This window comes from Microbacterium luticocti DSM 19459 (genome assembly GCF_000422405.1).
GTDB classification, from domain to species: domain Bacteria; phylum Actinomycetota; class Actinomycetes; order Actinomycetales; family Microbacteriaceae; genus Microbacterium; species Microbacterium luticocti.
On sequence record NZ_AULS01000022.1, the window covers coordinates 1 to 57,671 of the forward strand.

A 57,671-nucleotide genomic window follows, 5' to 3' on the forward strand; every position below is an offset into this window, starting at 1 on the left:
AGTCGCGAGCGTCTTGGGCCGGGTCCCGTTGCGGCGCGTGATCCGTTCCGGGGTGCGCTCGTAACGAGCCGCGCCGATCTTCGCCGTCGCTTCCGCGTCAACGAGATCCTGCAGGCCGGCTTGCAGCATCCGACGGAACACGTCCGAGTGGGCAAGCTCGGGGTCGGCGAGGACTTCGCCGATCAGGGTCGTCAGGGCAGACTGGTAGTGGGTCATCGTGGGATCTCTCCTTTGCTTCTTGCCGGAAACAACTGGTCATCCCACGGTGGCCCTCCATCGTCTACGACGACGAGGGCCCCGCAGGAATTGACACCACGCTATGGGACTCACCCCATCCATCGCCTCACAAGGTTCGGAGGATCACGCTAGGTTCGGAGGATTCCCGCAGAATCGTCCGAAGATCGCGTGATCCTCCGAAGTCTGGGTGCAGCGCCTGGGGCGTCGCGGCCGTGTGGCTGCGGCATCCCGCCCCGACTGTCGGCGCCGCTCCCGGGTGCGACCGCTCGCCGTGCCCCGCGGCATCCATCGCCCCACAAGGTTCGGAGGATCGCGCCAGGTTCGGATGATTCCCGCAGAATCGCCCGAACATCACGTGATCCTCCGAAGTCTGGGTGCAGCGCCCGGGGGGCGTCGCGGCCGTGTGGCTGCGGCATCCCGACCCGACGGGCACCCACAGGTGCCCGGCCGCGCCCGATCGCCGCACCCCGCGGCATCCCGACCCGACTCGACTCAGCCGAACCGGCCCCACCCGAGGTCGCGGCGCAGCGGCTCACGCAGGTTGCGGGCCGACAGCTCCCAGGCGGTGCGGGAGGGGGCATCGGATGCCGTGGCCGACGCCTCTTCACGTGCGTAGACCTCGGAGACCACGGCGATGAGCGCGGCGAGTTCCTCGTCGGTCGGGTTGCCGCGCACGACCTCGACGCGCAGCGATTCGTCCGCCGCGTGCTCGTCCCCCCAGCTCATAGCGGGATGTTACCGTGCTTCTTCGGCGGCAGCGTCGCCCGCTTGCCGCGCAGCGCCCGCAGCGACTTCGCGATGAACACGCGCGTCTGCGCCGGCTCGATGATGCTGTCGAGCTCGCCCCGCTCGGCCGCCAAGAACGGGGATGCCACGTTGTAGAGGTACTCGTTGGCCAGCCGCGAGCGCACCGCGGCGATGTCTTCGCCGGCCTCTTCGGCGCGCTTGAGCTCGCCGCGGTAGAGGATGTTGACCGCGCCCTGTCCGCCCATCACGGCGATCTCGGCGGTCGGCCAGGCGACGTTGACATCGGCACCCAGCTGCTTGGAGCCCATCACGATGTAGGCCCCGCCGTAGGCCTTGCGCAGGATGACGGTCACCAGCGGCACGGTCGCCTCGGCGTAGGCGTACAGCAGCTTCGCGCCGCGGCGGATGACACCGGTCCATTCCTGGTCGGTGCCGGGCAGGTAACCGGGCACGTCCACGAGGGTCACGATCGGCACGCTGAACGCGTCGCAGAACCGCACGAATCGGCTCGCCTTCTCGCCGGCGTCGATGTTGAGCGTGCCGGCCATCTGCGACGGCTGATTGGCGATGATGCCGACGGTGCGGCCCTCGACGCGGCCGAAGCCGATGACGATGTTCGGGGCGAACAGCGGCTGCACCTCGAGGAAGTCACCGTGGTCGACGATGTGCTCGATCACCTGGTGGATGTCGTAGGGCTGGTTGGGCGAGTCGGGGATGACCGTGTTCAGCGACCGGTCGGCATCCGTCGTCTCCCACTCGAACTCGGCCTCGTACACCGGCAGCTCGGCCATGTTGTTGTCGGGCAAGAAGCTCAGCAGCGTGCGCACGTAGTCGATCGCGTCGTCCTCGTCTTCGGCGAGGTAGTGCGCGACGCCCGAGCGGGTGTTGTGCGTGTGGGCGCCGCCGAGTTCTTCCATGCCGACGTCTTCGCCGGTGACGGTCTTGATCACGTCGGGTCCGGTGACGAACATCTGGCTGGACTTGTCGACCATCACGACGAAGTCGGTGAGCGCGGGGGAGTACACGGCGCCGCCGGCGGCCGGGCCCATGATGATCGAGATCTGCGGGATGACTCCGGATGCCGCGGTGTTGAGCCGGAAGATCTCGCCGTACTTGCCGAGCGCGACCACGCCTTCTTGGATGCGGGCTCCGCCCGAGTCGAGGATGCCGACCACCGGCATGCCGCTGCGCAGCGCGAGCTCCATGACCTTGATGATCTTCTCGCCGGCCACCTCGCCGAGCGACCCGCCGAACGTCGAGAAGTCCTGCGCGTACACCGCGACGGTGCGGCCGTGGATGGTGCCCACCCCGGTGACGACCGAGTCGCCGTACGGGCGGGCCTTGTCCATGCCGAACGCGGTGGTGCGGTGTCGCACGTACTCGTCGATCTCGGTGAACGAGCCGGTGTCGAGCAGCAACTCGATGCGCTCACGCGCGGTGAGCTTGTTCTTGGCGTGCTGCTTGGTCTGGGCGTTCTGCTCGGCGTCGACGACCGCTTGCTGGTAGCGCGCGCGCAGGTCGGCGATCTTGCCGGCGGTCGTGGAAAGGTCCGGTTCGGTCACGCCTTCCACCCTAACGATCACCCCGCCGCAGCGGTTGGAGGGCGCGTACAAGCAGCCCGGTGTTCCCCTGTCTGCATGTGACACACGTTGGCCCTCTGCTCCGCCGGGTGAGGGCAGGAGATTCGGGCCGCTGCAGGAGTTTCGGGCGCGGTTACTCCTGCTCTGGCCGGATTCTCCTGCTGCGGCCGGGATGGGGGGCGGTAATGCGGTGAGCGCGGTATTAGGGGTAGTAGGGGGTGAGCATGAGCCCGATCAAGCGCAGGGACCCGAGGCCGATCACGTCGGGGCGCATAGGGTGAGTGCATGAGCGAGGGATACCCGAGGACGGCCGCGGTGAGCCCGCGTGTGCAGGTGGTGGCATCCACCGGATCGACCAATGCCGACGTGGTGGCCGCGGCATCCGCCGACCCGTCGGGTTGGCCGCACCTGAGCCTGCTGCTGACCCGTGACCAGCGCGCGGGTCGCGGCCGGCTCGACCGCACCTGGACGGCGCCGCCGGGCACGGCGCTCGCGGTGTCGGTGCTGGTGCGGGTGCCGCAGGTCCCGCCGGCGGCGCGTGGGTGGATTCCGCTGATCGCGGGGGCGGCGATGACCCGCGCGGTGGCCGCGCAGCTGCGCGGCACCGGTCACACCGTGCGGTTGAAGTGGCCCAACGATGTGCTGCTGGACGGCGGCAAAGTGTGCGGCATCCTCGCCGAGGCGGTGCCTGGTGACATGGATGCGGTGGTCATCGGGTCAGGGGTGAACACGCGCATCGCCCGGTCCGAGCTGCCGGTGGCGACGGCGACCTCGTTCGCCGCGGTCGGGCGCGACGTGGACGAAGACCGCCTGATCGCGGACTATCTGGTGGCGCTGGACGAGCAACTCACCGCGCTGGCCAAGAGCGGCGGGCGCGCGGCCGAGGCGGGGGTGCGCGGCGAGGTCGAGGCACTGTCCGCAACGCTCGGTCAGCGGGTGCGGGTGATGCTGCCGGCCGGCGGGGTTCTCGAGGGGGTCGCACAGCGGCTCGACGACGACGGACGGCTTGTGGTCGTCGCCGGATCGACCGAGACCGCCGTGTCGGCCGGCGACGTGGTGCACGTGCGCGGCTCGGCGTAGCAGCGCGCGCGGCGTCACCGGCCCCGGGCGGTGCTGGCGGGGTGACGTATCGGTACCACGCGGGCCGGCCATGCCACGCGGACCGCGCGAACACGCGCACCACACTCCGGGCCGCCGTCGAGGGCGGAGGCGGACGTCGTCGTGACATCCCGCGCCGTATCGCCGGGATGTCGCAGGCTGCGGCCACAATAGAAGGCATGAGTCAGCCGACCAGCATCGGTGGCCGGCCGCCGGCGCCGGCGCCGGGCATGCCCGCGCCGCCCGAGTTGCGCATCGCACGGTTCCGACCGCATGCGCACCGCCTGTTCTGGTCGGCGGTCGTGCTCATCGCGGTGTGCGGTGCGACCGGCTGGCTGTGGGGCAACGTGCCGCGGCCCTTCGAGAACTGGATGCTCGTGGCCGCGGCATCCGTCATCGTCCTGTTGCTCGTGCTGCTGCCGTTCGTGTCGTGGTGGTCGCATCTGTACACGATCACGACCCGGCGGGTCATGGAGCGCCGCGGCATCGTGCGCGTGCGGCGGCGCGAGCTCGAGCACGTACGCGGGTACACCGTGCATCTGCGCCGCGGACCGCTGCAGCGGATGTGGGGGACGGGCACGCTGACCCTGTCGAACGGCGTGGAAGCGCAGATGAAGCTGCGGAACGTGCCGATGGCGGTGCTGGTTCATGAGACGCTCGTCGACCAGGTCGAGGTGAGTCAGATCCTGGCACACCGGGACGCCGCATCCATCCCGATCGCGGCCCCCCCGGCCTGATCGTCGCCGCGGCTCGGCCCGGCTTGACCCCGCGGGCCGCAGCCTGGATGTCGTCGCAATGCCGGTCTGGCCACCACGCCCGTGCCTCGGTCCTCACCGCTGGCCGCGCCACCGCCTCGGGCCGCGACGACAGCCACGCCCGTGCCTCGGTCCTCACCGCCGGCCGCGCCACGGCCTCGGGCCGCACCGCCGGCCACGCCACCACCTCGGGCCGCACCGCTGGCCGCGCCACCGCCTCGGGCCGCGACGACAGCCACGCCCGTGCCTTAGGCCTCATCCGAGCCCGGCCCGGGTCTGCGGCGCGCATACGCGAGAATGGACGGGTCGGAAGGAGCGGGATGACCCTGCGAGTGGGAGTGGTGGGCGGCGGCCAGCTGGCACGGATGATGATCGCGCCCGCGGTCGAGATCGGTATCGAGCTGTGCGTGCTCGCCGAGCAGGACGGCATGGCGGCCGGGCTTGCCGCATCCGCCGTCGGCGATTACCGCGACGAGCAGACCGTGCTCGACTTCGCGCGCACCGTCGACGTCGTCACCTTCGACCACGAGCACGTACCGCAGCCCGTGCTGCGCGCCCTGGTCGATGCCGGCATCGCTGTGCATCCCGGCCCCGACGCGCTGCTGTACGCGCAGGACAAGCTACTCATGCGCGCCCGGCTCGACGAGCTCGGGATGCCGCAACCTGACTGGGCGGCCGTGACCGACACCACGGGACTGCAACGGTTCCTCGACGAGCACGGCGGGCGGGCGGTCGTGAAGACCCCGCGCGGCGGCTACGACGGCAAGGGCGTGCGTGTCGTCGAGACCGCCACCGAGGCGGACGACTGGTTCGCCGCGCTCGCCGAGGACGCGCGTGGAGGAGCGCTGCTGGTCGAAGAGCTCGTCGACTTCCGTCGTGAGTTGTCGCAGCAGGTCGCGCGGCGGCCGTCCGGACAGATTCGGGCATACCCGGTCGTCGAGACCGTGCAGCGCGACGGCGTGTGCGCCGAGGTGATCGCGCCCGCACCACACCTGAGCGCGCGCCTGGGCGAGGTCGCCGCCGAGGTCGGCACCGGCATCGCCGAGGGGCTGGGGGTGACCGGGATGCTCGCGGTCGAGATGTTCGAGACCACCGACGACCGTGTGCTGGTGAACGAGCTGGCGATGCGCCCACACAACTCCGGACACTGGTCGCAGGACGGCGCGGTGACCGGCCAGTTCGAGCAGCACCTGCGCGCGGTGCTCGACCTGCCGTTGGGTGACCCGTCGCCCCGGCAGGAGTGGGCGGTGATGGTGAACATCCTCGGTGGGCCGCAGTCGGATGCGCTCGATGCACGGTTCGCGCGGGTGATGGCCGCCCACCCGGGCGTGAAGCTGCACACGTACGGCAAAGACCCGCGGCCGGGCCGCAAGGTCGGCCACGTGAACGCCGTCGGCGACGATCTGGACGACGTCGTGTACGACGCCCGTGCGGCCGCGGCGTTCTTCGAGGGCTGACGCGACTCGGCATTCTTCGAGGGCCGACGCGACTCGGCGTTGTCACTCGCCTTCGGCGGGAGCCAATCGAGGCTGCAGGCCGGCGGCGAGGAAGTAGACCCGGTCATCGAGCCGGTTGATGTCGGCCTTCAGTTCGGTGCGGGTGTCGTGCAGTTCGGTGCGGACGCCTTCGATGTCGGCCTTCAACTCGGTCCGGACACCCTCGATGTCTGCCTTCAGTTCGGTGCGGGTGTCGTGCAGTTCGGTCCGGATGCCTTCGATGTCGGCCTTCAGTTCGGTGCGGGTGTCGTGCAGTTCGGTCCGGATGCCTTCGATGTCGGCCTTCAGCTCGGTCCGGACGCCTTCGATGTCGACCTTCAAATCGGTGCGCCACTTGCGCATCGATGCCCACATCGCGACCGCGGCGGCGACGATCGTCGCCAGCGATACCCAGGTCTCGAGCGGCAAGCTGATCACCCTTCCAGTGTGCTCCGAATGCCGGCGTTCTGCCACCGGCACGCCACCGACGTTACGCGCGAGGACCGGCGTGCAGGCGGCGCGTACCGGTACCCGTGGACAAGTTGCGCCCGGGCGGTGAAATCGACGACCTGGGGAGGCGGCGATGACGCCCCCAGACCCGACGCACCCGCGGCCGCCCCCGACGCACCCGCGGCCCCCAGGTCCGACACCCCAGACCCGCCGCACCCGCAACCGCCCCCACGAATCACGCCCTCGCCCCCGGCACACCCGTGCCGTTGCGGTGATCTTCCAGTGTTGCGCCCTAGCCTGGACGCGTGACCGAGCCGCTGCATTCCTCTGCCTCGCCCCTGGTCGGTGTCGTGATGGGCTCCGACTCGGACTGGCGTGTGATGAGCGACGCCTCACAGGCGCTGACCGACTTCGGCATCCCGCATGAGGTCGAGGTGGTCTCGGCGCACCGCACCCCCGACAAGCTCGTCGACTACGGGCGCGGCGCCCGCGCCCGCGGACTCAAGGTCATCGTCGCCGGCGCCGGGGGAGCCGCGCACCTGCCGGGCATGCTCGCCTCGGTCACCGCGCTGCCCGTGGTCGGCGTTCCGGTGCCCCTGGCGACCCTGGACGGCATGGACTCGTTGCTGAGCATCGTGCAGATGCCCGCCGGCATCCCGGTCGCCACCGTGTCGATCGGCGGTGCCCGCAACGCCGGCATCCTCGCCGCGCGCATCCTCGGCGCATCCGACCCGGCGATCGCCGACCGCGTCGAGGCGTACGCCCGCGATCTGACGGCGCAGGTCGAGCAGAAGAACCGTCGCCTCAAGGAGTCTCTGTGACCACGATCGCGGCCGCTCGGGCCGCGGCACCGCGTCATGTGGTCGAGGCGCAGCCGATGCGCTACCCCGACGTCGACGACACCGACGTGATGACCCGGCGCGGCTGGCTGCTCGTGCAGCTGGGGTTCCTGTGCCCCGGATCGGCGCAGGTGCTCGCGGGCAACCGCCGGCTCGGCCGGTTCGGTCTGGGTGCCACCGTGCTGATGTGGGTGCTGCTGATCGCCACCGCCGTCACCGCCGCGCTGTCGCCGTCGACGTTGGCGTCGATCATGACGGCATCCGTGCCGCTGCCCTGGGGCGGCCGCGCGTTCGTCGTCGCGTTCCTGGTGGCCCTGCTGATCATCGCCTACGCGGTGCTGTGGGTGGTGCTGGCCATCGACACGCTCCGGCTGGTGCGCCTGGTCAAGACCGGGTCGGTGGCACGGTTCGGCATCCTGCTGCTGGCGGCTTCGCTGATGGTCGCCTCCAGCGCCACCGCGGGCACCCTGGTCAGCAAAGTGGATGCCTTCAGCAGCGCTCTGGGCAGCATCTTCTCGGCCTCGGGGCCGCCGGTGCCGCCGTCCGACGGGTATTACAACATCCTGCTGCTGGGTGCCGACAGCGGAAAGGGCCGCGACTCGATGCGGTTCGACTCCATCTCGGTGGTCTCGGTCAACGCCGAGACCGGACGCGTGGTGATCACCGGCATCCCGCGCGACCTCGAGGGCTTCCCGTTCCCGAAAGACAGCCCCATGCACAAGCTGTACCCCGACGTGCACACCGGGCAGGCCGGCGCGAACTGAGGGTGGACCGGCGCGATCAACCAGCTCAACACCGAGTTGGAGGTCTGCCGCGACGGCGCCAAGATCTACCCCGACGCACAGCGCCAGGGCTCGGACCCGGGGGTCGAGGCGACCAAGGATGCCGCGGAGGGGCTGCTCGGTATCAAGATCCCGTACTACGCGTTCATCGACATGGCCGGGTTCGCGGCTCTGGTCGACGCCCTGGGCGGGGTGAACATCACCGTCACCGAGCGGCTGCCCGAGGGCGGCGGGCCGAAATACCCGGGGCAGCCGGTCGACGAGTGGGCCACCGGGTGGATCGAGAAGGGCCCGCAGCTGATGGACGGCAAGACCGCCCAGTGGTACGCGCGCAGCCGCAAGACCACCAGCGACTGGGACCGCATGAAGCGGCAGCGCCAGCTGCAGGAGGCGATCCTCAAGCAGTTCACGCCGTCGACGGTGCTCAACCGATTCGAGCAGATCGCGAAGGCCGGTGAACATCTCGTCAAGACCGACATCCCCTCGTCGATGCTGGGCTACTTCACCGACCTGGCGATCAAGGCGAAGGGGCAGAAGGTCACCACGATCGAGCTGACCCCGGCGCAGGACGTCGACCAGACGCATCCCGACATCGCCTATGTGCACGAGCTCGTGCACAAGGCGCTGCATCCGCCGACACCGACCCCGGCGCCGAAGGGGTGAGCGCCGTGAGTGTGATGCTGCGCGTGGTGCTCGACCAGCTGGTCACGGCCACCCATCCCGACCTGGCGACGGCGTCGCGCGAGTTGGCGCGCGCGCTGGTGCAGGCGCGGCCGAGCGGTTGCGAGGTGGGTGCGATCGTGCCGGCGGGCGCTGCCGAGCTCGATGTGCCGGGCCTGGGCGAGGTGCGCCGGATGGCGATGGGCCGGCGCGAACTGGCGGCGGCGTGGCAGTTGGGCGTGACCGCGGGCGCGGGCGGCGGCCTCATCCATTCGCCGACGCTGCTGGCGCCGCTGGTGCGGCACGACCGGGTCAACGACCACGATCAGACCGTGGTGACGCTGTGGCACCTGCGCCCGTGGGAACACCCCGACGAGGTGCCGCGGGCGCTGCAATCGTGGGCGAAGGCGATGCTCAAGCGGGTGCGCCGCCACGCCGATGCCGTGGTGGTGCCCACGCACGCGATGGCCGAGCGGCTGGCCGAGCTGACCGACCTGGGCGGACGCATCCGCGTGATCGCGGGGGCGGCGCCCGCCGGTTTCGCGGTGCCGACGGATGCCGTCGGCCGACGTCGCACGATGACCCTGCCCGAGGCGCTGATGGTGCTGATCGGCGACGCGTCGCCGTCGTCGGGGCTCGCGGCCGGGTTCCGCGCGATCGCGGCCTCGGGTGCCGACCTGCCGATCGTCGTGCTCGACGCGCGCGACGGCGAGGAGCCGGCCATCGTCGAACTCGCCCAGGCGGCGGGGATCGGTGAGCATCGGGTGCATGTGCGGCCGGGGCTGGATGCCGCCGACCGCGCGGCGATCCTCGACGCGGCGGCGATCGTGCTGGCGCCGGGGCGGCGCAGCGGCTTTCCGTGGCGGGTGGTCGAGGCGATGGCCCTCGGTGTGCCGGTGGTGGCTGCGGCATCCGCCGACCACCGGGAGGTGATCTTCGAGGGCGGACGGGTCGTCGGAGACGGGGCGGACGACGCCGAGGCGTTGGGGGATGCCGCAGCCGACGCGCTGTCGTCGATCGCCGGCCTCGAGCGGCTCGCGGTGCTGGCCGGCGATCGCGGCCGGGCGTTCTCGTGGCGTGAGGCCGCCGACCGCGTCTGGCAGCTGCACGCCGACCTCTGAGGCGGCCCGGTCGCCCCGGCCGGTGTTCGAAAGCCGGAGGCCGGAGTCGAAGCGCGCCCCGGCTCGCGGCACGGGCGCGCTGCAGGCCCCGCCGCGCGGTGTCGCGCGTGCAGAACTCCTCCAATCCGGGCGTCGCGTGTGGCCAGAACCCCGTAGCGGGGGCGTCGGCATCGAAAGTGGAGGAGTTCTGCACCGCACACCCGCGCGTCCTCATCACGAGGCATCCCTCAACTGAGGCCCGAGGCATCCTCAACACCCACTGAATACGGCGTGTCGCACCGGTGGATCTCAGACTCCGGTGGTAATCAGTCGTCACTTCCGCCACAATGTTCACATGTTCGCTCGTCGCCCTGCCCTGATGACCGTGCGCTGGCGCTGGGTCGTGCTCCTGCTGTCGGCGGTGCTCGGCGCCGCGGTGCTGACGGCGGTCGCGCCGGCGCCGCGGGCCCAGGCGGCCGAGCTGCCGGGCACGATCGTCGACGGCGGGTACATCATCTCCGACGCCGAGTTCTATCGGGCGAACGCGATGACCGAGGCGCAGATCCAGTCGTTTCTGAACGGCAAGGTCGGCTCGTGCGCGAAGGGCGCGACGTGCCTGAAGGACTACCGGGGCGATTTGACCGCGCGCAAGGCCGACACGTACTGCACGGCCATCGCGGCCGAGAAGAACGCGACCGCGGCACGCATGATCTACCGTGCGGCCACCGCGTGCCACATCAACCCGAAGGTGATCCTGGTGATGCTGCAGAAAGAGCAGGGGCTGATCACCTCGACCAAACCGAGTGCCTGGAACATCGAGCATGCGATGGGGCAGTCCTGCCCCGACACGCCGGCGGGATGCTCGGCGGCCGCGGCCGGCTTCTGGAACCAGGTGTACCTGGGGTCGCGGCAGATGCAGATCTACACGAAGTATCCGAGTTCGTTCGGGTACCGGGCCGGTCAGTACAACACGATCAAGTGGGCGCCCAGCGCGTCGTGCGGCACGTCGAAGGTGTTCATCAAGAACCAGGCGACCGCGAACCTGTACAACTACACCCCGTATCGCCCGAACATCGCCGCGTTGGCCGCGGGCTACGGCACGGGCGACGCCTGCTCGACGTACGGCAACCGCAACTTCTACAACTACTACGTGGCGTGGTTCGCTCCCGGGGCGTCGGGTTCGAAGGGCGCGCCGGCCCAGGTGGGTGCGTGCACGGTTCCGGCGGCGGCGGATGTCGCGGGCCGCAGTGCGACCGCGACGGTGAACGTGCCGTCGGTGAACGTGCGCAAGGCTCCGACGACGCTGTGCGGCACGGGCGTGAGCACCCTGACCAAGGGAGCGACCGTGACGATCACCGGCACCTACGGTGCGTGGTCGCGGATCACCTCCGGCGGCGGCACGGCGTGGGTGACGACGGCGTACCTGGCGGCGGGATCCTCGACCACGGGGGGCGGCGGCGGTTCGCCGGCGTCGACCGGGTGCGCGCAGCCGGCGACGGTGACGAGCGCCTCGGGCACCGCGGTGGTGACGGTGGCGGCGCTGAACGCGCGTACCGCGCCGTCGACGGACTGCGACACGGGCGTGCAGACGATCAGGATCGGGCAGAAGTACACCCGCACCGGCACGTCGGGGGTGTGGTGGCGGCTGAACGTGGGGGGCAAGCAGCTGTGGGCGCACAGCGACTATCTGGCTCTGGAGACGCCGGCGCCCGCGCCGACGGCGACCCCGAAGCCCACGCCCACCGCGACCGCGACGCCGAAGCCGACCCCGACGGCGACGAGCACGCCCAAGCCGAAGCCCACGGCGACGGCGACCCCGAAGCCCAAGCCCACGGCGACGAGCACGCCGAAGCCGACGACAACACCTAAGCCCAAGCCGACCCCGACGACGGCACCCAAGCCGACGCCGAAGCCGACGACCCCGGCCCCGAAGCCGACGACCAAGAAGACGATCGCGGCGCTGAACCTGCGTGCCGCCGGCAGCATGTCGGCGAAGGTCGTGCTGGTGATCCCGAACGGCGGCACGGTGACGGTGCTGAAGACCAGCGGGTCGTGGAGCCAGGTGACCTACGGGTCCAAGTCCGGCTGGGTGGCGAACGCGTATCTGACAGGCACGTCGACGCCCGCGCCCGCGCCGAAGCCGCCGGCTGCGGCATCCGGCACTCAGCGGACCATCGCGGCGCTGAACCTGCGTGCGAGCGGCAGCATGTCGGCAAAGGTCGTACTGGTGATCCCGAACGGGGCCACGGTCAAGGTCGTCAAGACCAGCGGGTCGTGGAGCCAGGTGACGTACGCGTCGAAGACCGGCTGGGTGGCGAACGCGTACCTGACAGGTGCGTCGACGTCGAAGCCGGCCACCGCGACGAAGAAGACGATCGCGGCGCTCAACCTGCGTGCCGCCGGCAACATGTCAGCGAAGGTCCTGCGGGTGATCCCGAACGGCGCCGCGGTGAAGGTCGTCAAGACGAGCGGATCGTGGAGCCAGGTGACCTACGGGTCGACGACCGGCTGGGTGGCGAACACCTACCTGAGGTGAATGGTCGAGGCGCCACGCGCCTCAATCGAGGTGCCGAAACGCCGCAGGCGGCTCCCAGACGGGTCTCCACTAAGATTGCGGGTGGCCATCGAACAGTCCGCGGCGGCCGCTAGGACGACATACCCGTGACAATGACACTCGACAAGAGCGCCTTCGACACACCCGGTCAGGGCCGAGGGCTCCTCGACGTCTTCAAATACCGCTACCTGTTGCGCCTGCTGATCAGCAAGGGCACGTCACTGCGGTATCGCAACTCGGTGCTCGGCTGGCTCTGGTCGTACGTGCGGCCGACGGTGCAGTTCCTCGTCTATTTCGTGGTCGTAGGGCACATCATCGGCGTGAGCCGCAGAGTCGATCTGTTTCCGCTCTATATGTTCTGCGGTCTCGTGATCGTCAACCTGTTCAATGAGGCCATCGGGGCCACAACGCGGTCGGTGGTCGACAACAAGGCGCTCGTGCGCAAGATCTACCTCCCTCGCGAGCTGTTCCCGATCTCAGCCGTGATCGGTTCGTTCATCCACTTTCTGCCGCAGTTGATCGTGTTGCTGATCGTGGCCCTGCTCTTCGGCTGGGTGCCGACGTTCGCGTCGGTCGGCCTCATGCTGGCGAGCCTCGCCCTCGCGACGACCTTCGTGCTCGGCGTCGGGCTGACGTTCTCGGCGATCAACGTGCGCTTCCGTGACGCGCAGAACTTCATCGAGATCATCCGCACGGTCGCCACGTGGTCATCGCCCATCATGTACACCTGGGTGATGGTGCAGAAGCCGCTTGAGCACCATCAGTGGATCTTCGAGATCTTCATGAGCAACCCCATCACTGTCGCGGTCGAGTTCTTCCACCACGCGATCTGGGACTCCGTGGTCGCCCCCGAAAAACGGTTGGGATGGCCGCCCGATTTCGGATGGAATGTGCTCGCCTCCATCGGTGTGATCGTCGTTGTGACGCTCATTGGCCAGCTCGTGTTCCGCCGCTTCGAGCGCACGTTCGCCCAGGATCTGTGATGACCGCATTCCGTACTGCCACGGCACAGCCGGCCATCGTGCTCGACCACGTCTCGAAGTGGTTCAACAAGAGGTCCACGCGATCGTTCAAAGACACTTTCATCCACTGGATCAAGCGTCAGCCGGTGCGGTCGCAGCAGTTCCAGGCGCTCAAGGACGTCAGCTTCGTCATCAACGAGGGCGAGTCGGTGGCGGTCATGGGCCTCAACGGCTCGGGTAAGTCGACCACGCTCAAGATGGTCTCAGGAGTGCTGCGCCCGGACGAGGGCCAGGTGCTCACCCGCGGCCGGGTCGCCGGGCTCATCGAGGTCGGCGCGGGCTTCCACCCCGACCTCACCGGGCGTGAGAACGTCTTCCTCAACGCCGCGATCCTGGGCATGAGCGAGAAAGAGACCAAGGAACGGTTCGATGAGATCGTCGCGTTCAGCGAGATCGGCGATTTCATCGACCAAGAGGTCAAGCACTATTCCTCGGGCATGTTCATGCGCCTGGCGTTCAGCGTGGCGATCCACGTCGAGCTCGACGTGCTGCTGGTCGACGAGGTGCTGTCGGTGGGCGACGCACCGTTCCGCGCCAAGTGCAACGCGAAGCTCAAAGAGATGGCCGAGCAGGGCGTCACGATGATGATCGTCAGCCACAGCGCCGGCCAGGTAAAGGAGCTGTGCAGCCGCGGCATCGTCATCCGCAAGGGTGAAGTCATCTTCGACGGCCCGATCGACGATGCACTGAAGGTGCTCGAGCAGTAGCACTCAGGCCAGATACGCTTGCAGGCCCGCCACCGCATCAGTCGGTATGAACCCTGTCTGTGCGATCTTGCCGAGGTCGAGCACGCTGTTGCGCGGGCGGGGCGCGACGGGTCCTGACGCCTGCGCGAAGTAGTCCTCGGTCGACACGCCGGTGACCCGCGCGGGGTCATGGCCCGTGAGCGTGAACACCTGCCGGGCGATCTGGGCCCAACTGGCCGGCTCGCCGGTCGAGGTCAGGTTGTAGACACCGTACGGCGCCGACGTGTCGAGCAGGTGGCGGATGCCGCGGGCCAGATCGTCGGTGAAGGTCGGCCGCCCGATCTGGTCGTCGACGACGCGCGGGTCGATGCCGCGGTCGGCGAGCGACGCCATGGTGTGCACGAAGTTCTTGCCGTCGCCGATCACCCATGACGTGCGCACGATGTAGTGCCGGGGCGCCGTGGCGACCACCGCGTCGCCGGCCGCCTTCGTCTGCCCGTACACGCCGAGCGGGCACACCGGGTCGTCCTCGCGGTAGGGGCGGTCGAGCGTGCCGTCGAACACGTAGTCGCTCGAGACGTGCACGAGCGTGACGCCGTTCTGCGCCGCGACCCGCGCGAGCGCACCCACGCCGGCGACGTTCGCCGCCCAGGCCGCCCGGCGACCGTCGGGCGTCTCCGCCGTGTCGACGGCCGTGTACGCGGCGGCGTTGATGATCGTGTCGTAGTCACGCCAGCGTCGCCGGGACTCGAGGTCGGGCGCAGCCAGGTCGATCTCGTCTCGCGTCGCATACTCGACGTGCGACACGCCGCCGAACTCGGCGCGCAGCGCCCGACCGAGCTGCCCGTTCGCCCCGACCACGAGGGTCTTGCGCGGTGGCACGGGTGTGACGTCTGCGAGGCGGGGGTGCGAGGCATCCTTCGCCGACAACTCGGCACGATCGAGCGGGATGGGCCAGGCGATCGCGGCGGTCTTGTCGGCGAGGTTCAGGAACGTGTACTGTGCGTCGGGCGACCAGTGGTCGTTGACCAGGTAGACGTAGGCGGTGTCGGGTTCGAGCGTCTGGTAGGCGTTGCCGACGCCGCGCGGCACGAACACGGCGCGCGACGGGTCGAGTTCGCAGGTGAACACCGTGCCGAACGAGGGCCCCTCGCGCAGGTCGACCCATGCGCCGAAGATGCGGCCGGTGGCGACCGAGACGAACTTGTCCCATGGCTCGGCATGGATGCCACGGGTCGTGCCGACGGCATCGTTGAACGAGATGTTGTTCTGCACCGGGCCGAAATCGGGCAGGCCCTCGGCGGTCATCTTCTCGCGCTGCCAGTTCTCTTTGAACCAGCCGCGGTTGTCGCCGTGGACGGGCAGCTCCCACACCGTCAGCCCCGGGATCGGTGTCGTCGTCGCGGCCAGCGCCTTGCCGTATTCGGTCATGGCGGGTGCCTCACTGCCCCTTCGAGGCGTAGAACGCCTCGGTGGCATCCTTCGCCGGCGCCCACCAGTCCTCGTGCTCGCGGTACCAGGCGATGGTGTCGGCAAGGCCCGCCTCGAAGTCGCGGAACCGAGGCTGCCAGCCGAGCTCGGTGCGCAGCTTGCTCGAGTCGATCGCGTATCGCAGGTCGTGCCCGGCCCGGTCGGCGACGTGGTCGTAGGCGTCGGGATCCTGGCCCATCAGCCGCAGGATCAGCTCGACGACGGTCTTGTTGTCTTTCTCGCCGTCGGCGCCGATCAGGTAGGTCTCGCCGATGCGGCCCTTCTCGAGAATGGTGAGCACCGCCGAGGAGTGGTCGTCGGCGTGGATCCAGTCGCGCACGTTGCGGCCGGCGCCGTAGAGCTTGGGACGGATGCCGCGAATGACGTTCGTGATCTGCCGGGGGATGAACTTCTCGACGTGCTGGTAGGGGCCGTAGTTGTTCGAGCAGTTCGAGATGGTCGCCTGCACCCCGAACGAGCGCACCCAGGCGCGCACGAGCAGGTCGGATCCGGCCTTGGTCGACGAGTACGGTGACGAGGGGTTGTAGGGGGTCTCCTCGGTGAACCGGGCCGGGTCGTCGAGCTCGAGGTCGCCGTACACCTCGTCGGTGGAGATGTGGTGGATGCGGGTGCCATGGCGGCGGGCAGCCTCGAGCAGCGTGTAGGTGCCGACGATGTTCGTGTCGAGAAAGGGCCGCGGGTCGTGCAGCGAGTTGTCGTTGTGCGACTCGGCGGCGTAGTGCACGACCGCGTCGACATCCGCGAACAGTTCGTCGACGAGGGCCGCGTCGGCGATGTCTCCCTGCACGAACGTGAACCGGTCGTCCGGCAGCCCCTCGAGCGACGCGCGGTTGCCGGCGTAGGTGAGCTTGTCGAGCACCGTGACCGTGTGGTCGGTGTTCTGGATGACGTGGTGCACGAAGTTCGAGCCGATGAACCCGGCCCCTCCGGTCACGAGCAGATGAGCCATGGTGGCCTTTCGTGAAGAGGTCTCATTCCATCCTCGCAGACGCCGTGATCACAGCACGGTGGCCAGCGCGTCGAGGCCTTGAGTGAAAACGGGTGCGAAGCGCGTGATCTCGTGATCGGTGACGCGATGTGCATGTGCTCGTGTACGCCACGAAGACACGGCTTCGATGACCCGCGTGATGGTCGCGTGGGCATGCTCCGGTGTGAGACCGAACAGTGGGGCACAGTCGAGCAGTGCACGTGCTTCGTCGACAGGGTCGGTGGCGCCTGCGATCGTGGTGCGTCGCGAGTGCTGGTCAGGATCCGGATTCACATCGAAGACCGGTGACAGTCGCCAGCCGTTCTTTGCGCGAAGGAACCCGTGATTGCGCAGGTGATCATCTGTGTTGTGGACCGCCACAGAGAAGGCGATGCGGGCCCATAGTTGGGCAAGGTCTGCTGATGCCTGGGGCGAGACAGTGCTGAGAGCGTCGGCGACATCGAGGTAATCATGAGTCTCGCCGTCGTCGGCCTCCAGCAGGGTCAACGCGCTGATGTAACCGATGCGATGCCCGGTCTCGCGATCGAACCGCTCAATGAGAAGGACGGCCCGGCCTGACACCTCGACAAGGGATGAGCGGGGGCATGCGATCCCGGCGTGTTCGGCGAGGTCGAGTACGATCTTCTCCCAGCGCATGACATCCCATTCATCTGCGCTGTGTCCGAACTTCGCGATCAGTAGTCGCTCATCGTCGGCGATCGATGCTTTTGGCCTCGCTCCACCCAGTGAGCCCGAACCGGCGTCAAGAAGTGCTTTGAGGGCTTCTTCGGGAGGATCGTCTCGACCGGCTTCTTCGGCAGCGCGCATGAGTCGGGGGAGTGCGACCAGCTTCGGTACATCGGTGCCGGGATGCTCGAACTCACCGCCCGCAGTCTTTGCCACGCGTAGGGCGCCCTGGCGGGTCTGGTCAGAGACTCCGAGAAGGTAGTCGACGTCGTCGAGTGTGCGTGCTGAGCGCTGCTCACGTCGGGCCAGCGCTCGCTCTCGCTTGGCTATCAGATTCCGTCCCCAGCGATCAGGAGCAGCATCCTGCAGTGCCCGAGGGAGCCCCTGTGCAGAGTGGTGTGGGCCGCGGACGAGTGGGAGCGCGGGCTCGAGTGCGTATCCGCCGTGCCGTGACAGGTATGTGTCGGCGTAGTCGAAGGTCGTCGACAGTCTCCGGTTGCGCACGGAGGTTCGTAGTCTGCCGACCTCGGACGTTGAACCTGCGAGCTCGGTGTAGACGACGACCTCGGTCATGAGCGCACGCGCTTGGGAAGGATCTGGTCGGCGCGGGCACGGCCGAGATCGGTTTCATACGGATCGGTCGCGGTGACGATGCGGTCGAGCACGTCGAGCGCGCGCGCGACGGCCAGTACTGCTCCGAATCCGACACCGAGGTCGCCCGCCTCGATCTTGGTGATCGTTGCGCGCCCGACACCTGCCCGCTCGGCGACTTGTTGTGCGGTCAGACCCTGCAATCGCCGCCACGCTCCCAACTGTTCACCGATGGTGGCGGCAGAGCGGACGACCTTTGCCGCAGGAGGACGGATCATGACTGCTCCTTGTGCACGCAATTACGAGCATTCTAGCTCATAATGGCTCGAATTAAAAGCATTAGGCGCGACGGGCGGGCGTCATCCCTGCACTCTTGAAAGCGTGCCGACCTTGAAAGCGTGCCGACGAGATCGCGGTGATCGCCGGCCGGCGGCCAGCGGTGGAGCAAGCCGAGAGCCGACGCGGTGCCCGAGAACTCAGCGCCCCCGGTGGAGCAGGTCGAGCAGGTAGGAGCCGTAGCCGGACTTCACCAGCGAGTCGGCCCGCTCGTGCAGCTGTTCGTCGGTGAGGAACCCCTGCCGCCACGCGATCTCTTCGGGGCATCCGATCTTCATGCCGGTGCGGCGTTCCATGGTGCGCACGTAGTCGGCGGCATCCGTCATCTGGTCGAACGTGCCAGTGTCGAGCCACGCTGTGCCGCGCGGCAGCACCTCGACCTGCAGCGTGCCGCGGTCGAGATAGGCGCGGTTCACATCGGTGATCTCGTACTCGCCGCGGGCGCTCGGCTGCAGGCCGCGGGCGATGTCGATGACGTCGTTGTCATAGAAGTAGAGTCCCGGAACCGCGTAGTTGCTCTTGGGCTGCCCGGGCTTCTCTTCGAGCGAGACGGCCCGGCCGTCGGCGTCGAACTCGACCACGCCGTACGCCTCGGGCTGCGAGACCCAGTAGGCGAACACGGCGCCGCCGTGCACGTCAGAGAACCGCGTGAGCTGTCGGCCGAGCCCCGGCCCGTACAGCAGGTTGTCGCCGAGCACCAGGGCGACCTTGTCACCGCCGATGAAGTCCGCCCCGATCGTGAACGCCTGGGCGAGCCCGTCGGGTGAGGGCTGCTGCGCGAACGAGAGGCTGATGCCGAACTGCGAGCCGTCGCCGAGCAGCCGCTCGAAGAAGGGCGCGTCGTGCGGGGTGGTGATGATCAGGATGTCTCGGATGCCGGCCAGCATCAGGGTCGACAGTGGGTAGTAGACCATCGGCTTGTCATAGACCGGGATCAGCTGCTTCGAGACCCCGAGGGTGATCGGATGCAGCCGTGTGCCCGAGCCGCCGGCGAGGATGATGCCCTTCACACAACCATCCTGGCAGAGGCCGCAGGCGCGCGATGTGCTCCCAGGTTCACACAGGGCGGGTCGCGTAAACTCCCGGGGTGACAGTCTCGGAGAAGCCCGATTTCGTCGTGCGCACTTCGCGCACCGGCGACGGCAGTATCTCTGATCCGGCGGCCACGAGTCGGCCCACTCCGGTGCGCGCCGACATCCAGGCACTTCGCGCGCTCGCCGTCCTCCTCGTCGTCATCTACCACTTCTTCCCAGGCCGTGTTCCCGGCGGCTTTGTGGGCGTCGACGTCTTTTTCGTGATCTCGGGCTTCCTTATCACCAGCCACCTGGTGACGAAGCCGCCGCGGAGCGGTCGTCAGCTCGCGGAGTTCTGGGGGCGTCGCATCCGGCGACTGTTGCCGGCGTCGTTCCTCGTTCTCGCGGTCACTCTTGTTGCGACGGTGCTGTGGTCCCCGCAGACGGTCTGGACGAATGTTGCCAAGCAGGTTGCGGCCGCGGCGGCCTACATCGAGAACTGGTTCCTCGCAGGGCAGGCGGTCGACTATCTCGCCGCTGACGATGCGCCGAGCCCAGTGCAGCACTTCTGGTCGCTCTCTGTGGAAGAACAGTTCTATCTGGTCTGGCCGATCGTCGTGCTGTTCGCCATCTGGTTCATCCGACGGCGCACACGCAACGCCGACCGAGTGGCGGTCGGGTCTGCCATCGCCGTGATCGTCGCTGTTTCGCTGGTGGCATCGATCTGGATCACCGCCACCGACCCGGCGTCCGCATACTTCGTCTCGTGGACCCGCGCATGGGAGCTCGGGCTGGGGGGATTGGCGGCATGCGTCTTCCCGTGGGTGCAGCGTCGCCTCGACGGCCATCGGCCGGCGCGTCTGGTGATCGCCTACGGCGGTCTCGCGATGATCGCGATTGCGGCGCTCTCGTTCACGGGTGCGATGCCGTTCCCCAGCTACACGGCTGCGCTGCCGGTCGCAGGAACCGCGTTGGTGATTCTTGCGGCGATCGAGCGGGGACCACTGTCGCCGTTGCGTGCGATGTCGTGGAAGCCCGTGCAACTCGTCGGCGATGTGTCGTACAGCATGTATCTCTGGCACTGGCCGGCACTGGTCTTGTTGCCTTACGCGCTCGGCCACGATCCTCACCGGACGGCAAAGGTGCTCGCGATCGTCGGTGCCTTCGCGCTCGCGTGGCTCACGAAGGTCTTCATCGAGGACCGCTTCCGTGGGCGTAAGCCCCTCGGCCAACCGCTTCGCCGCTCATTCATTTTCGCCGTCAGTGGCATGGTCGTGATCGGTCTCGCGTCGGCTGCTGTCGTGGCCACTGTCAACGCGCAGTCCGCCGCGGCGCAGGCGAAGCTCGACCACGCCCTCAACGACCCTGACTCGTGCTTCGGGTCGCGCGCGCTGGTCAACAGCGATTCGTGCTCACCGCACGGCGAAAAACTCCTCACGTCGCCGGTGTTCGCGAAGGAGGACAAGCCGGCGCCCTACAAGGACGGTTGTTGGATTGTCGGCGATTTCAGCGACCTGAAGACCTGTCACTACGGCAGCAACGATCCCCACGCGAAGCAGATTGCGCTCATCGGCAACTCGCACGCGGGCCACTGGCTGCCCGCGCTGGAGGAGATCGCCAAGACCGAGGACTGGTCGATCACGACCTACCTCATCTCCGAGTGTTACACCGTGGACGTCCTGGTCGACTACGGAACGCCGGAGCGGTCGCAGAACTGCCTTGACTGGAACAAGAACGTCATCGCCGAGGTGCCGAAGAAGGGCTACGACCTCGTCGTCTTCTCCAACCGCACGTGGGAGAAAATGCCCGGAAAGACCCGCGAACAGACGTGGGCTGCCGCGGGTGAGGCTTACAAACGCATCCTCACTGATTGGACCAATGCCGGTACCCCCGTGCTGGTGCTGCATGACACGCCGTATGCGACCGAGCTCAAGAATGTTCCCGATTGCGTCGGCGCGCACCTCGACGATCTCTCCGACTGCGACGGAACGCGAGCGCGTGAGCAGGTCGACCCGCTCGCTGACGTCGCCGCCACCATGTCGAGACCGAACCTGAAGATGCTCGATCTGACCGACCGAATCTGCGCGGGAAACACGTGTTACTCGGTGCTCGGCGGCGTGATCGTCTACTTCGACCGTGGCCACCTGTCGGGAACGTTCGTGCGGTCGCTGACAGCGGACATCAAGCGGGCAGCCGACCAACTTGTGCGGACCCCCGATCACTGACCGCGCTCCGCTTCATGGCCCCGAGCGAACACGTGCGCCCAGGTGAAACTCAAGTGCGTTCCCTACAATGTACGGGTTCCGTGGCGCCGGCCACGCCTCACCCCGTGACGATTGCGAGACCAGTGCCCCGACCCTTCTCCGTCATCTCACCCATGTACAACGTGGAGCCGTACGTCGCGGAGTTTCTCGAGTCTCTGGTGACGCAGTCGATCGGTCTCGACCAGCTTCAGATCATCTTGGTCGATGACGGATCGACCGACGGAACTGCAGCGGTCGCTGAGGATTTCGCACGTCGCCACGGCGACTCCATCATGCTGATCCGCAAGGAGAACGGTGGACAGGCGAGCGCTCGGAACGAAGGGCTCCGCCACGCCACCGGGCAATGGGTGACCTTCCCGGATCCCGACGATGTCCTCGACCATCGTTACTTCGAGGTCGTGTCCCACGGCCTCGCGGACGCGGCGCATCACGGGCAGGAACCGGCCATTGTGTCGACGCGGCTGCTGATGTGGTACGAGGAGACGGGGAAGGTCAAGAAGAATCACGCCCTTGACCTACGGTTCCGATCTGGTGCCCGTATTGTCGACCTCGACGAGTCCCCAGACTGGATTCAGCCGCACGCCACGTCTGGGTTCTTCCGACGTGACATCATCCGTCGGGCGGAGCTGACATTTCCCGAGAATCTGCGGCTGCGATTCGAGGACACGAGCTTCGTCTCGCGGTACCTCCTCAATACGCCGCGGCCTGTTGTGCAGTTCCTGCCCGCGGCGAAGTACCTCTACCGGCAGCGGGCTGACAGCTCGTCCACGATTCAGAAGAGCGCCAACGACCCCCGGAAGTACGTGGACACGATCGAGGTCGGCTTCCGTGGCGTGATCGAAGAGGCGATGACGCTGAAGGGAGCGGTGCCGCGCTGGGCGCAGAACATCTTCCTTTATGACCAGTACTGGATCCTCAAGAGTTCGCAGAGTGCCGCTGTTCGCAACGCGGAGTTTCCTGACGCCATGTACGAGCGGCTGAAGACCCTCGTACCTGAGTACCTCCAGCATGTCGACGACGACCTCATTTTGAACTTCCGTTTGATGCCCGTGACTCCATGGATGCGCGAGGCGCTATGGCTCGTGAAGCACGGTTCTGGACACTCAGTCGTCTATCGCGGACCCGTCGACAGCGAGCGTGGCCTCGCATCGCTGGTGTACCGATACGTCGGGGATACGCCAGATGAGCTTCTGCTCATAGGACCTGAGCGCACCCCTGCCTCAGCGATCCACGTCAAGGACCAGGGGCTTGAGTACGTTGGTCGCCCCATCGTGTGGCAGCGTACGATCTGGGTGCCAGACGACGTGGTAGTGCTCTTGACCCTCAACGGTGTGCCGATCCACCAAATTCATGATGCGCCGCGCAAATTGACACCTGCGTTCGAACTCGGATCGACATCGATTCGGGGCAGGACATGGGCCGGATCTTCGCAGCGGATCCTGACCCGAGCGGGAAAGGCGGCAAGGCGCCGATTTTCTCGAGGTGGGCTCGCGCTTGTGCGGCGCGATCTCGCAGTTCACTCGCGCTACCTCGCGCGTCGCTTTGCCGACGCCTGGGTGTTCATCGACCGCGACAACCTGGCGAACGACAGCGCAGAGGATCTCTACTGGTGGGTGCGCGATCGCCATCCCGAAGTCAATGCCTGGTTCGTCCTCCGGCGCGACTCCCCGGACTGGCCCCGCATGAACGCTGCCGGCGCCCGTCTTGTAGAGTATGGCACCGCGGAGTTCTACGCTCTCCTTATCCACGCGCAACACCTGGCATCCAGTCACGCTGACCGCTTTGTGACACATGCATTGCCCCGGAAGTACAGGCCCGGCCGATACAAGTTCACGTTCCTGCAGCATGGTGTCATCAAAGGGGATATATCCTCCTGGCTGAACGGAAAGCAGATTGACCTTTTCGTAACGTCGACCCGGGATGAGTTCGAGTACATCACGAGTCCGTCGCCGTTCAAGCACGGCACGAAGGAGGTCCGGTTGACGGGGCTTCCTCGGTTCGATGTGCTCCAATCGCGCTCAGAAGCGACTCCCGACGAAAAGAAGGATCTCGTCGTTGTCATGCCGACGTGGCGCAATTATCTCGTCAGCGGGATGGGGAAATCGTCCGGAGACCGAAATGGAATCGATGACTTCCTCGAAACGGAATATGCGAAACGGTTCTCCGAACTTTTGGGTGCCCTTGCCGTTCACCCGTCAGTGATAGAGGCAGAGTGCACGATTCTCTTCATGCCTCATCCCAACATGGGAGTTTATCTGCCGAGCTTCCCGCTCCCAGACGGTGTGGCGGTCGCCTCGTACGACGATGTGGATGTGCGCGATGTCCTGACCCGCGCACGGATGCTCATCACCGACTACTCTTCGATGGCGTTCAATGCGGCGTATATCAGGTTGCCGATGGCGTACTTCCAGTTCGATCGTGATGAGTATTTCGTCGGCCATACAGAGCGACCCGGATACTTCAAATACGAGCGCGATGGATTCGGGCCGGTCTGTGACAGTGTCCCCCAGGTTGTCTCTGCAGTGGAATCGGCGTTGCGTCAAGGTATGACAGCCGAATACGCGGAGCGGGTCGATCGGACGTTCCCGGTTCGGGATGGCCGAAACCGAGAGCGTGTCTTCGAGGCGATGCTCGACATCACGCGTCGAGCACCCCTCCGTGAACGCGTGCTCTTGAGATCCGCCACGCCGAACCCATCCGGGACATGAATGGAGAGCATGGTAGGATGGATCGCTCCGATGGTGTCCAAGCAATCCGTGCTTGCGCCGCTGCTGTCCCCAAGCGCATCGCCGTGACGATCAACTCGCTTCACACAGTCGGGCACGTTCGGAGCTTGCGTGAGGCCGCGTCTAGCCGCCACGCCGCCCGAGGAGTGCATCACGCAACCACGCGGGCAGCCGTCTTTCCCTGAACGGAAACTATGGAACTATCGATCATCGTACCGACCTATAACGAGGCACCGAATGTGGCCGAACTCGTTCGCCGCGTCGCGGCATCTGTGCAGGGGATTGATGCCGAGGTCATCTTCGTAGACGACAGCTCGGACGACACTGCCGACGTGGTTCGGTCGGTGATGGAGACCGCGTCGCTTCCAGTCAAACTCATCAAGCGGGACACACCAACGGGCGGTCTCGGCGGTGCTGTCGTGGAGGGTATCTACGCGGCGCAGGCCGACATCTGCGTCGTGATGGATGGCGACCTGCAACACCCGCCCGAGGATATCCCCAAGCTGTACGCACGCTACCGCGAGGGTGACGCGGACGTGGTGGTTGCATCGAGGTACGTCGGAGCTGGCTCCGCTCATGGGCTCGCTGACCGGTCCCGGGTGCTGGTGTCGCGCCTTTCAACTCTGGTCACGCGCGCCATGTTCCCGATCCGGCTCCGCGATGTCACCGACCCGATGACGGGATTCTTCCTGGTCGACCGGAACGCCGTGGACGTCAGGGGGCTGAAGCCACGGGGGTTCAAGATTCTCTTGGAGATGCTCGCGCGCCGCGCGGTGCGTGTCGCCGAGGTCCCATTCCACTTCGCCTCACGCTACGCAGGGGAGTCGAAGGCGTCTCTCCGTCAAGGCCTGCACTTCCTCGTCCAGCTCGCGGCGCTCCGCTTCGGCAAGATGTCTTTGTTCGCACTCATCGGCGGGTTCGGCGCGGTAGCGAACCTCGGCATCATGTGGTTCTTGATCCAGTTCGGCGTCCACTACATCCCCGCCGCGATCATCGGCGCCGAGGTGACCATCGTCGGCAACTTCCTTCTGCAGGAGCGTTTCGTCTTCCGCGACATGACCGCGGACGCGTCAGGTATATGGTCACGCTTTGCAAAGTCCTTTGCGTTCAACAATATCGAAGCGCTGGTGCGCATTCCCTTGATCGCGCTCCTCGTCAACGAATGGCACGTTTCTAGCGTCATAGCGGCGGGGATCACGCTCGCGGTCGCGTTCATTGTCCGATTCGTCTTCCACTCGCTGATCGTCTATGCACCGCGTCGGAGTTCGTCGGCAACACGCACATCCAAGATCTTGGATGAACTCGATAAGCAAGCGGCAACGCCCGGCGAGTTGTAATTCGGAATGAACGTGGCGCCTCAAACCTCCCGCGTCCGCGCGCAAGTCGATCGTCGCGAGTACGCTGCCGCGAATCTTCGCAGTCGTTGGCACTCGGCATCCCGTCGAGTGTTGGATCACATGTCACACCATGCGGTGTGGTATGTACTCGTGACCGCTGTTGCGCAGCGCATAGCGACGGTCCTTGTCCTCTTCGTCGTGGTGGGATTCGATAAGGGCTCCGCACACCTACTCGAGTGGGATGCCACCTGGTATCGGGGTATCATCACGCGCGGCTATCAGCTTGGCCGTGATGATGGTACCCCGTCCAACTTGGCGTTCTTTCCTCTGTATCCGATGACCGCGAAGCTGCTGGCTGCACTTCCATTCGTGTCGACCGGTGCTGCGATGCTCATGATCGGCATCGCGGGTGCTGTCGTGGCCGCTGTGCCGATCTTCCTCATCGGCAAGCACCTTCACTCGGTGACTGTCGGCTTCGTGCTTGCGATGCTCTGGGGGGCGATGCCACAGAGCATCGTGCTCGTGATGGGCTACCCCGAGGGCTTGTTTACAGCCGCGACGGCCTTCGGTCTGTTATTCCTGTTGCGTAAGCAACCGGTCGCGGCTGCAGTGGCGACGTGTCTAGCCGGCCTGATCCGCCCGTCTGCGCTCCCGCTGATCCTGGTGGTCATGGTGTGGTCGTTCGTGAATCTTTGCCACAAGCCGAGGCAGTGGCGCTGGTGGGTGTCGACGGGTCTTGCACCACTGGGAACCGGCGTTTACCTCATCTACATCGCGTACCGCACCGGTGACCTCTTCGGATACTTCGCGATCCAGCGCGATTGGAACCTTCGATTCGGGAAACCGTGGGAGCTCGTCCTTCAGGCGCACTACTACTTAACGACGAACGACTCTTATCTCGTGTCCATGGACATCTACCTACCCATCGTGGTCGCCTTTGTCCTTCTGGTTATCATGCTGGCTGGGCGATGGCGGTGGCCGGGATACAGCTGGATTGTGTTGTATACTATCGTCGCTGCTGCGCTTGTGGTCACGCGAGCGACGTTCTTCTGGAGCGAATCGCGCCAGTTTCTCGTTCTCTTCCCGCTCCTCCTTCCGCTCGCGACCATCAAGACCTCCCGCTGGGCGTGGGTGATCACGTTGATTGTGGGTACGGTGGCCAGCGCGTACTTCGGGACAATGCTCTTGTCGGCGTTCCAGTACTCCCCTTGAACGGTCGCGAGTCGGATATGGAGAATCATCGATGACCTTACTCAGTGTGGTGATTCCGCTGTATCGCGTTGAGCGATACCTGCCGGACCTGCTTGGCAGCCTGTCCGCGCAACGTCCGGGAGCGTATGAACTCGAGATCATCTTCGTCGATGATGGGTCCCCCGATCGTTCGGGAGAGATCGCCAAGCACTGGCTGGATCGCGCAGGCGTGCGCGGGTCGGTGATCAGGCAGGATAACGAGGGAGTGAGTGCCGCCCGCAATGCCGGGTTGGCTGCCTCCAGCGGGCACTGGGTCACCTTTCCGGACTCTGATGACTTTTTCTCGCGCGACTACTTTCATAATGTCGCCCGCTTTCTACAGCGACACGGGAGCAACGTCGCGTTTGCAACCACGCGGCTGGTCCGCCTGCGTGAGCCAGAGACCAAGCCGCGCGATGTGCACGCGCTCAAGTTCCGCTTCATGGCGGGGAATCGGCGCGTCCCCATGGCGCAGTATCCTGATTTCTTCCAGCTTAATGTCGCTTCGGCGTTCTTCAAGCGAGAGAGGATTGTGAAGCGTGAGCTTTCCTTTCGGCGTGGATTGCATGCCTCGGAAGACGCGCTGTTCGTGGCGGAGTACCTTCTTGGCGAGGACGAAGCGCCGGTCATGGGAATCGTTGCGGATGCGCGATACGTGTACCGCAAGCGTGCAGCAGGGGATTCAGCCGTCGATCAGTTCCGCAATCGGCCGGACTCTTACATCGAGCGGTTCCGCGACGGCTATGTCCCTTTGATGGTCCGCGCAGCGGCCAACGGCGCTGTTCCGGAGTGGCTGCAGTCGATGTTTCTGTACGAATGTCAGTGGATCCTGCCCGTGCAGATGACTGCTGAGGGCTATGCGCGGGTGTTGGGGTCCGCCGAGCGCGAGGTGGTGCTGGCAGTGCTGGCGGATTGCGCAAGGCATGTGAGCGAACGGCGCCTCTTCGAATACGACGCCACTGCCCTTCCGTTGGAGTCACGACTCCTTCTCCAAGTCCTCGCCGGCAGGTCGATTCCGGCGTGGGTGGGTGCACTGAGGCGGCGCGACGAGTTGCTGGTCATGACGACCGACCCTGGAGCTGTCGAGATTCGCCCCGGCGATGCGGAGTCCGTCAAAGTGGAGACGCCCGACTACTTCGGGCAGCAGGTGCTACACCGGTTGTGGGCACATGCGGGACGGGTCAACAGCGTCGTATCCGACGGTGTTACACGGCAGATTCTCTCCCGAACGGGCTGTGACACATGGGATCAGCAACAAGACAGAATGCGCCGAAGGCAGTTCAGTCAGCTACGACGTGCAATTCCCGCTCGCCGCGGCGAGGTTCGCGTGTGGAAACCTGTGCCCGGGCCCTTCGGGTCATTGTTCCATCGAACGCTGTGGAATGCACAGTTACTCACGCGGCACGCTCGCCTGCTGGCGAGCTGCCTACTCTCGAAGTGATCATGACGTCGGGCATGGTGGCGGCACGCTCACCGCCGCATCGCGGCCACCTGCACCGTGACGATCTGACCGGTCAGGTCGGATGCCGCGACGTTCAATGTCACGCGCGCCACATCCTCTGCATCCAATAACGTGTCCGCAGGCTCCTCGCCGAACGCCGCCGTCCGCATCGGGGTGTGCGTGCGCTGCGGGTTGATGCAGTTGATCCGGATTCCCTCGGCCGCCCATTCCTCGGACAAGGCCTGGGTGAGGTTCACGACACCGGCCTTCGTGGCCGAATACGTGCTGTATCCGGCACGCCCGCGGGTGTACGAACTCGAGGTGAACAGGATGATCTGCCCGCCGCTGGAGCGCAGGTGCGGGTAGGCGGCGCGACAGATCATCGCCGGTGCGGTCAGGTTGGTCTCGATGGTCAGACGCAGGTCGCGCTTGGTGGTCTCGGCCAGCGGAGCGACCTTGAGCACGCCGGCGGTGACCACCACCACGTCCACACGTCCCAGCTCGTCGGCCACGCGTCGCAGCGCCGTGCGCACCTGTTTCGCGCTGGTGACGTCGGTGCCCGTCGTCGAGCGGCTGAACTCACGCACGGTCGCCCCCGCGTTCTGCGCCTGCACGACGATGCTCGCTCCGATGCCGTAGCTGCCGCCGAACACGACGACCACCTTGCCGGTCAGGTCGGGCAGGCTCTCGGGACGGGTGTCGAGGGCGAGGGACGCCGATTGCAGCTGGAAGAGCTTGTCGGCGATGTGCACGTCGATCGGCTCGGTGACCTTCATGTTCTCGGCGGTGCCGTCGACCACGTGGATCGGCACCTCCGGCAGGTACCGGAACACCACGCCGCAGTCGTCGGTGGCGTGGAAGTCCGGGTCGGCGGATGCCAGTTCGTACGCGCGACGGATCGTCGCCAGTCGGAACGCCTGCGGGGTCTGCCCCCGGCGCAGCGTGGAGCGATCCGGGATGTCGGCGATGCGACCGTCCCCATCGATCCGGATGATGGTGTCGGCCGAGGCGATGGCCGTGTCGACGGCGTCGAAACGGTCCAGAGCCTGAACGCAATCGCTGATGATCCGCTGGTCGATGAAGGGGCGCACCGCGTCGTGCAGCAGAACCTTCGTGTCGTCACCGTCGATGGCGGCAAGGGCGAGCTGGGTGGTGTCGCTGCGCGTCGGGCCGCCGGGAAGGATGCGGCTGAGCTTGGGGAACCGGTCGGCTGAGAGCAGGTGGTCGAGCTCGCTGAGCGAGGCCGCATTCATCATGATGATGATCTCGTCGACGAGAGGGCTGGCGCTGAGCGCCTCGACCGTGTGCTCGACGATCGCCTTGCCGGCGATCTTGATGAGCTGCTTCGGGATGCCCAATCCCACACGGACCCCGATCCCTCCGGCCAGGACGACGGCGACAGTGCGGGGGCGATCGGGCATGCGTACTCCTGTGGTCGATGCGCCGGATCGCGGCGCTCTGCTCATCCTATTCGGCGGCCGTCTGGGGTGACCCCGCGGGGTAGCCCCTCCGCGATGGGGTCCGATTCGGGCGCCCCTGTTCGGGGTCCCTACTCGGTGGGTTCTGGGCGGCCGGAATCGACGGCATCGATGACCACGGCCGCGATCCGGTCGGCGCACGCGGTGGGTGCCGCAGAGGTCGGCGCCTGCACCCAGCGTGCGGCGAACGTGCGGGCAGCCTCGGCGGTGCCGGCGCCGGCGACGATGGCGCTCGCCAGTGCGGGGATGTCACGCACGATCGGGCCGGGAAGGTCGTGCCGGTAGTCCAGGTAGAAGTCGCGAGAGGCGATGTACTCGTCGAGGTCGGGGGCGAGGAAGTAGCTCGGAATCCCGAGTACGGCGGCCTCGTACAGGGCCGAGGAGTAGTCGGTGATGAACAGGTCGGCGACCTGCAGCAGCTCCTGCGTCGAGAACCCCTCGGCCACGTCGACGCCCGGGCCGAAGTCGACCGGCATCAGCGGATGCACCTTCACGACCAGGTGCACGCCGACAGCCGCCAGCGCGGCATCCAAGGCCGTCGCATCGACGGTGACGGTTCCGTCGAGCCGGAACGTCGGGGCGAACACGGCAACCCGTGCACCCTGAAGGTGCGGGTGCACCTCGTAGACACGTCGCCGGATCCGTGCAGCACGTTCGGGGTCGAGCAGGCGATCGACACGGGGGAGCGGGGCGACCGTGACCCGGGCGGGGTCGGTGCCGAACGCGTCGGCGAAGGCGGGCCGGCAGTCCTCGCCGCTGGCGAGCACGACGTCATAGCCCCGATGCATGCGCATCGCTTTCGCCAGGCGCCGGTCGCGCCCCTCGTGGTGACCCAGGATGCTGAGCCCGAACTTCTTGAACGCGCCCAACGCGTGCCAGATCTGGATGACGGTGAGTTCCGGACCGTGCCGCAGCAGGCTCGCGACCATCGCGTACGTGTCGATGACGAGCACGCGCGCCGTCGCCACGTGGTACAGCTGCGTGAGCAGGTGGAACGCGTAACCGATCTTGGCGAGATAACCCGGGGGCACCATGCGCACGAGAGTGACGATCTGCACCGACGGGTCGGCGCGCCGGATCGCCGCGGCGAGGTCGACGAAATCGTCGGGCACCGTCTCGTGCTCGCGGCTGATCATCACGACCTTGCGTCGGCGCGGCAGCAACCGCAGCGGCGCATAGGCCAGGTTCAGAGCGAAGCGCGCCGCATACGCGACCGCCACCCGCAGCGCCATGGCACCCGACGCCCGCGTCACCGTCGGCGTGCTGCCGCCGGGGGCCGCCGCCTCGGGCCTGCCGCTTTCACGCGGCGTGAGGATCAGTTCGCGGGTGATGCGCTCCGTGGAATGGCCGTCGCAGGCGCCCATGAACCGCTCGAGGAACGCGTCCTGTGCCGAGCCGGCTCGTGCCGACCGGACTGCGGATGCCAGGTGCGCCCCATCGGTGACCAGCGAGCCGCTCACGTACTCGGGGAACGGGTGATAGAAGTCCCGATCGGCGGTGTACTCCTCGAGGTCGGGGCAGAAGAAGACGATCGGCCGTCGCAGCAGCGCGTACTCGAAGATCGTCGACGAATAGTCCGTGACCAGGACGTCGGCCGCCATCAGCAGCTGCGTGATCTCACGGTCGCCGGTCACATCGACCACATCGGTGACATCCGGTCGTGCGGCGGCCAACGGCTGCACGAACGGGTGCATCTTGACGAGCACCACCCAGTCGTCGCCGAGCTCGCGGGCGAGCCCCGTCCAGTCGACGCAGTCGTAGTCGAACGTCGCCGTCAGCTGGCCGTTGCCGCGGAAGGTGGGCGCATACAGTGCGATCCGCTTCGAGTCGGGAATGCCGTAGCGGGCGCGCACTGTGCGACGGGCATCCGCGACGAAGCCCTCGTCGAAGAACACGTCCGTCCGTGCGACCCCCAGCGGCTTCACCCGCGAGAGGGGTACCCCGAACGCCTCGGCGTAGTTCTCGCGCACCGCCTCGCTGCTGACGGTGACGTCGGTGTAGTTGCGATGGATGATCGACCCCGGGGTGGGGCCCCCCGGCAGGCCCTGGCGGCTGTACCCGACCCGTTTGAACGCCCCGGCCGCATGCCACACCTGCAACAGCCGTGACTCGGGCCGGATGCGGAACGGGTAGATCAGCGGGTAGAAGTCGTCGAGGACGATGGTCTGCGCGGTGGCGGTGACCCAAGGCAGGCGAAGGATGTCACGCCAAGGTCTGCGTGCGCGCATGCTGGGCTTGAAGATGCCGATGATCTCGGCGTCCGGCTGCTGCCGCCGGACCTCGTCGCGCAGGAACGCGATGTTCCCCGAATACCCGGCCCGTGAGTCCGAGAGGAACACGATACGGTTCGGCCGCACCCGCACCAGGCGTCGCAGCAGCGCATAGCTGAGGAAGTACGGCGCCCACCGCCACTTCTGCAGGAAGCTGCTGTGACGCAGGATGCGGCGCAGACTGGGCATCGCTCGGGGCTCATCTCGGTCGGTGTTCACGGCGCCCCGATTCTATGCGAGCGGCGTGGGCGTGTGCCCGGCGCCCCGGCGCGCCTCTCGGGCCCGTCACAGCGATGTGCCGATAATCTCGACTGGTGCCCAAGACTCCTCCTGGACGCTATCGTGCGGATCGACGCGCAGCGCACGCAACACCGAGGAAGCGGCGGCGGTGGCCATGGATCACCGCCATCTGCGTGCTCGGTGTCGTCTGCGTGCTCGGTGGCGTGGTGGGGCTCTTCGTCTCTCAGGCGATGTCGGTGAAAGACGACCTCACGGCGGCGAAAGACCAACTTTCGGTGATCGCCGACGAGGTCAAATCCGGAGACGCCGTCAAGATCCAGACCGCCGGGCAGAAGATCCTCGACCTCACCCGCCGGGCCGACGATACGGTGAAGAACCCGCTGTGGGAGGTCGCCTCTGGAGTTCCCCTGGTGGGTCAGAACGTCGACGCCGTCCGCCGTGCCACAGAGGCCACGCGCATCCTCGTCGACGGTGCCCTGCCCGCCGGCATCAAGCTGCTGAGCACGCTGCAACTCGACAAAGTGTCGGTCAGCGGCGGCGGGATGGACATCACACCCATCCGTGAGGCCAGCGACTCGCTGCCGAAGATCAACGAGGCATTCAAGACCGCCCAGAGCAAACTCGACGGTGTCGACCGCAGCAAGTTGCTGCCAGCCGTCGACGACGCAATCAGCTCGCTGTTCGACGTCATGGAACAGGCGGGACCGCTGCTGCAGAATGTGCAGCACTATCTGCCGACCTTGCTCGACCTCGCCGGTGCGGACAGTAAGCGCACGTACATGCTGATCTTCCAGAACAACGCCGAAGTACGCAGTGGCGGCGGCCTCCCTGCGGCGACGGCGATCGTGAACGTCGACAACGGCAAGGCGAAACTCGCTGACCAAACTGGAACCTACAGCTTTCCCCGTGACCGTATCGTCCTCGACGTCCCTCCGGAGACCGCCTCTCTCTACGAACCCGACACGTTCATGGGCTTCGGCAACTTCTCGCGTACTCCTGACTTCCCCACCACAGCCAAGGCATTCGACGGACTCTGGCACAACGTCAGCGGCAAGCACCTCGACGGGGTCATCTCTCTCGACCCGGTCGTGCTGTCGTACATGCTCAAAGTCACCGGGCCGATCAAGACCGCCGATGGCCGCGACCTGACTTCGAAGAATGTCGTCGAGACGCTGCTGTACGACGCCTACATCCGCTACCCGGTGAACGCCGTACAGGATGCGTTCTTCGCCGACGTCGCCGCCCGGGTGTTCGACAAGATCTCATCGGGCAAGTGGGACGTCATGAAGATGCTCGATCAGCTCGAGCTCGCGGTGAAGGAGCAGCGGCTGCACGTCTGGTTCCCGCGTGCTGCCGAGCAGTCGATGGCGGTGGAACTCGGGCTCGATGGCGCGCTCGCCACCGACAACACCAAGGCCACCGAGGTCGGCATCTTCGTCAACGACGCCGCCTACAGCAAGCTCGAGTTCTTCATGAAGAACAACGTGTCGGTGACGTGCGACCCGACCGCGCGCACCGTGACGACCTCCATCACCGTCGCGAACAGCGCCCCCCTGGAGGGCATGACCAAGTACCAACTCGGCATCCGCAACAAGCGATACGGAATCCCGCGCAACAGCTTCATCCTCGATACCATCTTCTTCGCGCCGCCCGGAGGAGAGATCACCGCCGTCGACCCCCAGGGCGGAGACTCGCCGTACGACCGGCGCGTCGGCATCGAGCAGGGGCGCAATGCCGAGAGCATCCGCGTGTTCGTGCCCAGCGGTTCGACACGCACCATCTCGTTCACGAGCACTCTGCCGGCCGGGGGCCTCGGGCCCCTGTCGGTGCGGTTCAGCCCGACCGTCACCACGACGCCCGTGACCATCGCTCCGAGCTGTGGCAGCCTGTTCGCCGCCAAGTGACGGCGGTTCGCCGACGTGCCATCAGGGCTCCTCGTGAGCGACCGGTAGCGGCGCGTCGGCTGTGACATCCAGCCTCTCCCGCCACGACCGAGACTGGCCGGCGCGGACGAGGCAGATGACCAACAGCATCCAGCCGCCGCCGAACAGGGTGAAGCTTTCGAACAGCGAGTTCACCAGCAGCACGACCAGGATCAGCGGCGTCCACGCGTAGACGACCGACCGGCGCTCGCCGGCGACCAGCCAGGAGCGGATCACCGCGATGCCGGCCATCGCCACGAACAGGAACAGGCCCAGCCACCCCACCTGCAGCACCAGGTCGGCGAACGCGTTGAGCGCCGTCGAGTAGTGCTTGCCCAGCTGGAAGTTGATCGACACGAACGGGTACTGCTCGCGCGGCCACGGCCCGAACCAGCCGAACCCCTGCACCGGGTAGAACCGCACATAGAACGACAGCACCCGCCACAGGTTCGCGCGGATCGAGAAGTCCGGCCCGGCCGCGGCGATCAGCTGATGCCGGAACAGGTACGCGGCCGCCACCCCCACCACGGCCGCGGCTCCCAGGCTCCACTGCAGCGTCATGCGGTCGTGGGGCTTGGTGTGCCGCACCCACGCCAGCGCCGCCGTCGCCACACCCACCGCCGCGGCCACCGCCAGCACCGTGGGGGAGCGGCTCAGCACCGCCAGCGCCCCGCCGACCGCCACCGAGTACACCGCGACGCCGGGCCGCACCGACGCGGTGCGCCACTCGATGACGAACGTGACCAGCGCCAGCACCGCCACGAACCCCAGCATGTTGCGCGTGCCGAAGATGCCCTCCACCGGCCCGAACCGCACGATGTCGCCGGCGATGCCCAGCCAGTGCACCGGGGCGCGCGACAGGATGCCGATGAAGATCTCCATCGCCAACGAGATCGACAGCAGCCACCGCATCACATCGCCGAGCGCCCGCGCCGTCTGCAGCGTGTCGCGCACATGACCGATCACGATCGCCAGGAACGCGATCCCCATGAGCGACACCCAGCCCACCAGCGTGTCGGAGCGCGATTCGCTCCAGAACACGCTCAGCAGCGTCCAGGCCAGAAACACCACCAGCGACACCGGCACCAGCCGCAGCAGCGAGATCTCGCGGTGCCGGGCCACCAGCATCCCGAACCCCACCACGCACAGCCCCGCCACGATCGTGACGTAGGTGACCAGCCCCGCCGTCCACTGGATCGCGTGCGATGAGAAGACCGCCGCCATCGTCGTCAGCGTGAACGCCCGTGCCATGCCCGCCGACCGCAGCAGCTCGGGCAGCCAACGCCCGGGCGCCTCGTCGGTGTTCACGCCCGCGCCCCGTCCTCATCCGGCACGAGTTCGCCCCGCTCGATCGCCACCCGCTGCTCGATCGGGCCGACGCCCACCAACGGCGCCTGCTTGATCTTGAACGCCAGCATCACCACGAACATCCAGCCCCACATCAGCAGCGGCTCGGACTCGGCCATGCCCTGCACCACCAGCATCCCCGCCACGAGCGTCGGCAGCAGCGTCAGCGGCGAGTACGGCCGGTCGGCGCGCAGATCCCACCGCGGCCGGTCGACGGCGAAGAACCACGCCCGCCAGATGAACGCCAGATACAGCAGCGCCAGCAGCACCACCCCGACCGCGCCCAGCTGCATCGAGACGTCGATCCACATGTTGTGCGCCTGCGCCACCGACTGCTCGTGGTCGATGATCCATCCGTCGAAGTTCGGGTCGCTCGTCAACCAGGGCGTCGCGAACCCCCATCCGGTGACAGGATGCTCGGCGCTGCGCGCCAGCACCGCCTGCCAGATGCGCTCCCGGCCGGTCAGGTCGGCCGACCGGCCCAGCACCGAGAAGATGTGGTCGCGCAGCAGCCACGCCGTCGCCGCGCCGCCCAGCCCCACCACGGCGTACAGCGCGTAATAGACGGTGCGCGAACCCGGTCTGCGCGCGGTGCGCATCAGCAGCACCGTGCCCAGCACCACCGCCACGAACACCGCCGACAGGTACACCGTCGCCGACGACGCCCGCACCATCAAGAACGCCGCCAGCACGATCCAGCCCACCAGCAGCACCCGCCGCGGCGCCTTCGCCGCGATGCGGATCGCGAACACGATGATCGCCAGCAGGCACACCGCCGCCAGCAGGTTCGCGTTGCCCTGGATGCCCTGGATGCGCCCCCCGTTGAACAGGTTGCCCCGCACCCAGTACACGATCGGGTCGTCGGCGGGATGGGCCGGCACGACGAACCCGGGCAGGATCGGGCCGTGCACGAACAGCACCACGCCCAGCTCGAGCAGCAGCGACAGCCCCAGGCACCACTTCAACGCCGACGCGATCGCCCTCACCAGCTCACGCCAGGTGAGCACCGCCGCCACGAACAGCCCCTGCACCGTGGTCAGCACCATCAGCGCCCACGTGACGAGCGAGGTCACCGGCCAGTGCGACCAGAACACGCTCAGCCCCGCCCACACGATGTACGCGACCGGGAACCACGGCAGCCGGCGCCAGTTGACCGCCGGCCGGATCACGAGCCACAACACCACCGAGGTGACGCTGACCGCCACCGTCAGCACGGCCGCCGCCGTCTCGCCGATCGCGTTCACCCACGCCACACCCGACAGCGCCATGAACAGCACGACGATGCACCAGCCGCGCAGCAGCAGATGCCGCGTCTTCTCGCGCACCGGCGCGGTCGGCGGCGGCGACGTCGGATGCTGGGAAAGGGCGGCCATGTCGCATTCAGGCTACCCTGCGACATCGGCCGGGACGTGGCATCCGGGGCGGCGATGCCGCCGACCCCGCCACCCCGGCGACCGCGGTGCTTCGGGGTGCCGCCGCGCGCCGTGACCAGGTCGTTATGGGGCCGCGACACGCCGTCGGCGCGTCGCGAAGGTTCAACCCGAGGATGAGGCTTTAATATCCGCGACTTGACCATCTCGAATCACACCGGTGTAATTATCTGCAAGCGCGAATCGCGTGGGGGGAAAGCAGGTTGGAGAACGAGATGACGGGCGCACAGTACCGCTCAGGCGTTCCCGCAGATTGGTTCGTCGATCCGGTCGACCTCGGCGTGCCGGGCATCCGGCGCCCGGTCGACGAAGAAGACAATCCGCTCGCATGGCAGGCCGACGCGCTGTGCGCGCAGACCGACCCGGAGGCCTTCTTCCCGGAGAAGGGCGGGTCGACGCGCGACGCGAAACGCGTGTGCGCCTCGTGCGAGGTGCGCGCCCAGTGCCTGGAGTATGCGCTGCAGAACGACGAGCGCTTCGGCATCTGGGGCGGGCTCAGCGAGCGCGAGCGCCGCAAGCTCAAGCGCCGCACCGCGTAGGCCACGCGCCGAGGCGTTCGCGCACCGCGCCGGCGCGGTGGTCGGCGTCGCGGGGCGCGGCGCGTTGCGCGGGGCGCAAGTGGATGCCTCGCCTAGGCTGTCCACGTCATGCCCGCTCGAGTACACGCCATCCTCGTCGTGCGTCCCGACGCGCGCATCCCGGCCGCCCACCGCCTGGAACGGCTGCTGCAGGCGCTGGCCGCGCAGACCCGCACGGTCGCCGCGCTCACCATCGTGCTGTGCGGGGACGACGCCGACGCGGCCGCGTTCGCCGCGGCATCCGGTGCCGAAGCGGTGCTCACCGCCTCGCGCACCACCGGCTTCGCGGCCGCCGTGCAGCTGGCCGCGCGCCGCATCGACGGCGGCGCGGTGTGGCTGCTCGCCCACGACACCGTGCCCGAGCCCGACGCCCTGGAACACCTCACCGACGCGCTCGAGATCGCCCCCTCGGTGGGCATCGTCGCCCCCAAGCTGGTGCGCTGGAACGACCGCCAGCACATCGTCTCGCTGGGCGTGTCGATGACCCGTTACGGCCGCAGTGTCGGACTCGCCGACGACGAGTACGACCAGGGCCAGCACGACGCCACCGAAGACGTGCTCGGCGCCGACGTCCGCGGCATCCTCGTGCGCACCGAGGTGTGGAACGAACTGCACGGTCTCGATCCCGCCCTCGCCGGCGCCGACGAGGGACTCGACCTGGGCGTGCGCACCAGGCTCGCCGGCGGCCGCGTGGTGGTCGTTCCCGCCGCCCGCGTGGCCGTGCACGGCGACGGCGTCGCGGGCCTTCCCGGTCTGCCGGTCGAGCGCACCTTCCGCACCTGGTACATGCGCCGCCGCGCCCAGCTGCAGCGTCGCCTCGCCTACGCCCATCCGGTCGCGCTGCCGCTGCTCTGGCTCGCCCTGCTGCCGGTCGCCCTGTGGCGCACCGTCGTGCAACTGGTCGCCAAGACGCCGGGGCGGGTGCTGCCCGAATGGGGTGCCGCGTTCGCCGCGCTCGTCGGTCTGGGGGCGGTCGCCCGTGCCCGGCGCCGCATCCGAGCCGTCCGCCGCGTCGCCTGGAGTCAGCTCGCCCCGCTGCGGGTGAGCCGCGAACAACTTCGTACCGGGCTGCATCCCGACCCCGATGTGCACGACGACCACGCCCGCCGCGGCGACCTGCGCTTCTTCTCGGGCGGCGGCGCGTGGGCGGTGCTGGGCGCCCTGCTCGTTGCGATCGCCATGTTCCCCGCACTGCTGGCCTGGCCGGCCCTGGGCGGTGGCGCGCTGGCCCCGCTGCGCGCCACGGTGGGCCGGCTGTGGGCCGACGCCGCGTTCGGGCTGCGCCCCGAAGGCCTCGACCAGATCGGCCCGGCGGACCCGTTCTCGGGGCTGATCGCGCTGATCGGCACACTCTGGCCGTTCGAGCCGTCGCGGGCGCTCGTCGTGCTGTGGCTGCTCGCCCTGCCGCTGGCCGTGCTCGGCGCCTGGTTCGCCGCGACCCGCCTCACCGACCGCTCGGTGCTGCGCATCACCGCCGCCGTCGCCTGGGCCCTGGCCCCCACCTTCCTGGCCGCACTCACCCAGGGCCGGCCCACCGGCGTGCTCGTGCACCTGCTGCTGCCCTGGCTGCTCTACGCCGGATCGGTCGCCCACCGTTCGTGGGGTGCCGCCGCCAGCGCCTCACTGCTGCTGGCCGCCGTCACGGCCTGCGCGCCCTCGCTTGGCCCGGCCCTGGTGCTGCTGTGGCTGATCGTGCTCGTCGTCATGCTCACCGTGCGGCGCGGTCGCGGCGCCGCACGCGTGGCGTGGACACTCGTGCCGACGCTCGTGCTGTTCGCGCCGGTCGCATTCGCGCAGTTGCGCGCACAGAACCTGTGGGGGCTGCTCGCCGACCCCGGCGTTCCGTGGGCGGGGCCGCAGGTGGCCGCCGACGCCGCCGGCCGCGCGCTGCTGGCCGCCGGATCGCCCACCACCGACCCGGGCGGCTGGGGGGCCCTGCTGCATGCGGGCACGTTCGGCGCGTGGGCGGCCACGCTCTCACCGGCATGGATGCTCGTGCTGCTCGCCCCGCTCGGCCTGCTCGCGATCACCGCGGTGTTCACCCGGCGCTGGCTGGCCGGGGCCGTGCTGCTGCTGGTCGCCGTGCTCGGCATCGCCACCGCGTGCGCCGCCGCCGGCATCGCCGTCTCGTTCACAGACGGCGCTGCCGTCCCGCTCTGGCCCGGAACCGCCCTGAGTCTCGCGTGGGCCGGCGCGGTCGGCGCCGCCGTGCTCACACTCGACACCGGCTTCGCACTGTACGCTTCGCCCGACGCCGACCGCGCCATCGCCGCGGGGCGGCCGCGGGTGCTCGCCGCCACCGTCGTCATGCTCGCTCTGGCGGTGTTCGCCCTGCCGGCACTGACCGCCCATCTGCGCGACGAGGCGCGGTTGACCGACGGACCGGCATCCACGCTGCCCGCCTTCGTCACCGCCGAAGGGCGCAGCGACCCGAACACCGGCACCGTCGTGCTGCGGCCGCTGGCCGACGGCGGCGTTCAGGCGCAGGTGGTGTGGGGCGAATCGGCGACGCTGGGCGGCCAGTCCACCGTGCTCGACACCGCGACCGGCGTCGACGCGCGCGCCCGCGAGTTGGCGGCGCTGGCCGCCGACCTGGTCAGCCCCACCTCGTCCGACGTCGTCGCCCGGCTGCAGGCGCAGGGGATCGCGTTCGTGTTGCTGGCTCCCGCCGACGAGCACGCCGACCGCGCCCGCGCCCTGCACGCCACCGCCGAGACCGCGATGAGCCAGCGCAAGGGCCTGGGCGCCGTCGGACAGACCGACAAGGGCACCCTGTGGCGGGTCACCAGCGGCGTGAAGCCTCGGGCCGAGGCATCCGTCGCCGTCACCTCGCTGGGGCACGGCATCACCGCCGCGCAACTGATCGCCGTCGCCGTCGCACTGCTGTTGGCGGTACCCACGGCGGCATCGCGCCGCCGTGCCCGGCACACCCCGCGCGTCGTGGGCCGCCGCGAGGCGGTGCCGGTGCCGGTGCACGTCGAGACCGGCCCGTCCGCCGCCGCCGACGCGGCCCTGGTCGGCGAGGGGGATGAGTCATGACCCGCATCGGGACCAGCGCCCGGTTCGTCGCCGGGGCCGTGATCGCCGCCGCCACGGTGGCCGCAGGGGCCGCGACCGGCGTTGCGGTCGTGGTCGGCGAGGGGGACCAGTCATGACCCGCATCACAACGAGTGCCCGGTTCGTGGCCGGGGCTGTGATCGCCGCCGCCACGGTGGCCGCGGTCGGCGGCGGGGTGCTGTTCGACTGGATGCCGCACACCGCGGCGCCCGCGTCGGTCTCGGTGGCTCCGGCCGCCGCCGACGCCGTGCTCACCTGCGGCGGGCCGCTGCTGGCGATCGGTCGTGACGCGAAGGCCGCGTCGGGCATCGCCGTGGCCGCCGACCAGAGCGTGACCGCCGCCGCCGACGCCGCGCAGGACGTGCTGCAGATGGACGGGATCTCGGGCGAGGGGCCGCTGCGGCTGACCGCACCGGCCGAAGGCCGCACCGTGCCGATGGTGGCCGCGGCCGGCTCGGCGACCGTGTCGGCGTCGGATCTCAGCGGGTTCAGCGCCGCCGCGTGCGCCCCCGCGCTGATGGAGTCGTGGCTGGTCGGCGGGTCGACCACCACCGGCGCGTCCGACCTGGTGCTGCTGGCCAACCCCGGCTCGGTGGCCGCGACCGTCGACCTCACGTTCTACGGTGCCGACGGGGCCACCCACCCCGGCGCCGGCTCGCACCTGGTGGTCGCCCCGGGCACCGAGCAGGTGCTGCCGCTGGCCGGCCTCGGGCTGGGTGTCGAGGCGCCGGTGGTGCGGGTGAGTGCCACCGGCGCGCCCGTGCGGGCGGCGCTGCAGTCGAGCATCACCCGGGGACTGACCCCGGGCGGGGTCGCGCAGCAGGGTGCGATCGCCGCCGCGGCGACCACGCAGGTGATCACCGGTGTGCGGGTCACCGCAGCGCCCGGCGACGAGCCGACCTCGACGGTGCGTCTGCTCGCTGCGGCCGGCACGACCGAGGCGAGCATCACCGTGCTCGGTGCGCACGGCGCGACCGGCCCGGCGATGCAGGTGCCGCTGAAGGCGGACGGACCGGTCGAGGCCACGCTCGACGGCCTGGCACCCGGGGTGTACACGGTAGTGGTGACCGCCGACAAGCCCGTGGTCGCCGCGGCCTGGCAGGCGACCGGCACCGGGTCGGGCGACGACTTCGCCTGGGTCAACGCCGCGCCCGCGCTGTCGGCCGGCGACACCCTGTTCGCCGTGCCGGACGGGCCCGGCGCGCAGCTGGCGGTGACACCGGCCGGCAGCGAACCGGTGCAGGTGACGATCACGCCCTCGTCCGGCGGGTCCGGCACGACGGTGACCGTCGCGCCGGGCGAGACCACGACGATTCCGGTCGGTGCGGACGCCGGTTACACGTTGACGGCCGACGGCGCGGTGCACGCGGCGGTGACCTTCGCCGGGAAGGCCGCGCTCGCGGCGTTCCCGATCTGGCCGCAGGATGCCGCATCCGCCCCGGTCGTCGTCTACCCGCGGTAGCGGGCTCGCGGCGGGGTGCGGCCGCGCACGCTGCGCAGAACTCCTCCAATCCGCGTGGCGGGGCGTCCGGGGGCCGCGGGATTCCGGGTCGCGTCAGAGGCGGGGACGAGTTTGGAGGAGTTTTGCACCGCGCGGGTGCGTGCCCGGGGGCGGCGCGCGGAGTGGTTGCACTTTTCGCTGGGTGGTCGTGCCTTTCGCGGGGGAGGGGCTGTGGCTTTCGCGGGGTGCGGCCGCGCCCGCTGCGCAGAACTCCTCCAATCCGCGCGGTCGGGTGTCCGGCGCTCGCGGGATTCCGGGCCGCGATGAGAGGCCGGGGCTGGATGTGGAGGAGTTTTGCACCGCGCGGGTGCGTGCCCGGGGCGGCGCAGGGCCCCGGGGCATCCCGGATCAGAAGCGGAAGTAGCCGAGGCCGAGTTCCCACAGATCGCGGCCCAGGTACTCGGCGGCGGCGCGGAAGACGGCGCCTTCGATCGACACCCGCACCACGCGGTCGTCGACGTGTGGCACCTTGATCAGCCGTTCGATCGGGATGCGGTACATCACGATGCGCTTGTCATTGCGGTCGACCAGCCACCGCGGCACGCCGGCGTCGCTCGTGTGCGCGGGCGCGTCGGCGACCTCGAAGTGCACGTCGCGGAGGTCCGGCCACGCGGCGCGCAGGAACTCCGCCGCCGCCGTGACGGCCACGTCGAACCGCTCGTACCGGTTCTCGAGCGGGGGAAGCGGGGGCCGCACCACCGAGCTGCGGCCGAGGCGGCCATGGCGCCCATGCCGGTCGGGCACCGGCTGCCGCCGCGTCGGCTGGACCCTGCGCCGCATCATGCGACCAGTCTAGGCGGGCGCGTGTGGCGGTGGCGGGTGCAGGGATGCTGGGCTGTGGGCCACGGCGACTCGCCGGGCCGGAGGTCGGGGGAGGTGGAGCACCGGGCGCAGGTCGTGGGCCCCGGTGCGGGTTCGGCGGCGACCGGTGCGAGGCGGTGGCTGGGGGCGCGGCGGTGGCGGGCACAGGGCGGGGCGACCGCTACCGTGGAAGGCAAATGCGCCAGAGACTGTGCTCCAAGGTGGGATGCGCCCGCGAAGCGGTGTCGACCCTGACATACGACTATGCCGATCAGATGGCCGCGGTCGGACCGCTCGGGCGCGAGGGCGACCCGCACGCGCACGACCTGTGCCGCCAGCACACCGAGCGGCTGTCGGTTCCGCGCGGCTGGGTCGTCGTGCGCCACGAGACGCTGCAGCTGTAGCCGCGGGCACCGGCGTTTCGACTCGCTGCGCTCGCTCAAGGGCCTCGGCGTCACCGAGTACGGCGACACCGGCGGCGACGCGGTGGGCAGCCGCGGTGGCGGAGCAGCCGGTGGACATCACGCGCTCAGGAGATATCACGAGAACAGGAGACTATCCGCGAGATCTTCCTGATCTGGCGATATCTCCTGAGCTGGTGCTGGGATGCCCCGGGGCACCGGCGTTTCGACCCGCTGCGCTCGCTCAAGGGCCTCGGCGTCACCGAGTACGGCGACACCGGCGGCGGTGCGGTGGGCGGCCGCGGCGGCCAGTGGACGTCACGCGATCAGGAGATATCACGAGAACAGGAGAATGTCCGCGAGATCTTCCTGATCTGGTGATATCTCCTGATCTGGTGACGGGATTCCAGGGGCACGGGCGTTCCGACTCGCTGCGCTCGCTCCAGGGCCGCAGCGTCACCGAGTACGGCGATACCGGCGGCGGCGCGGTGGGTGGCAGCGGCGGCAGTGGACGTCACGCGCTCAGGAGATATCACGAGAACAGGAGAATGTCCGCGAGATCTTCCTGATCTGGTGATATCTCCTGATCTGGTGACGGGGAAGCGGCGCAGGCCGGACGCGACGCAGGGGCGGGGCGGCGCAGGCGTGGGACAATGGGCGGATGCCGACTGACACGCCCGAGGCTCACGCACGCCCGCTCGACTACCGCGTCGCCGACCTGTCGCTGGCCGAGGCCGGCCGCCACCAGCTGCGGCTCGCGGAGAACGAGATGCCCGGCCTCATGGCGTTGCGCGCGGAGTTCGCGGCATCCCAGCCGCTGAAAGGCGCCCGCATCGCCGGGTCGCTGCACATGACGGTGCAGACCGCGGTGCTCATCGAGACCCTCGTCGCCCTCGGCGCGCAGGTGCGCTGGGCCAGCTGCAACATCTTCTCCACCCAAGACGAGGCCGCCGCGGCCGTCGTCGTCGGCCCCGACGGCACCGTCACCGAGCCGCGCGGCGTGCCCGTGTTCGCCTGGAAGGGCGAGACCCTCGCCGAGTACTGGGAGTGCGCCGACCGCATCTTCGACTGGTCGGCCGAAGGCTTCGACGGCCCCAACCTCATCCTCGACGACGGCGGCGACGCCACCCTGCTCGTACACAAGGGCGTCGAGTGCGAGAAGGCGGGGCAGGTGCCGGATGCCTCGGCCTCCGACTCCGCGGAACACCGGGTCATCCTCGACCTGCTGCGGCGCAGTCTCGCCCGCGACCCGCAGCGGTTCACCCGCATCGCCGAGGGCCTGCTCGGCGTGACCGAAGAGACCACGACCGGGGTGCACCGCCTGTACGAGCTCGCGGCATCCGGCGAACTGCTCGTTCCCGCGATCAACGTCAACGACTCGGTCACCAAGTCGAAGTTCGACAACATCTACGGCATCCGCCATTCGCTGCCCGACGGCATCAACCGCGCCACCGACGTGCTCATCGGCGGCAAGGTCGCCTTCGTCGTCGGCTACGGCGACGTCGGCAAGGGCGCCGCCGAGGCGCTGCGCGGGCAGGGCGCCCGCGTGATCGTCGGCGAGATCGACCCGATCTGCGCGCTTCAGGCCGCGATGGACGGCTTTCAGGTCGCGCGCCTGGACGACGTGATCGACCAGGTCGACATCCTCATCACCGGAACCGGCAACACCCACGTCGTCACGCTCGAGCACCTGCTGGGACTGAAGCACCTGGCCATCGTCGGCAACGTCGGCCACTTCGACGACGAGATCGACATGGCCGGGCTCGAGTCGCTGCCGGGCGCCGAGAAGATCGAGATCAAGCCGCAGGTGCACGAGTGGCGCCTGCCGAGCGGCCGCAGCATCCTGGTGCTGTCGGAGGGTCGGCTGCTGAACCTCGGCAACGCCACCGGGCACCCGTCGTTCGTGATGAGCGCCTCGTTCACCAACCAGGTGCTCGGCCAGATCGAACTGTTCACCCGCACCGACCAGTACCCGGTCGGGGTGTACACGCTGCCGAAGATCCTCGACGAGAAGGTCGCCCGGCTGCACCTGGACGCCCTCGGCGTGAAGCTCACCACCCTCACCGACGAGCAGGCCGCCTACCTGGGCGTGCCCGTCGAGGGACCATACAAGCTCGACCACTACCGGTACTGAGGCGCGGAGGCCAGCCGACGTGAGCGCGCACTCCCGGCCGCGCCGAGCCACCGTCGGCGACGCCGCCGCACAGCTGAACCTCACGCCCATCGTGCTCGACGCGGCACGGGCCGAGCGCACCTACGGCCGGGTCATGCTCATCGAAGACCTGCCCGAGACCGACGCCACGGGCGCCATCGTGCTCGGCTCCGGCATCCGGGATGCCACGGCCCTGGCCGCTGCTCTGGCTGCGCTCGCCGCCACCGACGCCGCCGCACTCGTGGTGCGCGAGACGGTGCCGCGCGGCGATGCCGCCCGCCAGGCGCTGTCGGACGCGGCGGTCGCCGTGCTCGGCGCGCCCGCCGACACCGACTGGCTGCGGCTGGCGTCGTACCTGACCGAAGAGCCCTCGCCGCTGCACTACGGCGTCGACGCCGACCGTGGCACCACCTCAGACCTGTTCGACCTGGCCAACTCGCTGTCGGCGGTGCTGGGCGGGCCCATCACCATCGAGAACGGTGTGGGCCGCATCCTGGCGTTCTCGGCCGACCAGGCCCGCGGCGACGAAGCCCGCAAACAGAGCGTGCTCGGCCACCAGGTGCCCCGCACCTACACCGACCTGCTGCGGGCGACGGGCGCGCTGCGCCGCATCGACACCTCGGATGAACCCGTCTACATCGACGATCTGGCCCCCGACATCCTGCCCCGCCTCGCCTTGCGCATCCGCGCGGGCGCGCAGACCCTCGGCTCGATCTGGGCGATCGTCGACGGGCCGCCCACGCCGCTGCAGCGCAGCGCCCTCGTCGAGGCCGCCGCCGCGGCATCCATCTCACTGTTCCGGCAGCAGGCCAGCACCGACGCCGTGCGCCGGCTGCGGGTCAACGAGGTGCTCAACCTGCTCGACGGGGGAGTGCGCGCCAAAGAGGCCGCCGAACGGCTCGGCTACCGCGCCGTGGCCACATCGGTACTCGCCGCCACCCACCCCGGGCACGACACCGACGAGGCCGCACCGGGGGATGCCGCCGCCGAACTGCAACGCCTGGCCGACGCGCTCGGGCTGTACCTGAACCAGCTGCATCCGCTCTCGGTCGTGGCCCCCGTCGCCGGCGTGGTCTACGCGATCCTGCCGCACGAGCACGACCAGCCGCCCGACACGTTCGCGCAGCGGATCGCCACCGCCTTCGCCGAACGGTTCCGCCACGGCCGGCCGGTGCTCATCGGCGTCGGCGACGCGACCGCCGACATCACCCAGCTGCAGCAGGCCCGCAGTCAGGCCGACCGCGCCCTGCGCGTGCTGCTGCACACCTACCGCGACGCCCGCTCACGGTGCGTGGTCGGCGCCGACGAGGTGCGCATCGAATCGCTGCTGCTGCGGCTGTCGGATGCCCTGGCCGCCGAACGCGAGCCGCTGCGCGGGCCGCTGGCCGCACTGCGTGACCACGACGCCGCGCACGGCACCGCCTACGTGGTCACCCTGGCCGCCTGGCTCGACGCGTTCGGCGACATCGGGCGCGCCGCCGCGGCCTGCCATGTGCACGCGAACACGTTCCGCTACCGGCTGCAGCGGCTGCAGGAGATCGCCGGAGTCGATCTCGACGACCCCGAGGCCCGGTTCGGGCTGATGCTCCAGCTGCGGCTGTTCCCGGCCCCGCCCCGCTGAAGCGGCCGCCGGCGCGCCCGGCGCGCTATCGACTCAGGTGCGTCACCGCAGTGCAGCTGCCGGCCGGGCGCGCTGCCCACCCGGGCACGTTGCCGAGCCCGGGCGCCTCGCCGCCCCTGGCACGTCACCGACCCGTGCATTTGTGCGACTGCACAAAGCACAGCGTCGTGTTCGGAGAATCGCACGAAGCATCCGGTCGCCGTCTGCGCTTGAGTGGAGCGAGCGGGCGACGTGGCCCGCCCACCCGACCCATGACCAGGAGGCCCCCATGCGGTCCCGACTCCTTTCCGCCCTTGCGCTCGCCGGCGTCGCAAGCCTCGCCCTGTCGGCGTGCGCGGCCGGCGGCGCCCCCGCCGCGCCGCAGGGAAAGCCCGCCGTCGACGGCACGTTCACGCTCGCGCTGAACGCCGACCCCGGCACGCTCAACCCGCTGCTGACCGCCAACACCCCGACCCACGCGATGGCCCAGATCGCGTACGACTACCTCGTGTACGTCGACCCCGAAACCGCCAAGGTCGGCCCCTGGCTGGCCGAGAAGTGGAAAGAGACGCCCTCGTCGGTCAGCTACACCATCCGCGACGGCATCACCTGCGCCGACGGCTCGCCGCTGACCGCACAGACCGTCGCCGACAACATCGCGTTCGTCACCGACGAGAAGAACGGCTCGGCCCTGCGCGGCGTGTACGTGCCCGCCGATGCCACCGCCAGCGTCGACGGGCAGACGGTGACGATCTCGACCCCGAAGCCGTCGCCGTTCCTGCTGATGAACACGTCGCGGCTGCCGATCCTGTGCGAGGCGGGGCTGAAAGACCCGGATGCCGCCGCCAAGGGCTCGACCGGATCCGGCCCGTTCACGCTCAGCGAGTCGGTGCCCAACGACCACTACACGTTCACCCGTCGCGCCGACTACTCGTGGGGCCCGGACGACACGACCGCCAAGACCGCCGGATTGCCCAAGACCGTCGTCGTGAAGATCATCACCAACGAGTCGACCGCCGCCAACCAGCTGCTGGCCGGCGAGGTCAGCGCCGCCACGATCGAAGGCGACGACCAGGCGCGCCTGGACTCGGCGGGACTGACGACCGTATCGCGCAGCCGCATCGCGGGCGAGATGTACTTCAACCACGGCACCGTCACCGGTGACAAGGCCGTGCGCACCGCGCTCGTGCAGGCGCTGAACCTCGCCGACCTCGCCAAGGTGATCACCGGCGGTCGCGGCGGCCCGGCCACGGGCCTGGTCACCACCGACCCGCGCGCCTGCGTCGACGACACCGTGTCGGGCAACCTGCCCTCGTTCGACACCGCGGCCGCCGCCGCCGCGCTCGACAAGGCGGGCTGGACGCTCGGCTCCGACGGCATCCGTCACAAGGACGGCACCCCGCTGACCGTGCGGTTCTTCTACGACTCGCTGGGCGACACCTACGATGCCGCCGCCGACCTGGCGCAGCAGGCGTGGACGAAGCTCGGCGCCAAGGTCGAGATGACCTCGGGCGACGGCAACAAGGCCGTCGAGGCGCTGCTCAGCGGCAAGAACAACTCCGGCTGGGACGTCGCCTGGGAGCCGCTGTACGTCAACCTGCCGAGCATGCTCACCCCGTTCTTCTCGGGGCCGGCCCCGGCGAAGGGCCTGAACTTCTCGCAGATCGACAACCCCGATTACGACGCCGCGGTCGCCAAGGCGACGAACGAGGTCGGCGCGGCCTCCTGCGCCACGTGGGCGCAGGCCGAGAAGGCTCTGTTCGCGCAGACCGACGTGGTGCCGTTCGCGAACGCCGTCGCCAAGACCTACTTCTCGCACGCCGGTCTGGCGTTCGGCAACACGTTCGTCGGGTCGGCGCTGCGCGTCTTCGAGTGAGAAGCCGATGACCGCCACCGAACTGGCCACCCTGCCCCGCCCGCGGCTGCGCGCCGCGGGCGGCGGCTGGGCGATGTTCCTGCTGCGCCGGCTCGGCACGTTCGTGCTCTCGCTGTGGGGACTGGTGACCGCGGCGTTCCTCATGCTGCAGGTGATCCCCGGCGACCCGGCCCGCCTCGCGGTGGGCATGAACGCCCCGGTCGCGCTGGTCGAAGCCACCCGGCACCAGCTCGGTCTCGACCTGCCGTTGCCGGTGCAGTACCTGCGCTTCATCGGCGGGCTGCTCACCGGCGACCCGGGTGACTCGATCGCGCTGCACCAGCCGGTGCTCGACGTGATCGGTTCACGACTGCCGGCCACCCTCGAGCTCGCGTTCATCACGATCGTGGTGGTGATCGTGGTGGCCGTGCCCACCGGTCTGCTGTTCGCCGCGATCAGCCGCGGTGGCCGCCACCGCCTGGTCGACCTCGGCTACACGACCGTGTCGGGGGTGCTCGCGGTCGTCCCCGAGTTCCTGCTCGGGGTGGGCCTGGTGTACGTGTTCGCGGTCGCCACCCACCTGCTGCCGGTGGCCGGTCGCACCGGCCCCGCCAGCTACGTGCTGCCCGTCGCGGCGCTGGCCATCGGCGCGATCGCGCTGCTGTCGCGCATCGTGCGCGCCGAGGCGCTCACCGTGCTCGACGCCGACTACATGCGCACCGCCCGCGCCAAGCGCATGCCCGCCCGGCTGCTGTACCTGCGGCACGCCCTGCCGAACCTGCTCACCGCCACCTTGACCATGTCGGCCATCATCCTCGGCAGCCTCATCGCCGGCACCGTGCTCGTCGAGAGCATCTTCGCCTGGCCGGGCCTCGGCCAGACGCTGGTGTCGTCGATCACCGACAAGGACTACCCCCTCGCACAGACCCTCGTCGTCGTCTACGGCGGAATCGTGCTGCTCATCCACTTCGTGGTCGACGTCGTGCTCTCGCTCGTCGACCCGCGTTCCACGATCCGGGAGGCCTGACATGGCCGCATGGCGCACCCCGCTCGGCATCTTCTCGGCCGTGGGCCTTCTCGTCCTTGTGTTCTTCGCCGTGTTCGGCCCGATCATCTGGGGCGCACAGGCCGTCGCCTCCGACCCCGGCGCGTTGTCGCAGGGCCCGAGTGCCGCGCACCTGCTGGGCACGGATGCCGCCGGCCGTGACGTGCTGGCCCGTACCTTCACCGCGACCCGGCTGAGCGTGCTGATGGCGCTCGGCGCGGTCGCCATCGGCGTTGTGCTGGGCGTCGTGATCGGCACCCTGCCCGCGCTCGTGCCGCGCTGGGCGGGCCGGATCGTGGTCGCCTTCGTCAACTTCGCGATCGCGTTCCCCGGGCTGCTGCTGGCGATCTTCCTGCTCATCGTGCTCGGCAAGGGCGCAGGTCCCGCCGTGCTGGCCGTCGGCCTCGCGATCGCCCCCGCGTTCGCCCGCCTCACGCACACCCTCACCGCGTCGGTGGCCGGCCGCGAGTACATCGACGCCGCCCGGGTGCTGGGCGTGTCGCGGCTGCAGCTGCTCGGCCGTCACATCCTGCCGAACATCCGCGAGCCGCTGATCGTCAACGCGTCCATCTCGCTGGGCACCGGGCTCATCGCGTTTGCGGGCCTCTCGTTCCTCGGTCTGGGCATCCAGCCCCCGCAGTTCGACTGGGGGCGGATGCTGAACGAAGGACTGTCGCGCATCTACGTCAACCCCGCCACCGCGCTGGCCCCCGGCATCGCCGTCGTGTTCGCCGGGCTCGTGTTCACCATGCTCGGTGAGACCATCGCCCGCAGCACCGGGGTCAGCCGGTTGCGACGGATGCCGCGTGCCCGTGCCGCCGCTCTCGCACCGGGCGGATCCGTGCCCGAGCCGGGCGACACCGAGGCCGTGCTCGACGTGCAGCACCTGGTGGTCACCGTGCCGGGGACGGACGGGCCCACCCAGGCCGTGCGCGACGTGTCGTTCCGGGTCGCACCCGGTGAGGCGGTGGGCATCGTCGGCGAGTCGGGGTCGGGCAAGAGCCTCACCTGTCACGCGATCGCCGAGCTGACCGAGCCGACCGTGCAGGTCGAGGCATCCCTCATCAGATTCGCCGGAACCGACCTGCGCCGCGGCGCCCGGCCCGCACCCGGGCTGTCGGCGCGCGCCCGCGCGAGGTTGCTGGGCACCCGCCTGGCCCTCGTCTTCCAAGACCCGATGTCGTCGCTGAACCCCGCGCTGCGCGTGGGCGCACAGGTCGCCGAGATCGGCTGGCTGCACGAAGGACTGAGCCACCGGCAGGCGCTGCGCAAGGCGGTGCAGCGGCTGGGGGATGTGCGCATCCCCGATCCCGAGCGGCGGGCCCGTCAGCTGCCGCACGAGTTCTCGGGCGGCATGCGCCAGCGCGCCATGATCGCCATGGGCCTGGTGGGCACACCGTCGCTCATCATCGCCGACGAACCCACGACGGCACTGGATGTCACCGTGCAGCGCGACGTGCTGCAGCTGCTGCACGACGTGCGTGAGTCCACCGGCGCCGCGCTGCTGCTCATCTCGCACGACATGGCCGTCGTCACCGGGGTGTGTTCGCGCCTGCTCGTCATGTACCACGGGCGCATCGTCGAAGACATCGCCACCGCCGACCTGGTCGCCGGGCGCGCCCAGCACCCGTACACCCGCGCGTTGCTGGCCGCCGTGCCCACCATGCAGACCCCGCGCGATGAGCCGTTGGCCACCATCGGCGACACCGACCGGGCCGCGTTCGCCGACGTCGAGGTGGTGCACTCATGACCGGTCTGGTTCTGCAGGATGTGCACGTGCGCTTCGGCCACGGCGCCGGCGCCTTCCACGCCGTCCGCGGCGTCAGCCTGACGGTGGCCGACGGTGAGGTCACGGGCCTCGTCGGCGAATCCGGGTCGGGCAAGTCCACCCTGGCCCGCGCCGTCGTCGGACTCGTCGAGCCCAGTGACGGCCGCATCCTCGCCGACAGCGTCGACCTCGTGCGCGCCCGTGGTGACGCCGCCCGCCTGCGCCGCCGCATCCAGATGATCTTCCAAGACCCGTCGGCATGCCTCGACCCGCGCATGAGCATCGGCGACTCCATCGCCGAGGCGATCCGGGCCGCCGCCCGCCGCGAGAAGACCGGCGCGCCCTCGCGACGACAGTGCCGCGACGAGGTCGCACGGCTGCTGCAGACCGTGCAGATCGACCCGGCACGCGCCGACGCCGCCCCCGCCACGCTGTCGGGCGGGCAACGCCAGCGCGTCGCCATCGCCCGGGCGCTGGCCGCCCGCCCCGCGGTGCTGCTGGCCGACGAGATCACCTCGGCGCTCGACGTGTCGGTGCAGGGCGCCGTGCTCAACCTGCTGCTGGCGCTGCAGCGCGAACTCGGCCTGACCATGCTGTTCGTCAGCCACAACCTCGCCGTCGTGCGCTACGTGTGCGACCGCATCGCCGTCATGCGCGCCGGCGAGATCGTCGAGTCCGGCGCCGCACTCGACGTGATCGACCGCCCGCAGCACGACTACACCCGCGACCTGATCGCCGCCATTCCACGACTCGGGGAGACGATGTTCGAATGACCGCCCAGACCACCCGCCCGGCTCGCATCGACGACTACCTCGACGTGGTGGTGCCGGCATCTCCGGTCACCCGCGCCGACGGCACCACCGTGTTCACCCTGACCGGTGCCGACCGGGCCGCCGACCGCGCCACCAGCGAGCTGTGGCTCGTGCCCGCCGACGGGCCCGCCCGGCGGCTCACCACCGGCCCCGGCGACACCGCGCCGACCTGGAACCCGGTCACCGGCGACATCGTGTTCCTGCGGGAGGATGCCGCCGGCCGCCCCCAGGTGCATGTGATCACCGCCGACGGAGCCGAGGCCCGCGCCCTGACCACGTTGCCGCACGGTGCCGGCGCGCCGGTCGTCTCGCCGGACGGACGCCGGGTCGCATTCGCCGCCCCCGTCGACCGCGGCAGCGGTGACCCGCTGGTCGCCCGCGGCCTGTCGTACAAGGTCGACGGGGCCGGGCTCCGTAACCGGCTGCGCACCCACCTGTTCGAACTCGCACTCGACACGGGCGTGCTCACCCGCCTCACCGACGGCGACTGGGATGCCTCGGAACCCGCGTACGCGCCCGACGGCACCACACTGGCGTTCTCCGCCGCGATCACGCGCGACGAACAGCTCGGCCTGCGCAGCCGGGTGCGGCTGCTCGACCTGGGAGTCCCCACCTTCCCGATCACCACGGTCGGCTCCGCCGCGGCCGTGCACGCGCCGCTGGCGTTCACCCCCGACGGCACCGGCGTGCTCGCCGTCGGCGCCGCCGAGCCCGGCATCCGCCACGCCGGCCTCTGGCTGCTGCCGCTGGACGGTGCCGGCGACCTGTGCCTGACGGCATCCCTCGACCGCAACGTCATGCCGGGTGGCACCGGCTATCCGGGCGGACGCCCCGCCGTCACCGACGACGGCACCGTGGTGTTCTGCCTGCGTGAGGGCGGGTCCACGCACGTGTGGGCGACCGATCTGACCGGTGCGGCGCCGCGTCCGGTCGTCATCGGCGAGCAGACCGTCGTCTCGGGGCTGGCGGTCGCCGCCGGCCGGGTGCGCGTCGTGCGCGCGGATGCCACCGGCTTCGGCGAGCTCGTGGAGTACCCCCTGCACGGCCCCGGCGAACCGCGCGTGCTCACCGACGCCGGTGCCCGCACGGCCGGGATCGACTTTCCGCGTTACCGGTCGCGCCACTTCACCATCTCGGACGGCACCGTCGTCGAGGCCTTCCTCGCCGAACCGGCCGCAACCTCGCCCGACGGCACCGACTCCGAACGCACGCCGGGGCCGCTGGTGCTGGACGTGCACGGCGGGCCGCACAACGCGTGGACCGGCACCCTCACCACGATGCACCCGTACCACGCCGAGCTGGTCGCCCGCGGGTACACCGTGCTCATGGTCAACCCGCGCGGCAGCGACGGGTACGGCGAGGCGTTCTTCACCGCGGTGCACGACGGCTGGGGCGATGCCGACCTGCCCGACCTGCTCGAACCCGTCGACGCGCTGATCGCCGAGGGCGTCGCCGACCCGCGGCAACTCGTGGTCACCGGATACAGCTACGGCGGATTCATGACCGCCGCCCTCACCGCCCGTACCGACCGGTTCGCGGCGGCTGTGGCCGGCGGGCTGGTGTGCGACCTCGCACACCCGGCCGGCGACTCCGACGAGGGCATCGTGCTGCAACGGTTCGAGTTCGACCCCGACAGCGGGCGCGCCCGCGCCCTGTCGCCGCTCGAACACGTGCAGGACGTCACCGCACCCACCCTCGTGCTCCACGGCGGCGCCGACCAGCTGTGCCCGGTGCACCAGGCCGAGCAATGGCATGCCGGGCTCGTGCTTGCCGGCGTGCCGAGCGAGCTCGTGCTCTACCCGGGCGAGGCGCACGCGTTCATCCTCACCGGACGGCCCTCGCACCGGGCCGACTACAGCAGGCGCGTCGTCTCGTGGTTCGAACGCCACCTGTCACCGACCCCGGCGCGCGCCGGGATCGAACCCGCCCGGTGGCAGAACCGGCTCGAGACGATCATCGCGAAGTACTCCGTGCCCGGCGCGAGCCTGGGCATCCTCACCACCACCCGGTCGGGGCCCGAGGTGCACGTGGTCACCGCCGGGGTGCTGAACACCCGCACCGGCGCCCGGGTGCAGCCGGACTCGCTGTTCCAGATCGGCTCGATCTCGAAGGTGTGGACCGCGGTGCTCATCATGCAGCTGGTCGCCGAGGGCCGGCTCGACCTCGACGCGCCGGTGCGCGACGTGCTGCCCGAGCTTCGCGTGGCCGACGAGCACGTGGCCGCGACCGTCACCATACGCCAGCTGCTCACCCACACCTCGGGCATCGACGGCGACGTGTTCATCGACACCGGCCGCGGCGACGACACCGTCGCCCGCTACGTCGCCGCCCTCGGCGAGGTGGCCCAGAACTTCGCCCCCGGCGAGGACTGGTCGTACTGCAACACCGGATTCGTCATCCTCGGCCGCATCGTCGAGGTGTGCCGGCAGGCGGTGTGGGACGACGTGCTGCGCGAGCGCATCCTCACCCCGCTCGGCCTGGCGCACACCACCACGCTGCCCGACGACATCCTGCGCCACTCCTCGGCCGTCGGCCACGACGGGCCCGACCCGGTCACGCACGTGCTGATCACCCGCTCGGCCGGCCCCGCCGGGCTCATCAACGCCCGCGCCGAAGACGTGCTGCGGTTCGCCTACGACTCGATCAGCCCCGACCCCGTGCTGCTGGGGCGTGACGACCACGCCGCCATGCGCACCGAGCAGGGTGGCGGCCACCGCATGGGCGTGGCCGACCGGCAGGGGCTGGCGTGGATGCTGAACGACTGGGGTGGCGCGCGTGTGCACGGGCACGACGGCGGCACCATCGGCCAGCAGGCGTTCCTGCGCGTGGCCGCCGAAGCCGGCGTCGCCGCCGTGCTGCTGACCAACGGCGGGCTGATGGGTGCGGCCGCGAACGAGCTGCTCGCCGACGTGTTCGCCGAGCTCGCCGGCATCACCATGCCCGCGGCCCCGGTCCCGCTGCCCGAGTCGGCGCCCGGCGCCGACCTCGACGCGGCGGCCGCCCGCGCGCTGGAGGGCACCTACCGCGACGCCGCGGCATCCATCACCCTCACCTGGGACGGTCGTACTCTGAGCGGCACCCGCCTCGAACGGATGAACCCGACGGGCCGCGAGGAACTGGTCGCCGAGACGTCGTTCACCGTGCGCCGCGCCGCCGACGGCACGTACCTGGCCGGCACCGCCGGGTCGCCGCTGTGGGCGCAGCTGTGGCGGCGCGACCTGTCGGGCGGCACCGTGCTGCACTTCGCGGCGCGCGCGTTCCGCAAGGTCGGCGATGAGTGACCTGCGCGCGCATGCCGCCGCCCGATGCGACCGGGTCGTGGCCGACGCGCTCGCACTGATCGAGGTCGAGTCGCCGTCCGCCGACCACGCGGCCGTCGCCGCGAGCGCACGGGCGGTGGCCGCGCTCATCGAGGCACGGCTGGGCCGGGCGCCCGAGACCATCGTCGTCGACGGGGTGACGCACCTGCGGCTGACCGGCGGGGGAGCCACCCGCATCCTGCTGCTGGCCCACCACGACACGGTGTGGCCGCTGCGGACCCTCGATACCATCCCGGCACGCGTCGACGACGGGATGCTGCGCGGCCCCGGCTCGGTCGACATGAAGACCGGGCTCGTGCTCGGCATCCATGCCCTCGACCTGCTGCGGAGCCTGGAGGGCGACGCCGCCCTCGACGGCATCACGCTGCTGGTCACCGGAGACGAAGAGGTCGGCTCGGCCACCTCGCGAGAGCTCATCGAACGCGAGGCGCGCGGTGCGCGGGCCGCCCTGGTGCTCGAAGCCGGTGGCGACCGCGGCGAACTGAAGGTGCAGCGCAAGGGCACCTCGATGTATCGGATCAGCGTGCACGGCCGGGCCGCACACGCGGGGCTGGAGCCCGAACGCGGCATCAACGCGGTGGTCGGCCTCGCCGACGTCATCGGCCAGGTCGCCGCCCTGAACGACAGCGAGCCGGGCCTGACCGTCGTGCCCGCCGTGGTCGCCGGGGGCACCGCCACCAACACCGTGCCCGCCGCGGCCCACGTCGACGTGGATGTGCGTGCCGAATCGGCCGACAGTCAGCGCCGCCTCGACGAGCGCATCCGCCGCGTCGCGCCGACGCTCGCTGGTGCCACGGTCACCGTCACCGGCGGGGTGAACCGCCTGCCCCTGCAGGAGGCCGATGCGGCGGCGCTGTTCGCGCTCGCCGAGCGGGTCTCGCACGCACACGGCCTGCCCGCGCCGGTGCCGATCCGGGTCGGCGGGGCGTCGGACGGCAACTTCACGGCCGGAGTCGGCACGCCCACGCTCGACGGGCTCGGCGCCTGGGGCGGGGGAGCGCACGGCGACGACGAGCACGCCGTCGTCGCCGGGCTCGGCGACCGGCTCGCGCTGCTGGTCGGTCTGCTGCAGGCCCTGCGCGCCGAGGCGGCCGGTCGGGGCGAGCAGGTTGCGGTGCGGGATGCCGGAGGTGTCGCGTGAGCGTCGAGGTGCGCCCGCTCGACGGCCACGAGCAGCTGGCCGAGCTGGTCGCCCTGTTCGACCGGGTGTGGGGCATCCGGCCCGGCCGCACCATGCTCGACCTGGCGACCCTCATCGCATTGCGCAGCGGCGGCCACTACGCCGCCGGGGCGTTCGTCGGCGACACGATGGTGGGCGGATGCGTGGGCTTCTTCGTCGAACCGTTGGGCACCCTGCTGCATTCGCACATCGCCGGGGTGCTGCCCGCCTACGCCGGCACGGGCATCGGCCGGGCCCTGAAGGACCATCAGCGCCGGTGGTGCCTTCAGCGCGGGATCACCGGCATCCAATGGACCTTCGACCCGCTGATCGCCCGCAACGCGCACTTCAACCTGTGTACGCTCGGGGCCGTGCCCGTGCAGTACCACGTCAACCACTACGGGGTCATGGCCGACGCCATCAACGCCGGCGACGAGAGCGACCGGCTGCTGGTGCGCTGGGACCTCACGGCTCCGCAGCCGCAGCGGGCGGCGGCGGGCGCACCGACGCGCGGGTCCGCGCCGGCGTCGGTGTCGTCGGCACAGGCCGCCACGGCGTCGGCACGCCGTGACCCGGCCGCGCCGGCGTCGGCACAGACCGCCACGGCACAGGCCGCCCCGGCGCGCCGCGGCCAGGCCGCCCCGGGGTCGGCGGGCCGCGGCCAGGCCGCGCCGGGGTCGGCGGGCCGCGACCAGGCCGCGCCGGCGTCGGCACACCGCGACCAGGCCGCGGCGGCGTCGGCACAGGCCGCCACGGCACAGGCCGCCACGGCGCAGGCCGCCACGGCACAGACCGCCACGGCACAGACCGCCACGGCACCGGCCGCCATGGCACTGGCCGAGACCGCCGGACGGTCGGCCGAGACCG

Annotated in this window: 43 protein-coding genes and 1 pseudogene (1 of these 44 running past the window's edge); 29 read left to right on the forward strand and 15 right to left on the reverse strand. The window is 69.3% G+C overall.

What is annotated here, in order from left to right:
• The 3 genes from H577_RS0112245 to H577_RS0112255 form a co-directional block, all read right to left on the reverse strand.
• Positions 1–216: transposase (locus H577_RS0112245; protein WP_029146193.1), on the reverse strand; the 216-nt coding region annotated here is incomplete at its 3' end.
• Between the two features lie 513 nt (positions 217–729).
• The gene (locus H577_RS0112250; protein ID WP_029146194.1) at positions 730–963 is read right to left on the reverse strand and encodes an acyl-CoA carboxylase subunit epsilon; all 234 of its coding nucleotides are present in this window, start codon (positions 961–963) and stop codon (positions 730–732) included.
• Complete coding sequence (locus H577_RS0112255; RefSeq protein ID WP_029146195.1) at positions 960–2,555, reverse strand: acyl-CoA carboxylase subunit beta; 1,596 nt, start codon at positions 2,553–2,555, stop codon at positions 960–962. The genes H577_RS0112250 and H577_RS0112255 overlap by 4 nt, the downstream gene beginning before the upstream one ends.
• A 294-nt stretch (positions 2,556–2,849) precedes the next feature.
• Between H577_RS0112255 and H577_RS0112260 the strand changes: the two genes are divergently transcribed.
• The 3 genes from H577_RS0112260 (at position 2,850) to H577_RS0112270 (ending at position 5,874) form a co-directional block, all read left to right on the forward strand.
• The gene (locus H577_RS0112260) at positions 2,850–3,644 is read left to right on the forward strand and encodes a biotin--[acetyl-CoA-carboxylase] ligase (protein WP_029146196.1); all 795 of its coding nucleotides are present in this window, start codon (positions 2,850–2,852) and stop codon (positions 3,642–3,644) included.
• Positions 3,645–3,841: 197 nt separating this feature from the next.
• The gene (locus tag H577_RS0112265; RefSeq protein ID WP_029146197.1) at positions 3,842–4,399 is read left to right on the forward strand and encodes a PH domain-containing protein; all 558 of its coding nucleotides are present in this window, start codon (positions 3,842–3,844) and stop codon (positions 4,397–4,399) included.
• A gap of 338 nt (positions 4,400–4,737) precedes the next feature.
• Positions 4,738–5,874 carry a 5-(carboxyamino)imidazole ribonucleotide synthase gene (locus H577_RS0112270; RefSeq protein ID WP_029146198.1) on the forward strand — a complete coding sequence of 379 codons (1,137 nt, stop codon included), beginning with the start codon at positions 4,738–4,740 and terminating at the stop codon, positions 5,872–5,874.
• A 42-nt stretch (positions 5,875–5,916) separates the two neighbouring features.
• Here the strand turns inward: H577_RS0112270 and H577_RS17875 are convergent, their stop codons facing one another.
• Positions 5,917–6,321 carry a hypothetical protein gene (locus H577_RS17875; protein WP_169566308.1) on the reverse strand — a complete coding sequence of 135 codons (405 nt, stop codon included), beginning with the start codon at positions 6,319–6,321 and terminating at the stop codon, positions 5,917–5,919.
• Between the two features lie 374 nt (positions 6,322–6,695).
• Here H577_RS17875 and purE point away from each other — a divergent pair, with 374 nt between their 5' ends.
• The 7 genes from purE (at position 6,696) to H577_RS0112305 (ending at position 14,006) form a co-directional block, all read left to right on the forward strand.
• Complete coding sequence (gene purE / locus H577_RS0112280) at positions 6,696–7,163, forward strand: 5-(carboxyamino)imidazole ribonucleotide mutase (protein WP_036285028.1); 468 nt, start codon at positions 6,696–6,698, stop codon at positions 7,161–7,163.
• Positions 7,160–7,945, forward strand: coding sequence for a hypothetical protein (locus H577_RS18230; protein ID WP_342664750.1), 786 nt, complete (start codon positions 7,160–7,162; stop codon positions 7,943–7,945). Before purE ends, H577_RS18230 begins: the two co-directional genes overlap by 4 nt.
• Before the next feature lie 36 nt (positions 7,946–7,981).
• A complete protein-coding gene (locus H577_RS18235; RefSeq protein ID WP_342664751.1) occupies positions 7,982–8,626 on the forward strand; it encodes an LCP family protein in 645 nt (214 codons plus the stop codon).
• A gap of 14 nt (positions 8,627–8,640) precedes the next feature.
• On the forward strand, positions 8,641–9,744 hold the full coding sequence (locus tag H577_RS0112290) for a glycosyltransferase (protein WP_084516218.1): 1,104 nt from the start codon (positions 8,641–8,643) through the stop codon (positions 9,742–9,744).
• A gap of 334 nt (positions 9,745–10,078) precedes the next feature.
• Entirely contained in the window at positions 10,079–12,259 is a 2,181-nt protein-coding gene (locus tag H577_RS17110) for an SH3 domain-containing protein (protein ID WP_084516210.1), read from the forward strand.
• A 131-nt stretch (positions 12,260–12,390) separates the two neighbouring features.
• The gene (locus H577_RS0112300; protein WP_029146201.1) at positions 12,391–13,260 is read left to right on the forward strand and encodes an ABC transporter permease; all 870 of its coding nucleotides are present in this window, start codon (positions 12,391–12,393) and stop codon (positions 13,258–13,260) included.
• Positions 13,260–14,006 carry an ABC transporter ATP-binding protein gene (locus H577_RS0112305; protein WP_029146202.1) on the forward strand — a complete coding sequence of 249 codons (747 nt, stop codon included), beginning with the start codon at positions 13,260–13,262 and terminating at the stop codon, positions 14,004–14,006. The genes H577_RS0112300 and H577_RS0112305 overlap by 1 nt, the downstream gene beginning before the upstream one ends.
• 3 nt (positions 14,007–14,009) lie before the next feature.
• Here H577_RS0112305 and rfbD read toward each other — a convergent pair whose 3' ends face one another.
• From rfbD to rfbA, 6 genes and pseudogenes are all read right to left on the reverse strand, one after another.
• On the reverse strand, positions 14,010–15,416 hold the full coding sequence (rfbD, locus tag H577_RS0112310; protein WP_029146203.1) for a dTDP-4-dehydrorhamnose reductase: 1,407 nt from the start codon (positions 15,414–15,416) through the stop codon (positions 14,010–14,012).
• A gap of 10 nt (positions 15,417–15,426) precedes the next feature.
• Positions 15,427–16,425: a dTDP-glucose 4,6-dehydratase gene (rfbB, locus tag H577_RS0112315; RefSeq protein WP_029146204.1), complete on the reverse strand. Its 999-nt coding sequence runs from the start codon at positions 16,423–16,425 to the stop codon at positions 15,427–15,429.
• A gap of 48 nt (positions 16,426–16,473) precedes the next feature.
• On the reverse strand, positions 16,474–17,346 hold the full coding sequence (locus tag H577_RS17445; RefSeq protein WP_245570397.1) for a type II toxin-antitoxin system HipA family toxin: 873 nt from the start codon (positions 17,344–17,346) through the stop codon (positions 16,474–16,476).
• Positions 17,347–17,451: 105 nt separating this feature from the next.
• Positions 17,452–17,703 (reverse strand): annotated as a pseudogene (locus tag H577_RS18295) (HipA N-terminal domain-containing protein); the annotation flags it as partial.
• The gene (locus tag H577_RS0112325) at positions 17,700–17,999 is read right to left on the reverse strand and encodes a helix-turn-helix domain-containing protein (protein ID WP_029146206.1); all 300 of its coding nucleotides are present in this window, start codon (positions 17,997–17,999) and stop codon (positions 17,700–17,702) included. The pseudogene H577_RS18295 and the gene H577_RS0112325, both read right to left, overlap by 4 nt.
• Before the next feature lie 198 nt (positions 18,000–18,197).
• Positions 18,198–19,067, reverse strand: coding sequence for a glucose-1-phosphate thymidylyltransferase RfbA (rfbA, locus tag H577_RS0112330; protein WP_029146207.1), 870 nt, complete (start codon positions 19,065–19,067; stop codon positions 18,198–18,200).
• A gap of 77 nt (positions 19,068–19,144) precedes the next feature.
• On the opposite strand from rfbA, the gene H577_RS16425 reads away from it, so the two are divergent.
• The 5 genes from H577_RS16425 (at position 19,145) to H577_RS0112355 (ending at position 28,068) form a co-directional block, all read left to right on the forward strand.
• On the forward strand, positions 19,145–21,295 hold the full coding sequence (locus H577_RS16425) for an acyltransferase family protein (protein ID WP_051192006.1): 2,151 nt from the start codon (positions 19,145–19,147) through the stop codon (positions 21,293–21,295).
• Between the two features lie 14 nt (positions 21,296–21,309).
• Positions 21,310–24,042, forward strand: a complete 2,733-nt coding sequence (locus H577_RS0112340; protein WP_084516212.1) for a bifunctional glycosyltransferase/CDP-glycerol:glycerophosphate glycerophosphotransferase — start codon at positions 21,310–21,312, stop codon at positions 24,040–24,042.
• 212 nt (positions 24,043–24,254) lie between these two features.
• Complete coding sequence (locus H577_RS0112345; protein WP_029146209.1) at positions 24,255–25,397, forward strand: glycosyltransferase; 1,143 nt, start codon at positions 24,255–24,257, stop codon at positions 25,395–25,397.
• A 150-nt stretch (positions 25,398–25,547) separates the two neighbouring features.
• Positions 25,548–26,609 (forward strand): hypothetical protein, encoded by a 1,062-nt coding sequence (locus H577_RS17120; protein WP_156876651.1) that lies wholly within the window; start codon positions 25,548–25,550, stop codon positions 26,607–26,609.
• Positions 26,610–26,640: 31 nt separating this feature from the next.
• Positions 26,641–28,068, forward strand: a complete 1,428-nt coding sequence (locus H577_RS0112355; RefSeq protein ID WP_029146210.1) for a glycosyltransferase family 2 protein — start codon at positions 26,641–26,643, stop codon at positions 28,066–28,068.
• A gap of 29 nt (positions 28,069–28,097) precedes the next feature.
• Here the strand turns inward: H577_RS0112355 and H577_RS0112360 are convergent, their stop codons facing one another.
• On the reverse strand, positions 28,098–29,489 hold the full coding sequence (locus tag H577_RS0112360) for a bifunctional cytidylyltransferase/SDR family oxidoreductase (RefSeq protein ID WP_029146211.1): 1,392 nt from the start codon (positions 29,487–29,489) through the stop codon (positions 28,098–28,100).
• Positions 29,490–29,617: 128 nt separating this feature from the next.
• Positions 29,618–32,035, reverse strand: coding sequence for a CDP-glycerol glycerophosphotransferase family protein (locus tag H577_RS0112365; protein ID WP_245570398.1), 2,418 nt, complete (start codon positions 32,033–32,035; stop codon positions 29,618–29,620).
• Between the two features lie 251 nt (positions 32,036–32,286).
• On the opposite strand from H577_RS0112365, the gene H577_RS0112370 reads away from it, so the two are divergent.
• The gene (locus H577_RS0112370; protein WP_156876652.1) at positions 32,287–33,960 is read left to right on the forward strand and encodes a DUF4012 domain-containing protein; all 1,674 of its coding nucleotides are present in this window, start codon (positions 32,287–32,289) and stop codon (positions 33,958–33,960) included.
• 21 nt (positions 33,961–33,981) lie between these two features.
• On the opposite strand, the gene H577_RS16435 is transcribed toward H577_RS0112370, so the two are convergent.
• Both H577_RS16435 and H577_RS0112380 read right to left on the reverse strand, forming a co-directional pair.
• Positions 33,982–35,286 carry an O-antigen ligase family protein gene (locus H577_RS16435; RefSeq protein ID WP_245570399.1) on the reverse strand — a complete coding sequence of 435 codons (1,305 nt, stop codon included), beginning with the start codon at positions 35,284–35,286 and terminating at the stop codon, positions 33,982–33,984.
• Positions 35,283–36,698, reverse strand: coding sequence for an O-antigen ligase family protein (locus H577_RS0112380; protein WP_029146214.1), 1,416 nt, complete (start codon positions 36,696–36,698; stop codon positions 35,283–35,285). The genes H577_RS16435 and H577_RS0112380 overlap by 4 nt, the downstream gene beginning before the upstream one ends.
• A 272-nt stretch (positions 36,699–36,970) precedes the next feature.
• Here H577_RS0112380 and H577_RS0112385 point away from each other — a divergent pair, with 272 nt between their 5' ends.
• From H577_RS0112385 to H577_RS0112400, 3 genes are all read left to right on the forward strand, one after another.
• Entirely contained in the window at positions 36,971–37,294 is a 324-nt protein-coding gene (locus H577_RS0112385) for a WhiB family transcriptional regulator (RefSeq protein ID WP_084516214.1), read from the forward strand.
• 108 nt (positions 37,295–37,402) lie between these two features.
• On the forward strand, positions 37,403–40,372 hold the full coding sequence (locus tag H577_RS16440) for a glycosyltransferase (RefSeq protein WP_084516216.1): 2,970 nt from the start codon (positions 37,403–37,405) through the stop codon (positions 40,370–40,372).
• Between the two features lie 112 nt (positions 40,373–40,484).
• Complete coding sequence (locus tag H577_RS0112400) at positions 40,485–41,852, forward strand: DUF5719 family protein (RefSeq protein WP_029146216.1); 1,368 nt, start codon at positions 40,485–40,487, stop codon at positions 41,850–41,852.
• Positions 41,853–42,239: 387 nt separating this feature from the next.
• Here H577_RS0112400 and H577_RS16445 read toward each other — a convergent pair whose 3' ends face one another.
• Positions 42,240–42,674 (reverse strand): hypothetical protein, encoded by a 435-nt coding sequence (locus H577_RS16445; RefSeq protein ID WP_029146217.1) that lies wholly within the window; start codon positions 42,672–42,674, stop codon positions 42,240–42,242.
• 215 nt (positions 42,675–42,889) lie between these two features.
• On the opposite strand from H577_RS16445, the gene H577_RS0112410 reads away from it, so the two are divergent.
• From H577_RS0112410 to H577_RS17125, 10 genes are all read left to right on the forward strand, one after another.
• Positions 42,890–43,096: a DUF3499 family protein gene (locus H577_RS0112410; protein WP_029146218.1), complete on the forward strand. Its 207-nt coding sequence runs from the start codon at positions 42,890–42,892 to the stop codon at positions 43,094–43,096.
• Positions 43,097–43,754: 658 nt separating this feature from the next.
• A complete protein-coding gene (gene ahcY / locus H577_RS0112415) occupies positions 43,755–45,227 on the forward strand; it encodes an adenosylhomocysteinase (RefSeq protein WP_029146219.1) in 1,473 nt (490 codons plus the stop codon).
• 19 nt (positions 45,228–45,246) lie between these two features.
• A complete protein-coding gene (locus H577_RS16450) occupies positions 45,247–46,866 on the forward strand; it encodes a PucR family transcriptional regulator (RefSeq protein WP_051192008.1) in 1,620 nt (539 codons plus the stop codon).
• A gap of 268 nt (positions 46,867–47,134) precedes the next feature.
• The gene (locus tag H577_RS0112425; protein ID WP_029146220.1) at positions 47,135–48,721 is read left to right on the forward strand and encodes an ABC transporter substrate-binding protein; all 1,587 of its coding nucleotides are present in this window, start codon (positions 47,135–47,137) and stop codon (positions 48,719–48,721) included.
• 7 nt (positions 48,722–48,728) lie between these two features.
• Positions 48,729–49,727: an ABC transporter permease gene (locus tag H577_RS0112430; RefSeq protein WP_051192009.1), complete on the forward strand. Its 999-nt coding sequence runs from the start codon at positions 48,729–48,731 to the stop codon at positions 49,725–49,727.
• Position 49,728: 1 nt separating this feature from the next.
• Complete coding sequence (locus H577_RS16455; protein ID WP_051192010.1) at positions 49,729–51,495, forward strand: dipeptide/oligopeptide/nickel ABC transporter permease/ATP-binding protein; 1,767 nt, start codon at positions 49,729–49,731, stop codon at positions 51,493–51,495.
• Positions 51,492–52,286 (forward strand): ABC transporter ATP-binding protein, encoded by a 795-nt coding sequence (locus tag H577_RS0112440; RefSeq protein ID WP_029146222.1) that lies wholly within the window; start codon positions 51,492–51,494, stop codon positions 52,284–52,286. The genes H577_RS16455 and H577_RS0112440 overlap by 4 nt, the downstream gene beginning before the upstream one ends.
• Entirely contained in the window at positions 52,283–55,606 is a 3,324-nt protein-coding gene (locus H577_RS16460) for a serine hydrolase (protein WP_051192011.1), read from the forward strand. The genes H577_RS0112440 and H577_RS16460 overlap by 4 nt, the downstream gene beginning before the upstream one ends.
• Entirely contained in the window at positions 55,599–56,786 is a 1,188-nt protein-coding gene (locus H577_RS0112450) for a M20/M25/M40 family metallo-hydrolase (protein WP_029146223.1), read from the forward strand. Before H577_RS16460 ends, H577_RS0112450 begins: the two co-directional genes overlap by 8 nt.
• Positions 56,783–57,671, forward strand: the 5' portion of a protein-coding gene (locus tag H577_RS17125) for a GNAT family N-acetyltransferase (protein ID WP_051192012.1). The gene runs 281 nt beyond the window's last position; 889 of the gene's 1,170 nt are visible here — the first part of the coding sequence; the start codon lies at positions 56,783–56,785; the stop codon falls past the right edge of the window. The genes H577_RS0112450 and H577_RS17125 overlap by 4 nt, the downstream gene beginning before the upstream one ends.

What these genes read in the sequence shown, in the direction of transcription:
- H577_RS0112250 (WP_029146194.1), bottom strand. Translation starts at nt 963, where the DNA reads ATGAGCTGGGGGGACGAGCACGCGGCGGACGAATCGCTGCGCGTCGAG.
- H577_RS0112260 (WP_029146196.1), top strand. Translation starts at nt 2,850, where the DNA reads ATGAGCGAGGGATACCCGAGGACGGCCGCGGTGAGCCCGCGTGTGCAG.
- H577_RS0112265 (WP_029146197.1), top strand. Translation starts at nt 3,842, where the DNA reads ATGAGTCAGCCGACCAGCATCGGTGGCCGGCCGCCGGCGCCGGCGCCG.
- H577_RS0112270 (WP_029146198.1), top strand. Translation starts at nt 4,738, where the DNA reads ATGACCCTGCGAGTGGGAGTGGTGGGCGGCGGCCAGCTGGCACGGATG.
- purE (WP_036285028.1), top strand. Translation starts at nt 6,696, where the DNA reads ATGGGCTCCGACTCGGACTGGCGTGTGATGAGCGACGCCTCACAGGCG.
- H577_RS0112290 (WP_084516218.1), top strand. Translation starts at nt 8,641, where the DNA reads ATGCTGCGCGTGGTGCTCGACCAGCTGGTCACGGCCACCCATCCCGAC.
- H577_RS17110 (WP_084516210.1), top strand. Translation starts at nt 10,079, where the DNA reads ATGTTCGCTCGTCGCCCTGCCCTGATGACCGTGCGCTGGCGCTGGGTC.
- H577_RS0112300 (WP_029146201.1), top strand. Translation starts at nt 12,391, where the DNA reads ATGACACTCGACAAGAGCGCCTTCGACACACCCGGTCAGGGCCGAGGG.
- H577_RS0112305 (WP_029146202.1), top strand. Translation starts at nt 13,260, where the DNA reads ATGACCGCATTCCGTACTGCCACGGCACAGCCGGCCATCGTGCTCGAC.
- rfbD (WP_029146203.1), bottom strand. Translation starts at nt 15,416, where the DNA reads ATGACCGAATACGGCAAGGCGCTGGCCGCGACGACGACACCGATCCCG.
- rfbB (WP_029146204.1), bottom strand. Translation starts at nt 16,425, where the DNA reads ATGGCTCATCTGCTCGTGACCGGAGGGGCCGGGTTCATCGGCTCGAAC.
- H577_RS0112325 (WP_029146206.1), bottom strand. Translation starts at nt 17,999, where the DNA reads ATGATCCGTCCTCCTGCGGCAAAGGTCGTCCGCTCTGCCGCCACCATC.
- H577_RS0112340 (WP_084516212.1), top strand. Translation starts at nt 21,310, where the DNA reads ATGGCCCCGAGCGAACACGTGCGCCCAGGTGAAACTCAAGTGCGTTCC.
- H577_RS0112345 (WP_029146209.1), top strand. Translation starts at nt 24,255, where the DNA reads ATGGAACTATCGATCATCGTACCGACCTATAACGAGGCACCGAATGTG.
- H577_RS0112355 (WP_029146210.1), top strand. Translation starts at nt 26,641, where the DNA reads ATGACCTTACTCAGTGTGGTGATTCCGCTGTATCGCGTTGAGCGATAC.
- H577_RS0112360 (WP_029146211.1), bottom strand. Translation starts at nt 29,489, where the DNA reads ATGCCCGATCGCCCCCGCACTGTCGCCGTCGTCCTGGCCGGAGGGATC.
- H577_RS0112370 (WP_156876652.1), top strand. Translation starts at nt 32,287, where the DNA reads ATGTCGGTGAAAGACGACCTCACGGCGGCGAAAGACCAACTTTCGGTG.
- H577_RS0112380 (WP_029146214.1), bottom strand. Translation starts at nt 36,698, where the DNA reads ATGGCCGCCCTTTCCCAGCATCCGACGTCGCCGCCGCCGACCGCGCCG.
- H577_RS0112385 (WP_084516214.1), top strand. Translation starts at nt 36,971, where the DNA reads ATGACGGGCGCACAGTACCGCTCAGGCGTTCCCGCAGATTGGTTCGTC.
- H577_RS16440 (WP_084516216.1), top strand. Translation starts at nt 37,403, where the DNA reads ATGCCCGCTCGAGTACACGCCATCCTCGTCGTGCGTCCCGACGCGCGC.
- H577_RS0112400 (WP_029146216.1), top strand. Translation starts at nt 40,485, where the DNA reads ATGACCCGCATCACAACGAGTGCCCGGTTCGTGGCCGGGGCTGTGATC.
- H577_RS16445 (WP_029146217.1), bottom strand. Translation starts at nt 42,674, where the DNA reads ATGATGCGGCGCAGGGTCCAGCCGACGCGGCGGCAGCCGGTGCCCGAC.
- H577_RS0112410 (WP_029146218.1), top strand. Translation starts at nt 42,890, where the DNA reads ATGCGCCAGAGACTGTGCTCCAAGGTGGGATGCGCCCGCGAAGCGGTG.
- ahcY (WP_029146219.1), top strand. Translation starts at nt 43,755, where the DNA reads ATGCCGACTGACACGCCCGAGGCTCACGCACGCCCGCTCGACTACCGC.
- H577_RS0112425 (WP_029146220.1), top strand. Translation starts at nt 47,135, where the DNA reads ATGCGGTCCCGACTCCTTTCCGCCCTTGCGCTCGCCGGCGTCGCAAGC.
- H577_RS0112430 (WP_051192009.1), top strand. Translation starts at nt 48,729, where the DNA reads ATGACCGCCACCGAACTGGCCACCCTGCCCCGCCCGCGGCTGCGCGCC.
- H577_RS16455 (WP_051192010.1), top strand. Translation starts at nt 49,729, where the DNA reads ATGGCCGCATGGCGCACCCCGCTCGGCATCTTCTCGGCCGTGGGCCTT.
- H577_RS0112440 (WP_029146222.1), top strand. Translation starts at nt 51,492, where the DNA reads ATGACCGGTCTGGTTCTGCAGGATGTGCACGTGCGCTTCGGCCACGGC.
- H577_RS16460 (WP_051192011.1), top strand. Translation starts at nt 52,283, where the DNA reads ATGACCGCCCAGACCACCCGCCCGGCTCGCATCGACGACTACCTCGAC.
- H577_RS0112450 (WP_029146223.1), top strand. Translation starts at nt 55,599, where the DNA reads ATGAGTGACCTGCGCGCGCATGCCGCCGCCCGATGCGACCGGGTCGTG.